36 protein-coding genes and 1 rRNA gene (2 of these 37 only partly in view) are annotated in these 41,777 nt (G+C 64.2%); 15 read left to right on the top strand and 22 right to left on the bottom strand.

All coding sequences use genetic code 11. The features are described 5' to 3' along the window. The 6 genes from ACA097_RS16615 to ACA097_RS16640 form a co-directional block, all read right to left on the bottom strand. Window positions 1-2,332: the 5' portion of a DUF748 domain-containing protein gene (locus ACA097_RS16615; protein WP_371364597.1), read on the bottom strand. It extends 857 nt beyond the left edge of the window; only the first 2,332 of its 3,189 coding nucleotides appear in the window; the start codon lies at window positions 2,330-2,332; its stop codon lies off the left edge, out of view. 102 nt (window positions 2,333-2,434) lie between these two features. Then, a complete protein-coding gene (locus ACA097_RS16620) occupies window positions 2,435-3,043 on the bottom strand; it encodes a response regulator (RefSeq protein WP_371364599.1) in 609 nt (202 codons plus the stop codon). Window positions 3,044-3,120: 77 nt separating this feature from the next. Further along, window positions 3,121-4,299, bottom strand: a complete 1,179-nt coding sequence (locus ACA097_RS16625; RefSeq protein WP_043255284.1) for an acetyl-CoA C-acetyltransferase — start codon at window positions 4,297-4,299, stop codon at window positions 3,121-3,123. A 114-nt stretch (window positions 4,300-4,413) separates the two neighbouring features. Then, the gene (locus ACA097_RS16630) at window positions 4,414-5,292 is read right to left on the bottom strand and encodes an oxygenase MpaB family protein (protein WP_043255282.1); all 879 of its coding nucleotides are present in this window, start codon (window positions 5,290-5,292) and stop codon (window positions 4,414-4,416) included. 93 nt (window positions 5,293-5,385) lie between these two features. After that, window positions 5,386-7,323 (bottom strand): acetate--CoA ligase, encoded by a 1,938-nt coding sequence (gene acs, locus ACA097_RS16635; protein ID WP_371364603.1) that lies wholly within the window; start codon window positions 7,321-7,323, stop codon window positions 5,386-5,388. A gap of 63 nt (window positions 7,324-7,386) precedes the next feature. Next, window positions 7,387-8,481: a DJ-1/PfpI family protein gene (locus tag ACA097_RS16640; protein WP_371364605.1), complete on the bottom strand. Its 1,095-nt coding sequence runs from the start codon at window positions 8,479-8,481 to the stop codon at window positions 7,387-7,389. A 103-nt stretch (window positions 8,482-8,584) separates the two neighbouring features. Here ACA097_RS16640 and ACA097_RS16645 point away from each other — a divergent pair, with 103 nt between their 5' ends. Further along, complete coding sequence (locus tag ACA097_RS16645) at window positions 8,585-9,550, top strand: GlxA family transcriptional regulator (protein WP_371364607.1); 966 nt, start codon at window positions 8,585-8,587, stop codon at window positions 9,548-9,550. A gap of 61 nt (window positions 9,551-9,611) precedes the next feature. Here ACA097_RS16645 and pgi read toward each other — a convergent pair whose 3' ends face one another. The 11 genes from pgi to dksA all read right to left on the bottom strand — a co-directional run bounded on the left by pgi (window position 9,612) and on the right by dksA (window position 22,347). Then, on the bottom strand, window positions 9,612-11,276 hold the full coding sequence (gene pgi, locus ACA097_RS16650; protein ID WP_043255274.1) for a glucose-6-phosphate isomerase: 1,665 nt from the start codon (window positions 11,274-11,276) through the stop codon (window positions 9,612-9,614). A gap of 68 nt (window positions 11,277-11,344) precedes the next feature. Further along, window positions 11,345-11,725, bottom strand: a complete 381-nt coding sequence (gene panD / locus ACA097_RS16655) for an aspartate 1-decarboxylase (protein ID WP_043255272.1) — start codon at window positions 11,723-11,725, stop codon at window positions 11,345-11,347. A 117-nt stretch (window positions 11,726-11,842) separates the two neighbouring features. Further along, window positions 11,843-12,694 carry a pantoate--beta-alanine ligase gene (gene panC, locus ACA097_RS16660; protein ID WP_043255270.1) on the bottom strand — a complete coding sequence of 284 codons (852 nt, stop codon included), beginning with the start codon at window positions 12,692-12,694 and terminating at the stop codon, window positions 11,843-11,845. After that, window positions 12,691-13,491, bottom strand: a complete 801-nt coding sequence (gene panB / locus ACA097_RS16665; RefSeq protein WP_043255267.1) for a 3-methyl-2-oxobutanoate hydroxymethyltransferase — start codon at window positions 13,489-13,491, stop codon at window positions 12,691-12,693. Before panB ends, panC begins: the two co-directional genes overlap by 4 nt. Window positions 13,492-13,614: 123 nt before the next feature. Continuing rightward, window positions 13,615-14,100 carry a 2-amino-4-hydroxy-6-hydroxymethyldihydropteridine diphosphokinase gene (folK, locus tag ACA097_RS16670; protein WP_043255265.1) on the bottom strand — a complete coding sequence of 162 codons (486 nt, stop codon included), beginning with the start codon at window positions 14,098-14,100 and terminating at the stop codon, window positions 13,615-13,617. Next, entirely contained in the window at window positions 14,097-15,494 is a 1,398-nt protein-coding gene (locus tag ACA097_RS16675) for a polynucleotide adenylyltransferase PcnB (protein ID WP_043255263.1), read from the bottom strand. The genes folK and ACA097_RS16675 overlap by 4 nt, the downstream gene beginning before the upstream one ends. A gap of 764 nt (window positions 15,495-16,258) precedes the next feature. Beyond that, window positions 16,259-17,698: a sigma-54-dependent transcriptional regulator gene (locus ACA097_RS16680; RefSeq protein ID WP_371364611.1), complete on the bottom strand. Its 1,440-nt coding sequence runs from the start codon at window positions 17,696-17,698 to the stop codon at window positions 16,259-16,261. A gap of 26 nt (window positions 17,699-17,724) precedes the next feature. Further along, window positions 17,725-20,676: an ATP-binding protein gene (locus ACA097_RS16685; protein ID WP_371364613.1), complete on the bottom strand. Its 2,952-nt coding sequence runs from the start codon at window positions 20,674-20,676 to the stop codon at window positions 17,725-17,727. Further along, window positions 20,660-20,836, bottom strand: a complete 177-nt coding sequence (locus ACA097_RS16690) for a hypothetical protein (protein WP_015478907.1) — start codon at window positions 20,834-20,836, stop codon at window positions 20,660-20,662. The genes ACA097_RS16685 and ACA097_RS16690 overlap by 17 nt, the downstream gene beginning before the upstream one ends. A gap of 84 nt (window positions 20,837-20,920) precedes the next feature. Next, a complete protein-coding gene (gluQRS, locus tag ACA097_RS16695) occupies window positions 20,921-21,808 on the bottom strand; it encodes a tRNA glutamyl-Q(34) synthetase GluQRS (protein WP_371364615.1) in 888 nt (295 codons plus the stop codon). 95 nt (window positions 21,809-21,903) lie between these two features. Beyond that, window positions 21,904-22,347, bottom strand: coding sequence for an RNA polymerase-binding protein DksA (gene dksA, locus ACA097_RS16700; RefSeq protein ID WP_043255255.1), 444 nt, complete (start codon window positions 22,345-22,347; stop codon window positions 21,904-21,906). A gap of 191 nt (window positions 22,348-22,538) precedes the next feature. Here dksA and ACA097_RS16705 point away from each other — a divergent pair, with 191 nt between their 5' ends. Beyond that, window positions 22,539-23,711 carry a pyridoxal phosphate-dependent aminotransferase gene (locus tag ACA097_RS16705; RefSeq protein ID WP_160288411.1) on the top strand — a complete coding sequence of 391 codons (1,173 nt, stop codon included), beginning with the start codon at window positions 22,539-22,541 and terminating at the stop codon, window positions 23,709-23,711. Continuing rightward, entirely contained in the window at window positions 23,711-24,418 is a 708-nt protein-coding gene (gene sfsA / locus ACA097_RS16710) for a DNA/RNA nuclease SfsA (RefSeq protein WP_371364617.1), read from the top strand. Before ACA097_RS16705 ends, sfsA begins: the two co-directional genes overlap by 1 nt. Here the strand turns inward: sfsA and ACA097_RS16715 are convergent. Continuing rightward, window positions 24,415-24,741 (bottom strand): Rieske (2Fe-2S) protein, encoded by a 327-nt coding sequence (locus ACA097_RS16715; RefSeq protein WP_371364619.1) that lies wholly within the window; start codon window positions 24,739-24,741, stop codon window positions 24,415-24,417. The two genes, sfsA and ACA097_RS16715, sit on opposite strands and share 4 nt — an antisense overlap. 334 nt (window positions 24,742-25,075) lie before the next feature. On the opposite strand from ACA097_RS16715, the gene ACA097_RS16720 reads away from it, so the two are divergent. Beyond that, window positions 25,076-26,059, top strand: coding sequence for a FecCD family ABC transporter permease (locus ACA097_RS16720; RefSeq protein ID WP_371370536.1), 984 nt, complete (start codon window positions 25,076-25,078; stop codon window positions 26,057-26,059). Then, complete coding sequence (locus ACA097_RS16725) at window positions 26,059-26,826, top strand: heme ABC transporter ATP-binding protein (protein WP_371364621.1); 768 nt, start codon at window positions 26,059-26,061, stop codon at window positions 26,824-26,826. Before ACA097_RS16720 ends, ACA097_RS16725 begins: the two co-directional genes overlap by 1 nt. 259 nt (window positions 26,827-27,085) lie before the next feature. On the opposite strand, the gene ACA097_RS16730 is transcribed toward ACA097_RS16725, so the two are convergent. The 3 genes from ACA097_RS16730 to ACA097_RS16740 form a co-directional block, all read right to left on the bottom strand. Beyond that, window positions 27,086-27,886: a cyclic nucleotide-binding domain-containing protein gene (locus tag ACA097_RS16730; protein ID WP_043255243.1), complete on the bottom strand. Its 801-nt coding sequence runs from the start codon at window positions 27,884-27,886 to the stop codon at window positions 27,086-27,088. A gap of 94 nt (window positions 27,887-27,980) precedes the next feature. Further along, a complete protein-coding gene (locus ACA097_RS16735) occupies window positions 27,981-28,268 on the bottom strand; it encodes a TfoX/Sxy family protein (protein WP_043255241.1) in 288 nt (95 codons plus the stop codon). 197 nt (window positions 28,269-28,465) lie between these two features. Further along, entirely contained in the window at window positions 28,466-30,028 is a 1,563-nt protein-coding gene (locus tag ACA097_RS16740) for an AAA family ATPase (protein WP_371364623.1), read from the bottom strand. A gap of 218 nt (window positions 30,029-30,246) precedes the next feature. Between ACA097_RS16740 and mrcB the strand changes: the two genes are divergently transcribed. The 3 genes from mrcB to ACA097_RS16755 are packed head-to-tail and all read left to right on the top strand — an operon-like array spanning window position 30,247 to window position 33,762. Then, window positions 30,247-32,577, top strand: coding sequence for a penicillin-binding protein 1B (mrcB, locus tag ACA097_RS16745; RefSeq protein WP_371364625.1), 2,331 nt, complete (start codon window positions 30,247-30,249; stop codon window positions 32,575-32,577). A gap of 16 nt (window positions 32,578-32,593) precedes the next feature. Further along, window positions 32,594-33,433: a tetratricopeptide repeat protein gene (locus tag ACA097_RS16750; protein WP_371364627.1), complete on the top strand. Its 840-nt coding sequence runs from the start codon at window positions 32,594-32,596 to the stop codon at window positions 33,431-33,433. Beyond that, the gene (locus ACA097_RS16755) at window positions 33,433-33,762 is read left to right on the top strand and encodes a YqcC family protein (protein WP_043255235.1); all 330 of its coding nucleotides are present in this window, start codon (window positions 33,433-33,435) and stop codon (window positions 33,760-33,762) included. The genes ACA097_RS16750 and ACA097_RS16755 overlap by 1 nt, the downstream gene beginning before the upstream one ends. A gap of 11 nt (window positions 33,763-33,773) precedes the next feature. Here the strand turns inward: ACA097_RS16755 and ACA097_RS16760 are convergent, their stop codons facing one another. Then, window positions 33,774-34,220 carry a DUF4124 domain-containing protein gene (locus ACA097_RS16760; RefSeq protein WP_043255233.1) on the bottom strand — a complete coding sequence of 149 codons (447 nt, stop codon included), beginning with the start codon at window positions 34,218-34,220 and terminating at the stop codon, window positions 33,774-33,776. A gap of 403 nt (window positions 34,221-34,623) precedes the next feature. Here ACA097_RS16760 and ACA097_RS16765 point away from each other — a divergent pair, with 403 nt between their 5' ends. The 7 genes from ACA097_RS16765 to ACA097_RS16795 all read left to right on the top strand — a co-directional run. After that, window positions 34,624-36,354: an acetolactate synthase 3 large subunit gene (locus tag ACA097_RS16765; RefSeq protein WP_371364630.1), complete on the top strand. Its 1,731-nt coding sequence runs from the start codon at window positions 34,624-34,626 to the stop codon at window positions 36,352-36,354. A gap of 2 nt (window positions 36,355-36,356) precedes the next feature. Further along, window positions 36,357-36,848, top strand: a complete 492-nt coding sequence (ilvN, locus tag ACA097_RS16770) for an acetolactate synthase small subunit (protein WP_043255228.1) — start codon at window positions 36,357-36,359, stop codon at window positions 36,846-36,848. A gap of 45 nt (window positions 36,849-36,893) precedes the next feature. After that, on the top strand, window positions 36,894-37,910 hold the full coding sequence (gene ilvC / locus ACA097_RS16775) for a ketol-acid reductoisomerase (RefSeq protein ID WP_043255226.1): 1,017 nt from the start codon (window positions 36,894-36,896) through the stop codon (window positions 37,908-37,910). A 140-nt stretch (window positions 37,911-38,050) separates the two neighbouring features. Beyond that, window positions 38,051-38,875: a CDP-diacylglycerol--serine O-phosphatidyltransferase gene (gene pssA, locus ACA097_RS16780; protein WP_043255223.1), complete on the top strand. Its 825-nt coding sequence runs from the start codon at window positions 38,051-38,053 to the stop codon at window positions 38,873-38,875. A 57-nt stretch (window positions 38,876-38,932) separates the two neighbouring features. Further along, entirely contained in the window at window positions 38,933-39,946 is a 1,014-nt protein-coding gene (gene msrP, locus ACA097_RS16785) for a protein-methionine-sulfoxide reductase catalytic subunit MsrP (protein ID WP_043255221.1), read from the top strand. Beyond that, window positions 39,946-40,554 carry a protein-methionine-sulfoxide reductase heme-binding subunit MsrQ gene (msrQ, locus tag ACA097_RS16790; RefSeq protein ID WP_043255220.1) on the top strand — a complete coding sequence of 203 codons (609 nt, stop codon included), beginning with the start codon at window positions 39,946-39,948 and terminating at the stop codon, window positions 40,552-40,554. The genes msrP and msrQ overlap by 1 nt, the downstream gene beginning before the upstream one ends. A 528-nt stretch (window positions 40,555-41,082) precedes the next feature. Next, window positions 41,083-41,777 (top strand): 16S ribosomal RNA (locus tag ACA097_RS16795) (it continues 842 nt past the right edge of the window).

Consider the following 41,777-nt stretch of genomic DNA (forward strand, 5'->3'; position numbering starts at 1 on the left):
TCTGGTAGTGCAGGTCCAGGTTGAGCCGTCCCTTGCGGATGCGGTAGCCGGCGAACTTGCCCGAGTAGGGCGTCAGTGTGGTCAGCTCGACGCGTTTGAAGCTGGTGGCGATGTCCAGTTTCTCCAGCGGCGAGAAGGGGTTGAGGCTGCCCTTGATGCTGACCGGGGCGTACTTGTCGACCTTGCCGGTGATATTCACCGCGGCGGGCTGCGGATTGCGGTTGTCGATGGTGCCGATCTCGCCGCCCAAGCTCTGGATAGCCGTGGCGAAGTCCGGGCGCAGCGTCAGGTCGGCGAAGTTCGCCGAGCCGTCGTTGATGCGGATGCCGCCGATGCGGATGCCCAGCGGCTTCTCGCCGCTGGCGGCGGGCTTCGCGGAGGCGCTGGCGGGTGCGCTACCCGACTGCGGCTGCGGGATCAGCAGGTCGTTGATGTTGGTGGTGCGGTCCTCGTTGATGATGAAGCGCGCATAGGGCTGCTCGAAGCTGACGCTCTGGATCACCAGGCTGTCGCCATGGTTGTAGGCCACGCCGGCGAGGGTGAGTTTCTGCCATTTGACGAAGTCGCGGCTTTTAAGGGTGTCCAGCGTGTGCAGCTGGGTTACCTGGGCACTGCCGTTGACGCTGAAGGCCAGGGGAGCGATGTTCTTCAGGTCGACGTCGAGGTCGCTGGCGAGGAAGCCGCTGCGCAGCTCCAGGCGGATGAAGGGTTCGAGGTAGGACTGCGCCAGGCGCAGGTCGATGTCGCGCGTGGCGACCTTGAGCTTGGCGCTGATGGGGTTGGGGATAACCTGGCCGCTGGCCTCGATCTGCCCCTTGTTGCCGATACCGGTCTTCAGCTTGAGCTGCAGCGGGCTGGTCAGCGAGCTGTCGAGGTTCTGCAGGTCGAGGTCGAGCGGGCCGATGTCCAGCGCCACCGGTTTGGCCGGTACGCGATCGGCGAGATGCACCTTGTAGCCGCGCAGTTGGGTGTCGCGCAGCACGACGTGCCAGGGCTTCTGCGGCTCGGCCGGCTTGGCTGGTTCCGGCGGCGGGGTTGTCGGCTTGTTCGCGGCGGCCTCGGCCTGGTCGGCCTGTGCCTGGGCTTTGATCTGGGCCTTTGCCTCAGCTTTTGCCTGGGCATGGGCATCCGGCTCGACCGTGGGCTTTGCCGCTGCCGGAGCGGCTTCGCCTTTGTTCGGCGCTGCCGCAGAGTCCTTGACCTGCTCGCTGGCAGGAGCTTGCGCCGTTGCCGGCTTCTGCTCGCCGTCGAGGGTATGCGCGGGAGCCTGTCCATCCGTGCTCGGGGCTTTCTGTTCGGCGGCTGGCGCGGCCTTGCGCACCGGTTTCTGGAAGTTGGCGAAGAGCTTCTGCCAGTCCAGTTGGCCGTCCTTTTCGCGCGCCGCCGAGGTTTCCAGGCCCTGGCTGCGAATCTGCCCGACTACCACTTCGCGCTTCGCCAGGTCGATGCTGGTGTCGCTCACATCGAGGCTGGTCATCTTCACCAGCGGCTTTCCGGCCGGGTCCTTGAGGTCAAGGTCTTTCAGATTCGCGCTGGTCTTCTCCAGCAGCAACTGGGTGTCGTGGCTCAGGTCCAGCTTGTAGTCGGTGGCGACGCTGAGGATGCCCTGCTGCAGTTCCAGCGGGACGTTGTCGCGCACATACGGCCACCAGGCCTTGAGGGGGATGCCCTCGACCGTCAGGTTGCCCTGCGAAGTCAGCGGGATGAGGCTGAAGTCGCCCTTCCAGTCGATCTTGCCGCCGTGCGGCCCGAGGCCGCTGAGGGTCATCTGCGCGCCGCTATCGGGCAGCGTGCTGAGGTGGTGCAGTTCGAAGCTCAGCGGGTCGAGGACGAAGTCGACCTGCTCGCTCAGGCGGTTGTCCTGGAAGTGAACGCTGCCCTGGCTCAGGGAGATGCTTTCGATTTGGATCGGGAAGGGTTTGCTCTCCGGCTGCTGCGCGGCCGGTTGGCTGGGCGGCAGCTTGAACAGGCGGGTAAGGTTCAGCGTGCCGTCCTCGGCGAACACCACCTCGCTGTGCGGCCCCACCAGGCGGAGATCGACCAGATGCAGCTGGCGGGTCCACAGGCTGTCCCATTGCACGTCGGCGTACAGATGCTTGAGTGCCAGTTGTTCCTGCTCGCCCTGGCCGATGTGCAGCCCCCAGACGTTCAGCTCCAGGCTGAACGGGTTCAGCTCGATGCGCTCGATGTGGGCCGGCACCGTGGCGTACTTCGCCAGTTGCTGGTTGGCCTCGCGCAGGGCGATGCCTGGAAGGATCAGGAAGCCGAGCAGGCAATAGAGGAGGAAAAGCAGCACCAGGGTGCCGCATACGCGAATCAATCCTTTGGTCATGGCGGGGGTCGCTTTCCGTCGTGGCGTGCCTAGGAGTATGGCATGGCTGGGAAGTTCAGCCGGATGCGGCACAAGGCGCCAGTTCAAAATTCGAGAAAGTGCCTAGACGTTGTGCTCGCGGGCGAATTCCACCAGGTCGACCAGGCTGCTCAACTGCAGTTTTTCCAGGATGCGGGTCTTGTAGGTGCTGATGGTTTTCTGGCTGAGGAACAGCTCGTCGGCGATCTGCTTGTTGCTCATGCCCGATACCAGGCGCCGCAGGACCACGAGCTCACGTGAGGTCAACACGGCGACTTGGCTGTCGCCCGACGAGGTATTGGCGGCACGATTCGGAAAGCAGTTGTAGCCGGCAACCAGCAGGCGCGCGGCATCGAGGATGGAGGCGGTGTCGCGGGTCTTGCTGACGAAACCGTGGCCGCCGGCAGCCTCCACCCGGTTGGCGTAGAGCCGTTCGTCCTGCGAGCTGAGTACCAGCAGGCGGATGTTGGGGTCGACACCCTGTACCCGGGGGAGCAGGTCCAGGCCGTCCATGCCGGGGATGCCGAGATCGATGATCACCAGGTCCGGGCGCTCCTGGCGCACCAGGTTGAGCCCGCTGTTGCCGTCCGAGGCTTCACCGACGATCTCGAATTGCGGGTCGCGCGACAGCAGTGTGCGGACTGCCAGGCGCACGGCTGGGTGATCTTCCACCAGGACGACTCGTATGTTCATGGGCGCTCCCCAATGTTTGCGAGATCGCCCACCATAGTGCGGCAGAGCGGTCGTGGCGACCGCTCCGAGAAAAAGACTCAGCGCTCGATGGCCAGGGCGACACCCTGGCCGCCGCCGATGCACAGGGTCGCCAGGCCCTTCTTTGCATCGCGACGGAGCATTTCATGGAGCAGCGTTACCAGCACCCGGCAGCCGGAGGCCCCGATCGGGTGGCCGAGGGCGATGGCACCGCCGTTGACGTTGACCTTGGCCGCGTCCCAGCCGAGCTCCTTGCCCACTGCCAGGGCCTGGGCGGCGAAGGCTTCGTTGGCTTCGATCAGGTCGAGGTCGGCCAGCGCCCAGCCGGCCTTCTCCAGGCAGCGACGGGTGGCGCTCACAGGGCCGATGCCCATGATCGCCGGGTCGACACCAGCATTGGCGTAGGCGGCGATTCGCGCCAGCACCGGCAGACCCAGGGCCTTTGCTTTGGCCGCACTCATCAGCAGCACGGCGGCGGCGCCGTCGTTGAGGGTCGAGGCATTGCCGGCGGTGACACTGCCGTCCTTCTTGAAGGCCGGCTTGAGCTTGCCCAGGGCGTCGGCGGTGGTGCCGGCGCGAACCTGCTCGTCAACGACGAAGCGCAGCGGCTCGCCCTTGCGCTGGGGAATCTCGATGGGGGTGATTTCCGCCTCGAAGCGACCGGCAGCGACAGCCTCGGCGGCCTTGCGCTGCGACTCGGCGGCGAAGGCGTCCTGCTCTTCGCGGCTGATCTCGTACTTCGCCACCAGGTTCTCGGCGGTGATGCCCATGTGGTAGTCGTTGAAGGCATCCCACAGGCCGTCCTGGATCATGCTGTCGACCAGCTTGGCGTGGCCCATGCGCAGGCCGGTGCGGGCGCCGGGCATGACATAGGGGGCGAGGCTCATGCTTTCCTGACCGCCGGCGATCATCACTTCGGCGTCGCCGCAGCGAATCGCCTGGGCGGCCAGGTGCAGCGCCTTGAGGCCGGAGCCGCAGACCTTGTTGATGGTCATGGCCGGCACGCTGTTGGGCAGGCCGGCGGCGATGGCGGCCTGGCGCGCGGGGTTCTGCCCGGCGCCGGCGGTGAGGGTCTGGCCGAGGATGACTTCATCGACCTGATCCGCGGCCACGCCGCTCTGTGCGAGCAGTTGGCGGATCACCGCGGCGCCCAGTTCGTGGGCGGGCAGGGACGAAAGGGAGCCCTGGAAGCTGCCGATGGCGGTACGGGTGGCAGCGACGATGACGACATCTTGCATAGCGCGATTCCTCAGCTGATGGCGGCAGAGCGCCGCCGCGAACGAACGGCCATGGTTGCACAGGGGGCTGTGGCGGGCCACTCCCCGAACCGAGTGGTCACGCTTGGCGAGAGCTCAGCGCAGCGGTGGCAGGCCCATGCGCCGGCGTGCGCGATGCAGCGAGCCGTTGCGCACCGCCCAGCGCAGCAGCGGCACGCTGCGCTTGACGCTGGCGCGGATCAGCTGGCGCTGGATCGGACGCAGGGACAGGCCGAGCATGTCGGCCGACCATTCGGGCAGCAGGTCGATACCGGCGCGCATCATCAACACACCGAAGGGCTTGGCGAAGGAGCTCGGCGCCGGCGCATTGAGCAGCACATCGACCACTTCACGGGTGCGCTCGTCGTAGCGCAGGTGCGGGCGCATGCGCTCCAGATACTCCTCCACCGCCTGCCGCGAGCGCGGCACGTTGCGCGCGCCCAGGCGTTCGGCGACCAGGGCGATCTCGTCGTAGTAGCGATCCTGCTCGCTGCCGGGCAGGTCCGGGTTGAGGTAGCGCAGGTGCGACTTGAGGAAGCAGCTGACTTCGGCGACGTGGACCCAGGTCAGCAGTTCCGGATCGCTGGCCGCGTAGGGCGTGCCGTCGGGCAGGGTGCCGGTGACGCTCTCGTGGATGCGGATGACCCGCGCGATGAGCTTCTCGGCGTCGGCTTGCGAGCCGTAGGTGGTGGTGGAGATGAACTGGCCGGTGCGGCGCAGGCGGCCGAGCATGTCGGCGCGGAAGTTGGAGTGATCCCACACTCCACCGAGGGCGCTCGGATGCAGCATCTGCAGGAGCAGGGCGCTGATGCCGCCGATGAGCATGGAGCTGAAATCGCCATGGACCTTCCAGCAGGCGGAATCGGGGCCGAACAGGCCCGGGTCGCCCTTGGGGGATTCGAAGTCGACTCCTCCGAGGGCGAGACCGGTCAGGCTCAGGACCTGGCTTTCGATATGACGGCGAACGCTTTCCATGAACGACTTCAGGCCTCGGGCTGCAACACGGCGGTGATCGCTTTCAGCTTAATCTGCCGCCGCCTTGCTTGCAGCCCGTGACCGGATGTCGCATCAGCGGTTCAGGCGATTGTCGATCAATCCCTGGACCACGCTGGGATCGGCGAGGGTGGAGGTGTCACCGAGGTTATCCAGCTCGTCGCAGGCGATCTTGCGCAGGATGCGCCGCATGATCTTGCCCGAGCGGGTCTTCGGCAGGCCTGGCGCCCACTGCAGCAGTTCGGGCTTGGCGAAGCTGCCGATTTCCTTGCTGACCAGCGCGACCAGTTCCTGCTTCAGTGCGTCGCTGGGCTCAACTCCCTTCATCGGCGTGACGAAGGCATAGATGCCCTGGCCCTTGAGGTCGTGCGGATAGCCGACCACCGCGGCTTCGGCCACGGCGTCGTGCAGCACCAGGGCGCTTTCCACCTCGGCGGTGCCGATGCGGTGGCCGGAGACGTTGATCACGTCGTCGACCCGCCCGGTGATCCAGTAGTAGCCGTCTTCGTCGCGGCGTGCGCCGTCGCCGGTGAAGTAGTAGCCGGGGTAGGGCTTGAAGTAGGTGTCGATCATCCGCTGGTGGTCGCCGTAGACGCTGCGGATCTGGCTCGGCCAACTGGCCTTGATCGCCAGCACGCCGGAGCCTGGCCCCTTGATCTCGTGGCCCTTCTCGTCGAGCAGTACTGGCTGCACGCCGAAGAACGGGCGCGTGGCCGAACCGGGTTTGAGCGCGGTAGCGCCGGGCAGCGGGGTGATGAGGATGCTGCCGGTCTCGGTCTGCCACCAGGTATCGACGATCGGGCAGCGGGTCTCGCCGACCACGTGGTAGTACCACTCCCAGGCTTCCGGGTTGATCGGTTCGCCCACCGAGCCGAGCAGGCGCAGGCTGCTGCGCGAGGTCTTCTTCACCGGGCCTTCGCCTTCACGCATCAGCGCGCGGATGGCGGTGGGGGCGGTGTAGAAGATGTTCACCTGGTGCTTGTCGATCACCTGCCAGAAGCGCGAGGCGTCCGGATAGTTCGGCACGCCCTCGAACACCAGCGTGGTGGCGCCGTTGGCCAGCGGGCCGTAGACGATGTAGCTGTGCCCGGTGACCCAGCCGACGTCCGCGGTGCACCAGTAGATGTCGCCGTCGTGGTAGTCGAACACGTACTTGTGGGTCATGGCCGCGCCCAGCAGGTAGCCGCCGGTGGTGTGCAGCACGCCCTTGGGTTTGCCGGTGGAGCCGGAGGTGTAGAGGATGAACAGCGGGTCCTCGGCATCCATCGGTTCCGGCGGGCAGTCTTCGCTCACGCCGTGCAGGGCCTCGTGGTACCAGAGGTCGCGGCCCTCGACCCAGGGCACTTCACCCTGGGTGCGCTGCACGACGACCACGGTGGAAACGTTCGGGCAGTCGCCCAGGGCCTTTTCAACGTTCTGCTTGAGCGGGACGTACTTGCCGCCGCGCACGCCCTCGTCGGCGGTGATCACGACGTGGCAGTCGGAGTCGAGGATGCGGTCGCGCAGGGAGTCCGGCGAGAAGCCACCGAAGACAACCGAGTGGATGGCGCCGATGCGCGCGCAGGCCAGCATGGCGTAGGTCGCTTCGGGAATCATCGGCATGTAGATGCAGACCCGGTCGCCCTTCTCCACGCCACGGCTCTTGAGCACGTTGGCCAGGCGGCAGACATGGCTGTGCAGCTTGCGGTAGGTGATGTGCGCGGATTCGCTGGGATTGTCGCCTTCCCAGATGATGGCGACCTGGTCGCCGCGCTTCTCCAGATGGCGATCGATGCAGTTGTAGGCGACGTTGAGCTGGCCGCCCTTGAACCAACTGGCCTGGCCACGGGCGAGGTCGCCGTGGTGCACCGAGTGCCAGGGTTTGAACCAGTCGAGGAAGACCTTGGCCTGCTCGCCCCAGAATTCATCGGGTTTCTCTACCGACTGCTGGTACATCCGCAGGTAGGCATCATTGTCGAGAAGGGCGCGCTGGCGCGTCGCTTCCGGCACGGGGTGAAGGCTGATCTCGTACATGGCGAATCCTTGTTGTTGTCGAGCCGAGATGACTCCTAAGGGTGCATCCAGGCCGTGGCGGGTTCAAGGGTAGTCCATGGTCTTTCGACTGTCCGTGGCGGCGCGGCGTTCGGGGCGCGGATATTCGAGCTGGGCGGCGACCAGCTTCGCGGTCTCCTGGTTGTAGCGCGTGGTGAGCAAATCCAGCGCCTCGTCGAGGGTTTCGCCTGCGGGCAGGGCACGGCCGGGCAGCGGGCTCAGGTCGGTTGCGGCGGAGTCCGGAAGCAGTTCCAGGCCGGCGCGGCTGATGACCGGTGCCGCACCCGTTGCCAGGACTTCGGTGCGATAGCTGCGCGCCCAGGCGTCGATGCGAAGGGCCAGGGCAACTTCGTCGATTCCCGCGTGTAACGGCACGCCGAAGGTTTCGTGGCGCCAGAACGCCAGGGTGTTCGTCGCCGCCGCGAGGTAACCGTCGAAGCCAAGGCTGGAGGCTTGGCCGTCGAGGCGTGGCGACCAGTCGTCAATGCCCAGTTCGCTGCCGAGAGCCTCCGCTCGGGCCCTCCCACCGATGGCTTCGACGAGCGCCAGTGACACCGGCAGCGCAGCGCTGACGCCCGAGCTGGTGACCCGCTTGCCGTCCACCACGTAACGGCGTCCGTTCTGCCAGCGCACGGCGGGGAAGTCGTGCTCACGCTGCCTCCGCGAATACCAGTGGGCGGTCGCCTGGCGCCCGTCCAGCAGGCCAGCCTGGGCGAGCACCTTGGCGCCATCGCAGATGCCGACGATGACCGCGCCTTTGGCTGCCTGGGTGGCGACGAATTGGACGAGCCCGGAATCGCCGCTGTCATGCACGGCGGGGACGATCAGGTAGTCCGCGCCTTGTGGATAACGCCGGGCGAATTCGGCGGTGGTCATCTGTGCGCGGACCCGAAGCGCCGGCATCAGGTTCAGCGGTCCTTCGTCGGTCGACAGCGCCATCACTTCGGCGACGCCCGCGCGATTCAGTACGCCGTAGGGCACTAGGAAGTCGACCAGTTCGGTCATGCGGTTCTCGCCGACCACCGCTACCAGCGGTCGCCCGCCTTCGACACGAGGGTGGAAGCTCGGCATTCGTTCGTCTTCGGCGCGGGCGACTATGGCTTGAAAAAGCAGCAGTGCGGTCAGCAGCAGGATGCGCATGGTCGTTCTCCTGGAAGTGGGCCTCCAGTCTGTTTGTTCCAGGGATGTCGCAAATGACACTGATAGGTGAATATCTGCCAATCCTCGTGTGAGTGCTGCCGCCATGACCGCTCCCCATTCGGTGATCCTGCTGATCTTTCCCGACTTCCAGTTGCTCGACGCAAGCGGGCCGGCGGATGTATTCGCCTCGGTCGCCGAGCATGAGCCTGGCGCAGCCTATGCGTTGCGCGCGGTATCTCCGGAAGGCGGGTTGGTGCGTTCCAGTACGGGGCTGGAGTTGATGAGCGAAGCGCTGCCGGAGCCGGCGAGCCTGGTGGGTTGCACGCTGCTGGTGGCCGGCGGCTATGGAGTACAGAAGGTGCTGGCGCAAGGGCGGCTGGCAGCCTGGCTGCGTGATGCTGCGCCGCACGTTCGCCGCTGCGGCGCCATTTGCACCGGCGCCTTCCTGCTGGCGCAGGCCGGTCTGCTGGATGGACGTCCCGTCGTTACGCACTGGCGTTACGCCGCGCTACTGCAGCGCCTGTTTCCGCGTTTGCGGGTGCTGGAAGACGCGCTCTTCGTACGAGACGAACGCTTCTATAGCTCGGCGGGTGTTACCGCTGGCATGGACCTGTGCCTGAGCCTGGTCGAAGAAGATTACGGCCGCGAGCTTTCCCTGCGGGTAGCCAAGGGCCTTGTGATGTACCTGCGCCGCCCGGGCGGACAGCGCCAGTTCAGCGCCGAGTTGCTGGCCCAGCAGGCGCCATCAGGCGGCTTGGCGGAGCGCTTGGTCGCCTGTTTGCGGGAACATCTGCACGAAGCGCTGGACGTGGAGGAAATGGCCGCGTTGATGGCGGTGTCCTCGCGGACGCTGCACCGGCATTGCCAGGCGGCGCTGGGACTGAGTCCGGCGAAGCTGTTGCTGCAGCTGCGTCTGGAGGCGGCGTGTCGCCTGCTGGAGAGTGATTCCACCTCACTCAAACGGACGGCGGAGCGGACCGGCTTCGGCAACGAGTACAACCTGCGCCGGGCCTTCGTCGAAACGCTGGGCGTGACGCCGAGCGAATACCGCCAGCGTTTCTGCCGCTAGAAACGACAGTGCCCACGACCTGTCGCCAGGGCGTGGGCACTCGGGTGTCGCTAGGCGCCGATCAGCCGCGGTGACGGCCGCGGAAGTAGTTGATCAGGCCCTGGGTGGAGCCGTCTTCTGCCGCCGATTCCTCGCTGCCGACCAGACGACCGTAGACCGCCTTGCCGAGCTCCTTGCCCAGCTCCACGCCCCACTGGTCGAAGGCGTTGATGCCCCAGAGGATGCTCTGCACGTACACCTTGTGCTCGTACATGGCGATCAGCGCGCCCAGGCGGCGGGCGCTGATGCGCTCGAGCACCAGGGTGTTGCTCGGGCGGTTGCCCGGAATCACCTTGTGCGGCGCCAGGCGCTGCACTTCGGCTTCGTCCACGCCCTTGGCGCGCAGTTCGGCCTCGGCCTCTTCGCGGCTCTTGCCGACCATCATGGCCTGGCTCTGCGACAGGCAGTTGGCGTACAGCCACTGGTGGTGGTCGGCGACCGGGTTGTAGCTGGACACCGGGACGATGAAGTCCGCCGGGATCAGGTGAGTGCCCTGGTGCAGCAGCTGGTGGTAGGCGTGCTGGCCGTTGCAGCCGACGCCGCCCCAGATCACCGGGCCGGTGCCCGCCGAGACCGGGGTGCCGTCCTGGCGCACGCTCTTGCCGTTGGACTCCATGTCCAGCTGCTGCAGGTGGTCGGTGATGTTCCGCAGGTAGTAGTCGTAGGGCAGGATCGCGTGGCTGCGCGCGCCCCAGAAGTCGCCGTACCAGACACCGAGCAGGCCCAGCAGAACCGGGATGTTGCGGGCGAAGGGCGCGGTCTGGAAGTGCTGGTCCATGCTGTAGGCGCCGGACAGCAGCTCCTTGAAGTTGTTGATGCCGACCGACATGGCGATCGGCAGGCCGATGGCCGACCACAGCGAGTAACGGCCGCCGACCCAGTCCCACATCGGGAAGATGTTCTCGGCGCGGATGCCGAAGGCGGTCGCCGCTTCCTTGTTGCTGGATACGGCGATGAAGTGGCGATACAGCTCCGCCTCGGTGCCGCCCTGGGCCAGGTACCAGGCGCGTGCGGCCTGGGCGTTCTTCAGGGTTTCCAAGGTGCCGAAGGACTTCGACGAGACGATGAACAGGGTCGTCTCGGCGTTGAGCTTGGCGGTCATCTCGCGGAATTCGCTGCCGTCGATGTTCGCCAGGTAGTGGCAGCGCACGCCTTTCTGGGCGAACGGCAGCAGGGCTTCGGAAACCAGCTGCGGGCCGAGGAAGGAGCCGCCGATGCCGATGTTCACCACGTCGGTGATCGGCTTCTCGGTGTAGCCGCGCCACAGGCCGTTGTGCACAGCGGCGACCAGTTCGGTCATCTGGTGCAGCACGCGGTGCACTTCCGGCATCACGTCGACGCCGTCCACCAGCACCTTGTCGCCGATCGGCCGGCGCAGCGCGGTGTGCAGTACCGGACGACGCTCGGAGGCGTTGATCACCTCGCCGCGGAACATCGACTGGATGGCCTCACCCAGCTGCGCCTCTTCCGCCAGTTTGACCAGCAGGTCGAGGGTGTCTTCGCGGATCAGGTTCTTCGAGAAGTCGAGGAACAGGCCGCAGGCGCTCAGCGAGAAGCGTTCGAAGCGCTTCGGATCGCTGGCGAACGCCTGGCGCATGCTGAAATGCTGCAGGTCCTTGCGGTGTTCGACGAGAGCCTGCCAGCTGCCAAGGCGAGTGGCGTCCAGCGGGGTGAGGTGGTGTTCCATGGCGTACCTTCGGCGAATGAGACGTGCGTTTGAGCGTGAAAAAGCCCGGGTGTTCCGGGCTTTCGCGATCAGGCCAGCTGGACCGGAATGGCGTTGCTGGTGTGGCTGAGCTGGTTGCCCGGAGCCATGTAGAGCATACGCGGCTTGTAGTCGACCAGTTCGGCGTCGCTGTACTGGGCGTAGGCGCAGATGATCACCCGGTCGCCGACCTTGGCCTTGTGCGCCGCGGCGCCGTTGACCGAGATCATCCGCGAACCTTCCTCGCCGCGGATAGCGTAGGTGGTGAAGCGCTCGCCGTTGTCGACGTTGTAGATCTGGATCTGTTCGTACTCGCGGATGCCGGCGAGGTCGAGCCATTCGCCGTCGATGGCGCAGGAGCCCTCGTAGTCGAGGACGGCGTGGGTGACTTCGGCACGGTGCAGCTTGGCCTTGAGCATGATGCTGTGCATGGCGGGCGCTCCTGTTGTTGTGGGGGCTTGGCGCGAACGGCGGCAGAGTATGCCCAACCGGCGATCCGCCCTCAAGCCGCGCGTGGCGCGGCCTGGGCGGGTGTTCCGGAGGGGGCTTCAGTCGAGCTGCAGGGGCAGGTTGTCGATCAGGCGGGTGGTGCCGAGGAAGGCGGCGGCGAGGATCACCAGGTGCTTGTCCTCGACGGCAGCCGGACGCAGGCTGAGGGCTTCGCGGATTTCCAGGTAATCCATGCGAAGGCCGGCGCCTTCGATCTGCTGGCGACCTGCTTCGAGCAGCGCGGCGAAATCGCGCGAACCGCCGCGCAGTTGCTCGGCGAGCTGCTTCAGGGTGCGCTGGATCACCGGCGCGATGGCGCGTTGCTCAGCGCTCAGGTAGCCGTTGCGCGAGGACAGCGCCAGGCCGTCTTCGGCACGCACGGTGGGCTCGCCGAAGATCTGCACGGGGATGTTCAGGTCGCGGACCATCTTGCGGATCACCGCGAGTTGCTGGAAATCCTTCTCGCCGAACAGCGCCATGTCCGGTTGCACCATGTTCAGCAGCTTGCAGACCACGGTGGATACGCCGTCGAAGTGCCCCGGGCGGCTGCCGCCGCAAAGGCCTTCGGAGACGCCGGGGACGCTGACTTTGGTCTGGCCGTCCATGCCGTCCGGGTACATCTCCTCGACGCCGGGGGCGAACAGCAGATGGCAGCCCGCCTCGAGCAGCTTGGCCTGGTCGGCGGCGAGGGTACGCGGGTACTTGTCCAGGTCCTCGGTCGGGCCGAACTGCAGCGGGTTGACGAAGATGCTGGCGACCACGAAGTCGGCGCGCTGCCCGGCCTTGGCCACCAGTGCGGCATGGCCGGCGTGCAGGTTGCCCATGGTCGGAACCAGGGCGATGCGCTTGCCTTCGCTGCGCGCACGGGCGATGGCCGCGCGCAGTTCGCGGACGGTCTTGACGGTGTTCATGCGGAAAATCCGTGTTCGGGACCGGGGAAGGAGGTGTCTTTTACGGCTTCGACGTAGGCGGCAAGGGCGGCCGGGATGTCCGGCTGGCCTTCCATGAAGTTGCGCACGAACTTCGGCGAGCGGCCGGTCAGCGACAGGCCGAGCATGTCGTGCAGCACCAGGACCTGGCCGTCGGTGCCGTTGCCGGCGCCGATGCCGATCACCGGGATCTTCACGGCTTCGCTGATTTCCTTGCCAAGGGCGCTGGGTACGCATTCCAGCAGCAGCATGGCGGCGCCGGCCTGCTCCAGAGCGATGGCGTCGGCGCGCAGCTGGCGTGCCTGGGCCTCCTGGCGGCCCTGAACCTTGAAACCGCCGAACAGGTTGACCGATTGCGGGGTCAGGCCCAGGTGCGCGCACACCGGCACGCCCATCTGCGCCAGGCGCACGATCGGCTCGGCGAGCCAGGCGCCGCCTTCCAGCTTGACCATGTGGGCGCCGGCCTGCATGACCTTGACCGCGTCATCCAGCAGGCGCTGCAGCGAGGTTCCGGAGGCGAAGGGCAGGTCGGTGACGATCATCGCGCCACGGTTGCCGCGTTTCACGCAGGCAGTGTGGTAGGCCATTTCCTCGACCGTGACCGGCAGCGTGCTGTCGTGTCCTTGCAGCACCATGCCGAGGGAGTCGCCGACAAGCAGCATCTCCACCCCGGCCGTACAGGCGGCGTGGGCGAAGGTGGCATCGTAGGCTGTCAGCATTGCGATCTTCTCGCCGCTCTGCTTCAGACCTTGCAGGGTGGTCAGGGTGACATCAGGCATGGAAAGGGTCCTCGTTGGGCCGGCTGGGCCGGCGCGGGGCACCTATAGTCCGGATGGGGGGAAGCGAAGTCAATCGCAGGTGTTACCGGACTGTTACGGCGTTACCGCCAACTGGAGTGACGATCAGGATAGCCGTTCGAGGCCCTGGAATGGGCAATCGGCCAGCAGTTCCGACAGGCTGCGGCCATCGGGCAGGCGCAGCTCTGGCGCGAGGTCGGCCAGCGGATAGAGCACGAAGGCGCGGGCGTGCATGTGGTAGTGCGGCACGGTAAGGCGCGGCTCGTCGAGTTGGCGCTCGCCGAACAGCAGGATGTCCAGGTCCAGGGTGCGCGGCCCCCAGCGTTCATCCTTGCGCACGCGGCCCTGTTCCAGCTCGATGGCTTGCAGGGCGTCGAGCAGCGCGAGGGGCGCAAGCTCGGTGTCCAGCGCGGCTACAGCGTTCACATAGCGCGGCTGGTCGGCCGGGCCGAGCGGGTCGCTGATGTAGAACGGCGAAACCGCCGCTACCTGGGTGGCAGGGATCTCTCGAATGGCTTCGATGGCGCTCTGCAGCTGGCGCAGGGGCTCGGACAGGTTGCTGCCCAGTCCGATGTAGACGCGCTCGCTCACTCGTTGCCAGCGCCTTCGCCGGTGCGCGGACGGCGCTTGCGGCTACCGCCACGACGGCGCTTGCGCGGGGCTGCGCCATCTTCCTGGCTGCTGGCCAGGCCGCGAATCATGCCGCGGCGCTCGCCGTCGCTGGCGTCCTGGTAATCGGTCCACCAGTCGCCCAGGCCACCGGTTTCCTCGCCGGCGCTCTCGCGCAGCAGGAGGAAGTCGTAGCCGGCGCGGAAGCGAGGGTTTTCCAGCAGCAGGTCGGCACGCTTGCCCTGACGGCGCGGCAGGCGCTCCTGCATGTCCCAGATTTCGCGGATCGGGATGGTGAAACGCTTGGGCACGGCAGTGCGCTGGCACTGCTCGCTGATCAGCTCGTGGGCGGCTTCCTGCATCGCCGGAATCGGCGGCACACCGCGATCCTGATGATGGGCCACGCGCGCCGGCAGTGCCGGCCAGAGCAGCGCGGCGAAGAGGAACGCCGGCGTTACCGGTTTGCCCTGGCGGATGCGCTCGTCGGTGTTCGCCAGTGCCTGGCGGATCAGCTTGCCGGCGTATTCCGGATCGCGGGCCAGGGCCTTCGCACTGGCCGGGAACAGCGGGGCGAACAGCTCGTACTCGACCAGCAGCTCGAAGGTGCGCTCGCCACGGCCGCTCAGGAACAGCTTGAGCACTTCGTCGAACAGTCGCGCGGAAGGAATCTCGCGCAGCATGGGCGCCAGCTTGCGGATCGGCGCGGCGCTGTGTTTCTCGATCTCGAAGTCCAGCTTGGCGGCGAAACGCGCGGCGCGGAGCATACGCACCGGGTCTTCGAGGTAACGCTGTTCGGGATCGCCGATCAGGCGGACCAAGCGATTGCGGATGTCGTGCACGCCGTGGGCGTAATCGAGGATGCGCTCGTCGCTGACGTCGAAATACAGGGCATTGATGGTGAAGTCGCGGCGCTGGGCATCGTCTTCCAGGGTGCCGTAGACGTTGTCGCGGAGGATGCGACCCGCCTCGTTGCGCGACGCCTGGTTGCTGTCACCGTCGCCTTCTTCCTGCGGATGATTGGCGCGGAAGGTGGCGACCTCGATGATCTCGCGGCCGAAATGTACGTGGACCAGTTTGAAGCGGCGGCCGATCACCCGCGCGTTGCGGAATTCCGCGCGTACCTGCTCGGGGGTGGCGCTGGTGGCGACGTCGAAGTCTTTCGGGGCGATGCCGAGCAGCTGGTCGCGCACCCCGCCGCCGACGATATAGGCCTGGTATCCCGCCCGCTGCAGGCGCTCGACCACGTTGACCGCGTTCCGGCTGAACTGTTCGCGGCGCAGCGAATGCTGGTTGCTGCCGACGATTTCCGGCGTGGTGCGGACGGTGCGCTTGAGGCGCAGGGGTGAGCGGATGGACTGGATCAGCTTTTTCAGCATGTAGGCACTATAGGGAACAGGATGATTGGATCGCGTTTCGCAACGCAGGGCGCCGCGCCGTCAGTCGGATTCGACAGGCAGCATCATGCTTGAAAAGCATGGCTGGCGGAAACAATAGGCAGCAATTCTGATGCCTTGTGCAGCCGAACGGGCACGAATTCTAGCATCGGGGGCGCGGATGGTGAACGAAAGGGGAGAGAAGAGATCGAGGAAGCAGGGGAGAGGGAGAAGCTACTGGGGGAGCCTGAGCTCCCCCCCAAAGTAGGTGCTTTCTTTGTTCTTGTTATGGTATCGGGCTTGTTGTTTTTGTTTGTTGACCCGTCCCTCAAGGTCAATCGCCTTGGGGCGTATCCTATTCAGGACTCATAAGAGCAAACGGATTGCTTTGGTCGCTGAGTGAGCAGTGATCTTGCGATCCAACCAGTTTCGTCGCTGCCTCGGGGCAGTTTTATTGTTCTTCGACCGGTTGCGGGATCTCTCCCGACAGCTACTCTCCTCCAAAAGAATCAGTTAGCTGCGCCTCCGCGATTTTGTTTTTGTTGTGCTGGAGTCGTTACGTGTTGTTTTTGTTCTGTGTTTTCGTGCTTGTTATTGTTGTTGTACCAATAACAAAGCAGATGCCGTGCCAACTTTTGCAAATCCTTATTTTTCAAGGGTTTGCGGGATTCACCCCCTTCCGGTAAGGCACAAAAAAGCCGGGTTCCCGTTACCGATGAACCCGGCTTTTGTTACGCGCCATGTCGGCGGTAACAGCTGTGCGCGCCTCAGGAGTCCGCGGAAGCACCCGATTTGCGGCGGGGAATGCCCAGGCGCTGGCGACGTTCCCACAGGCATTTGCGGCTGATCCCCAGCTTGCGGGCCAGCTCGGTCTCGGTCATGTGGTCCTGGTGCTCGAGCACGAAGTGCTGGAAGTAGTCTTCCAGCGACAGGTCTTCGGTGGGCTCGTGGGTGTTGCTCGCCACGCTGCTGGAGCGGTTGTCCAGCTCGTCGGCCAGATCGTCTTCCAGGTCGTCCAGTTCGATGTCGATGCCCAGCAGGTCAGCCGGGATCTCCTGGCCTTCGCTGAGGATGACCGCGCGCTCGATAGCATTCTCCAGTTCACGCACGTTGCCCGGCCACGGGTAGTGGCGGATCGCCTGTTCGGCCTCGTGGGAGAAGCTCAGCGGCGCGCGCCCCATCTGGGAGCACTGACGCGCCAGGAAGGCGCGGGCGATTTCCATGACGTCCGCCCCGCGCTCGCGCAGCGGCGGCAGGCGCAGCGAGATGACGTGCAGGCGGTAATAGAGGTCTTCGCGGAACTGCCCGGTCTTGGCCAGGGTCTTGAGGTCGCGGTGGGTAGCGGCGATCAGGCGCACGTCGACCTTCTGCGATTGCACCGAGCCGACCCGGCGAATCTCGCCTTCCTGCAGCACACGCAGCAGGCGGGCCTGGGCTTCCAGCGGCAGTTCGCCGATCTCATCGAGGAACAGGGTGCCGCCGTCCGCAGCTTCCACCAGGCCGGCGCGGCCGGCGCTGGCGCCAGTGAATGCGCCTTTCTCGTGGCCGAAGAGTTCGGATTCGATCAGGGTTTCCGGAATCGCTGCGCAGTTCACCGAGATCAGCGGCGCCTTGGTGCGCTTGGATAGATTGTGCAGTGCGCGCGCCACCAGCTCTTTACCGGTACCGGACTCGCCTTGGATGAGCACGTTGGAGTCGGTGGGGGCGACCTTGCGAATCTTGGTGTAGAGCTCCTGCATGGGCGGGCAGGAGCCGATGATGCCGATTTCGCCTTCAGCCGGTGCGGCGTTACCGTTACCGCGCTCGGGTGCGGCCTTGCCGTTACCGCGGGTTTCGCCTGCGGTGCTGCGGCCTTCCTGGCGATCCTTGAGGATGCGTGCCACGGCCTGGAGCATCTCGTCGTGGTCGAAGGGTTTGGCGATGTAGTCAACCGCGCCCATCTTCATCGAGTCGACTGCCGAGCGCAGGCTGGCGTAGCTGGTCATGATCAGCACCGGGATGCCCTGGGCCAGCTTGATCAGCTCGGTGCCGGGCGCGCCGGGCAGGCGCAGGTCGCTGACGATCATGTCGAAGGAAGGAATGCTGTAGCGCTCTTGCGCTTCCTGTACCGAGCCAGCTTCGCTGACCTGGTACTGGTTCCGTTCGAGCAGCCGTCGCAGGGCCGAACGGATGATGGTTTCGTCTTCGACGATGAGGATATGTGCCATGTATTCAGCTCTCTCGACGTGCTCGTCTACTGCTCGGCCGTCGGGCCAGGATGCCGCGGCAAGGTGACGCGAATGCGCGTACCGCATTCACGTTCGGGGTCAGCCGGGCTGTCTATGGTGATCTGCCCATAATGCTCTTCCACGATCGAATAGACCAGTGCGAGCCCCAGGCCGGTCCCTTTGCCGGGGTCCTTGGTGGTGAAGAAGGGCTCGAACAGACGCTCGATGATGGATTTCGGAATGCCGCTGCCTTCGTCCTCGACGATCAGGTCGACGGTGTTCTCCGAGGCCTCAGTGCGGACCCGGATGGCGCCGGCCGGCGGTGAAGCGTCGCGGGCATTGGACAGCAGGTTTATCAGGACTTGAGCGAGGCGTTGGGCATCGCCTTCGACCCAGTGTTCGGGATCGCAGAGGTTGAAGAACTGCACTTCGACGCTGCGGCGGTTCAACGATAGCAAACTGATGGCTTCCTGGGCGACGTCGGCCAGGCAGACAGGTTCGACTTCGACCTGCTTGCCGCCGGCATGGGCGAAGCTCATCAGTGACTGGACGATGCGCGAGACACGCTTGGTCTGTTCGAGGATCTGCCCGCTGATCTCGGTCAGCTCGCCGTCGCCTTCGCGTTCCTCGCGCAGGTTCTGGGCGAGGCAAGCGATGCCGGTGATCGGGTTGCCGATCTCGTGCGCCACGCCGGCTGCCAGGCGGCCGATGGAGGCCAGGCGCTCGGAGTGGATCAGCTTGTCTTCCAGCAGCTGGGTCTCGGTGAGGTCCTCGACCAGCAGCACTAGGCCGCTGTTACCGGGAGCAAGTGGCTCTTCGATGGCCGCCTTGTGCAGGTTCAACCAGCGGGTCTGGCCGTCGATAGCCAGGCGCTGTTTGTGCAAGTGCTGGTCTGGCGCTTCGATGAAACCTTCCAGCAAGCCTTTCCAGGGCTCGGGCAAGGCCGACAGGCGCGAGCCCACCACGCGCTGCGCATCGACGCCGGTGAAGTCCTCGATGGCGCGGTTCCACATGAGGATTTCCTGGTCCTTGGCCAGCGAGCAGACGCCCATCGGCAAGTCCTGCAGGGTCTGCCGGTGATAGCGGCGCAGGGCGTCGAGTTCGGCGGCCAGGCCTGTGAGCCGCGAGTGGTAGTCCTCCAGGCGGCTCTCGATGAAGTGGATGTCCTCGGTGACGTAGCTTTCTCCGCCTGCCTTGTACGGCAGGAAGGTTTCCACCATGTCCTGGGCGACGCTGGGGCCCATCAGGCCGGACAGGTTGGCCTCGATGCGGTCGCGCAGGCGGCGCAGGGCATAGGGGCGGCGCTCGTCGAAGGGGAGGTGCAGGTCGCGCAGGGCCTGCTCCACTTCCTTCTGCGCGGCCTTGGCGCCCAGCGGCTTGGCGAGTTGCCCGGCGAACTCCTGCGGCGAGCTGGCGATCAGCTCGCGACGTTGCGGACGGCGCACGTTGTCGACGGCGCAGGCTTCGGCCGCGCCTTTTTCTTCATCGCTGGCTTCGCTGAACAGCGAGACCAGGGTGAACACCAGCACGTTGGCGGCCAGCGAGGCCAGGGCCGCGAGGTGCCAGCTGGCTTCGTCGAGCACGTACAGCGAGTCGAAGATCGGCAGGTAGATGCTCTGCAGGTTGCCGATCAGTGGCACCAGCATGGTCACGCCCCAGACCAGCATGCCGGCGACGAGACCTGCGATGAAGCCACGGCGATTGGCCGCCGGCCAATAAAGCACGGAGAGCGCGCCGGGAAGGAACTGCAGGGTGGCGACGAAGGAGACGATGCCGAGGTTCGACAGCTCCTGCTCCGAGCCGAGCAGCAGGTAGAAGAAGTAGCCGAGCAGGATGATGGTGGCGATCAGGCCGCGGCGGGTCCATTTCAGCCAGCGGTAGATGTTGCCCTCGGCGGGTGGCTGGTACAGCGGCAGCACCAGGTGGTTGAGCACCATGCCGGAGAGCGCCAGGGTCATCACGATGATCAGCCCGCTGGCCGCGGAAATACCGCCGATGAAGGCGGCTAGGGCGAGCGCCGGACTGTTCACCACCATGCCCAGGCCGAGGGTGAAGTATTCCGGGTTGGTCGCCGCGCCCAGGTGCAGGCCGGCCCAGAGGATCGGCGGCACCGCCAGGCTCATCGGCAGCAGGAACAGCGGCAGGCCCCAACTCGCGGTGAGCAGTGCGCGCGGGTTGAGGTTCTCGGTGAAGGTCATGTGATACATGTGCGGCATCACGATGGCGGCAGCGAAGAACACCAGCAGCAGCGTGCGCCAGGGGCCTTCCGCCAGCGGCGTATGCAATGTGCTCAGTGCCTCCTGGTTCTGCAGCAGCCAGACCTCCAGGCCGTCGGGGCCGCCGAACACGCCGTAGAGGGCGAACAATCCAACCGCCCCCATGGTGATCAGCTTGACCAGCGACTCGAAGGCGATGGCCATCACCAGCCCTTCGTGGCGCTCGCGTGTGGCGATATGGCGAGCGCCGAAGAGGATTGCGAAGAGGGTGATCAGCGCGCAGAAGGCCAGGGCGGTGCTGTTGGTGTCGTTGGTGCGGGTCAGCAGGCGCACCGAGTTGGTCACCGCTTCGATCTGCAGTGCCAGCATCGGCAGCACGCCTATCACCATGAACAGCGTGGTCAGCGCACCGGCCCAGGTGCTGCGGAAGCGGAAGGCGAAGAGGTCTGCCAGCGAAGACAGCTGGTAGGCGCGGGTGATTCGCAGGATCGGATAGAGCAATACCGGCGCTAACAGGAATGCACCGGACACGCCCAGGTAGATCGCCAGGAAGCCGTAGCCATATTGATAGGCCAGCCCGACGGTGCCGTAGAAGGCCCAGGCGCTGGCATAGACGCCCAGCGACAGGGTGTAGACCAGCGGGTGACGCACCAGCCGTCGCGGGATGTAACCGCGTTCGGTGATCCAGGCCACGCCGAAGAGAATCAGAAGGTAGACGAAGCTGATCAGGATCAGCTGGGCAAGGCTAAAGCTCATCGGCATCGCGCTGGCTCTGCAGGATAAAGGTCACGACGATGAGGATCAGCCACAGCAGGTAAGGGCGGTACCAGGCGCCGTGGGGGTCGATCCACCAATCCATGATGGCGGGCGAAAACAGGTAGATGCCCACGACCAGAAGCAGCACCAGTCGGTAGATGTACATGACAGGCCTCTCAATGTGCGGTCGGCAGGCTACAGGCTGCCGGTAGGCGCCTGCAAGCCAGGGCACGGTGCCCCAGCTTCCATCTTAGAGCCGAGCGTCTTCCAGCGTCAGGCTGCGGGGAATTCGCCCTGCATCCCAGTGCGCGATGCCCCAGTCGAGGACCTCGTGCGGCGTGCCGTGGACCAGCGCTTGCGGCGCCGCCTGGCCCAACGCGCGCAAGGCGCGAACCAGAAGGGGCGCGGCCTGTTCGGCGGGGAGCGGCGGCGAGCGGTATGACTTGCCCAGCTTGTGGCCATCCGGCTGGATGATCAGCGGGACGTGCAGGTAACGCGGATGGGCGATGCCGAGCAGCTCTTGCAGGTACAGCTGGCGCGGGGTGTTGTCGAGGAGGTCGGCGCCGCGAACGATGTCGGTCACGCCCTGCCAGGCATCGTCCAACACCACGGCCAATTGGTAGGCGAAGAGGCCGTCGCGGCGACGGATGATGAAGTCGCCGACTTCACGGCCCAGGTGCTGGCGGAACTCGCCCTGCACGCGGTCGATGAAGGCGTATTCAAGCTCTGGTACGCGGATGCGGATGGCGACGTCGCCATGCCAGTCATGCTGTGCGTTTCGGCAGGTGCCGGGATAGATGCCGCCGGTACCTTCGAGCTGTTTGCGCGAGCAGGTGCACGCATAGGCCAGGCCGCTAAGCAGCCATTGCTGGATCACCGCCTCGTAGGCTTCGCCGCGGGAGCTCTGGCGCTCCACCGGGCCGTCCCACTCGAAGCCGTAGCGCTCCAGGGTCTGCAGGATGGCGTCCTGTGCGCCGGGCATTTCCCGCGGCGGGTCGAGGTCTTCCATGCGCACCAGCCAGCGGCCGCCGACCGCGCGGGCATCCAGGTAGGAGGCGACGGCGGCGACCAGCGAGCCGAAGTGCAGGTAGCCACTGGGCGTGGGGGCGAAGCGGCCTATGTAGCGGGATTCAGGCATGGCGCGGCGCGTGTGTGGGGTGTGTTACAGCGGCCGGGTGGGCCGCACAAATGCAAAGGGGCGCCTAGGCGCCCCATTCGCGAAAAGCCGTCGACTCAGGAGCCGAGTTGCTTTTCCTTGATTTCCGCGAGGGTCTTGCAGTCGATGCACAGGGTCGCGGTCGGGCGGGCTTCCAGGCGGCGGATACCGATTTCCACGCCGCAGGAGTCGCACCAGCCGTAATCGTTGTCTTCGATCAGCTGCAGGGTTTCGTCGATCTTCTTGATCAGCTTGCGCTCGCGATCGCGGGCACGCAGTTCGAGGCTGAATTCCTCTTCCTGGCTGGCGCGGTCGGCCGGATCGGGGAAGTTGGCCGCTTCGTCCTGCATGTGGTGCACGGTGCGGTCGACTTCTTCCATCAGCTCAACTTTCCATTTGTTGAGGATGGAGGTGAAGTGGGCGCGCATGCGCTCGCTCATGTACTCCTCGCCCTTGGTTTCCTGGTAGGGCTCGAAGCCACGAATCAGTTGGCTGCTCTGCTGTTTTGCTTTGGTGGGCATGGATGACCGCCTCTCACTCTCGCTAGTCCTGTCGCGGATGGTCCCTCGCCGATCGTCGCCGGCCCCGCGCTCGCAAGCGGGCGAACTTACCAGATCGATAACCGCGATGCTACTCCCGGTTGTCTTGCCTGCTGCCACCCGCGATGGGCTTGGTTAGAATCGCCTCTTCGTCGCAAAGTTCGGTATTTCGTATGGCCTTTTCTTTCAGTGCGCGCAGCCGCGCCATCGAGCCTTTCCACGTCATGGCGCTGCTGGCGCGAGCCAACGAGCTCCAGGCCGCCGGCCACGACGTCATCCACCTGGAAATCGGCGAGCCGGACTTCAGCACCGCCGCGCCCATAGTCGCCGCCGGTCAGGCTGCGCTGGGTGCCGGCCACACGCGCTACACCGCTGCGCGTGGGCTGCCGCAGCTGCGTGAAGCCATCGCCGGCTTCTACGCCTCGCGTTACCGCCTGAACGTCGACCCCGAACGCATCCTGATCACGCCCGGCGGTTCCGGCGCCCTGCTGCTGGCCAGCAGCCTGCTGGTCGACCCGGGCAAGCACTGGCTGCTGGCCGACCCCGGTTATCCGTGCAACCGCCATTTCCTGCGCCTGGTCGAGGGCGCCGCGCAGCTGGTTCCGGTCGGTCCGCAGAGCCGCTATCAGCTGACTCCCGAACACATCCAGCAGCACTGGAATCAAGACAGTGTAGGCGCTTTGCTGGCTTCGCCCGCGAATCCTACCGGCACCTTGCTACACAAGGATGAACTGGCGGCGCTATCGGCCGTGCTGAAGGCGCGCGGCGGGCACCTCGTGGTGGACGAGATCTACCATGGCCTGACCTACGGAGTGGACGCCAGCAGCGTGCTGGAAGTGGACGACGAGGCCTTCGTCCTCAACAGTTTCTCGAAGTACTTCGGCATGACCGGTTGGCGCCTCGGCTGGCTGGTGGCGCCGCCAGAAGCGGTGGGAGAGCTGGAGAAGCTCGCGCAGAACCTCTACATCAGTGCACCGAGCGTGGCCCAGTACGCCGCGCTGGCGTGCTTCGAGGCGGACACCCTGGCGATCCTCGAGGAACGTCGTGCCGAGTTCGCCCGCCGTCGTGATTTCCTGCTGCCGGCTCTGCGCGACCTTGGCTTCGGGATTGCCGTGGAGCCCGAGGGAGCCTTCTATCTGTATGCCGACATCAGCGCCTTCGGCGGTGATGCCTATCGCTTCTGCCAGCACTTCATCGAGACCGAGCACGTGGCCTTCACTCCCGGCGTGGACTTCGGTCGCTACCAAGCCGACCACCATGTGCGTTTCGCCTACACGCAGAACCTGGAGCGCCTGCAGCAAGCGGTCGACCGTATCGCTCGCGGACTGAAGAGCTGGCGTCCCTGATGCGCTTCGTCCCGGCGTTGGAGGAGGCGCGCCTGCTGCGCCGCTACAAGCGCTTCCTTGCCGACATCGAAACCGCCAGTGGTGAGCAACTGACCATCCACTGCCCGAACACCGGCTCGATGCTCAATTGCATGAGCGAAGGTTGCCGAGTGTGGTTCAGCCGCTCCAGCGACCCCAAGCGCAAGCTGCCGGGCACCTGGGAGCTTGCCGAGACGCCACAGGGGCGGCTGGCCTGCGTGAACACCGGGCGTGCCAATCGTCTGGTGGAGGAAGCCCTGCTGGCGGGTGACATCGCAGAACTGGCCGGATTCGCCGAACTACGCCGCGAAGTCGCTTATGGCGTGGAGAACAGCCGCGCCGACTTCCGTCTGGACTTCGCCGAGGGGCCAGTTTTTGTCGAAGTGAAGAGCGTTACCCTGGGCTTCGACGACACCGCCGTGGCTGCTTTCCCGGACGCAGTTACTACGCGCGGCGCCAAACATCTGCGTGAGCTCGCCGCTCTGGCCCGGGAAGGGACGCGTGCGGTGTTGCTGTATTGCGTGAACCTGTCCGGCATCGAGGCGGTTCGGCCGGCGGTCGAGATCGATCCGGCCTACGCCGCTGCCCTGGCGGAAGCCCGCGAAGCGGGTGTCGAGGTGCTGGCTTATGGTGCTGATCTCGATCCGCAAGAGTTACTCCTGGTCCGGCGGTTGGACGTGCGCGTCTAGAGCGCTTCCAGCTCCACCCACAGGCCCTGCGGGTCTTCACGGCAGGGCAGGGCGTCGAGCGTGTGGCCCAGGCACGGGCCCTGGATGCATTCGCCTGACTCGATCAGGAACAGCGCCCCATGGTGGGCGCATTGCAGCAGGCTGCCACTGGAGTCGAGGAAGCGGTCGGCTTCCCACTCCAGCCGCGTGCCGCGGTGCGGGCAACGGTTGCGGTAGACATGCGCTCGGCCATTGCGACGCACGGCGACGAGGTGCTGCCCGGCGAGCGAGAAGCCTCGGCTGCAGCCTTCGCTCAGTTCGTCGGTGGGGCAAAGCAGTTGCATGGGAGTCCCGCTATTTAGGGAGCACATCCGTGTGCTGAAGAAGTAGAGCGCGCAGACTCGCCGTTCCGCCCATACAAGACAAGTGACAGGCGATCGGCGGAAAAGTGACGCTCGAAAAGTGGCGCGACCTTATAAGGTTTGTTTTGTAAATGCAAATCATTATCCGTGTTGCGAGTCGTTGCGGGCATTTGCCGCGATCCCGCTCTGCCGCGTCGGGCTGGCGGGCCTATCGGCGGGCTCTTATCCTTCCGCGCAACTTCTTCGTGCGGATGACCGCCCTTTGACCCGACCGGTTCCAACTCGTCCCCTGTTCCTCGGCCTTTGCGCCGCGCTGCTGCTGGTGTTCTGGCTGGCGCTGGCGCTGGGTTCGGTCAGCCTGCCGCTGGGCGATACGCTGCGTGCGTTGCTGCATCTGTCTGGCGTGCCGGTGAAGGTTGAAGGGTTGGAGCAGGCCCAGTTGATCGTGGGGCAGCTGCGTCTGCCCCGTGCATTGATGGGATTGCTGGTAGGCGCTTTGCTGGCGTTGTGCGGCGTGGCCATGCAGGGACTGTTTCGCAATCCCCTGGCCGACCCGGGGTTGATCGGCGTATCCAGCGGCGCCGCACTGGGGGCAGCCCTGGCTATCGTCTTTGGCGCGGCGATTGGTGGATTGCCGGCGCTCCTGAGTCCTTATCTGCTTTCCCTCTGCGCTTTTCTCGGCGGCCTGGCGGTGACATGGCTGGTCTATCGCCTGGGACGCCGCGACGGCCAGACCAGCGTCGCCACCATGCTTCTCGCCGGTATTGCCCTGACCGCACTGGCCAGTGCGCTGATCGGCCTGTTCAGCTATCTCGCTGACGACGCCACCCTGCGCAGCCTGACGTTCTGGAATCTCGGCAGCCTGAACGGAGCCAGCTATCCGCGCCTCTGGCCGCTGCTGGTTGTGGGCGTGCTGGTGGCGGCCTGGTTGCCGCGTCGGGTGGACGCGCTCAACGCGCTACTGCTGGGTGAGTCGGAGGCGCGCCACCTGGGCTTCGATGTCGAGCGGCTCAAGACCGAACTGATTTTCTGCATGGCGTTGGGCGTTGGCGCGGCGGTCGCGGCGGCAGGGATGATCGGCTTCATCGGCCTCGTGGTGCCGCATCTGCTGCGCCTGCTCGTCGGTCCGGACCATCGCCGCCTGTTGCCGGCGTCGATGCTTGGGGGCGCAATCCTGCTGCTGCTCGCCGATCTGCTGGCGCGGTTGGCCTTGGCGCCTGCCGAGTTGCCCATCGGGATCGTCATGGCGCTGATTGGTGCGCCATTCTTCCTTTATTTGCTGCTGCGGAGTCGCCTCTGATGTTGCGCGCGGAAAACCTGACGGTAGTGCGCGGCGGCAAGCCGGTGCTGCACGGCCTGTCGCTGGTCCTGCAGGCAGGTGAAGTGCTAGGAGTGTTGGGTCCCAATGGCGCCGGAAAGAGCACGCTGCTTGGCGCGCTGAGCGGCGAGCTGAAGCCGAGCATTGGCCAGGTGAGCCTGGACGGGCGCGACCTGCAGTCCTGGGCGGGCACAGCTCGTGCGCGCCGACTGGCAGTGTTGCCGCAGACGTCCTCGCTCAACTTCGCCTTCGATGTGGAAACCGTGGTCGGCTTCGGCCGTTTGCCCCATTCCAGTGGCCGCCAGGTCGACGCGCAGATAGTTGCCGAAGCCTTGCGCGTGGCGGATGCCGGGCATCTCACCGGGCGCAGTTATCTCGCCCTATCTGGAGGTGAACGTCAGCGCGTGCACCTGGCGCGGGTGCTGGCGCAGCTGTGGCCGGGCAATGCCGAGCAGGTCCTGTTGCTGGACGAGCCGACTTCCGCGCTCGATCCACTACATCAGCACAGCCTGCTGCAGGCTGTGCGAGAAATCGCCGAGCGCGGAGTGGCAGTGCTGGTGGTGCTGCATGACCTGAACCTCGCGGCGCGCTATTGCGATCGGTTGCTGCTGCTGCGCGACGGCCTGGAGCGAGCGGCCGGAACACCCGAAGCGGTGCTGCAAGCCGAGCCCCTGCGCGACGTGTTTGGCCTGGATGTGCTGGTCCAGCGCCATCCGGAGCGTGGTCATCCGCTCGTAGTGGTGCGCTGAGCGGGCTTTTTCGCGGGCAAAAAAAGACCCGGCGATGTGCCGGGTCGAAACCGTGATTAGCCTGATGAGGAGATAATCTGAAGAGTCCGACTGCGGGGGCTCTTGAGCTTATCGCCTGGCCTCGCGACCAGGTGAGGCAATAATAATCATTATCATTTAAGAGTCAACCTCTTCTCTCGCTATTTTCATCATCGCTCGAAGTCGCTCCCAAAAAAGCAGAAGCCCGGCGCGGGGCCGGGCTTCTGTGGCGGTGGAGAGCTCAGCTTGCGCTCTGTTGCTGGCGCAACTGGGTGACTTCGCGGTTCAGCAGGTCGATGCGGCGGGCCATGCTCTCGATCAGGCTGTGGGCAATTCGCGGATTGCTTTGCATCAGGCTGAGGAACTGGTCCTTGGGAATCACCATCACCGTGCAGGGTTCGCTGGCGACGACGCTGGCGCTGCGTTTCTCGCCGGTGAACACGGCCATCGCGCCGAAGATCTCGTCCTTCTGTACGTCGCCAACCTTCTGCCCATCGACGAAGGCCTCGGCGTGGCCCTCGATGATGATGAACACGTGTTCGGCTTCGTCGCCCTGCTGGATCAGCTGGTCGCCGGCGGCGAAATGGCGGAAGCCGGTGGACGGGCGGATATCCGGCTGCTTGAGATGTGCGAGAGCGTCGGAGAGCAGCGCCGTATGGCCGATCAGGTATTGGAGGAAGAGCTCCTGGCGCTCCGGGCTCTCATGAATATGTGCGAACACTTCGTTGCGCGAGTAGGGGATCAGGCACAGAGGCTCTTCGCTGCTGTAGCGGCAGGGTGGCAGGTCGATGCCCTGGCGCAGGCCCACGATGTCGCCTTCCTGCAGGTAGAACAGGGGGCGCTCGTCGACTACCGCGTGCAGCAGGCCATTTTCGATCAGGAACAGCTGGTTACCCGGTACTGCGGCGATCAGATCGTCGGTGCGCTCCAGGCGAATGGGTTCGCCACAGGGTTGCAGGCCTGAAAGAAGCTGGGCAGGAATGCTCTGCAGGCGGGTGATCAATTGATCGGCATAGGCCGGTTGTTCGCCGAGTAAATACATGAGCCGTGGTTCCTTGGGCTGGCGGTGGCAATCGAGGGCACACGAAAGTCCCTGAAACGATAGGGGCAGTCACCGTGTTCCGTAAATCCTTTCGTCAGCGGCTTGTGAGCTGGCTCCGGTTCTGTATCGGAAAAGTTTCCAGCTCGCCCAGCAAAGCTGCCTTGTGGGCGGGGGGCAGATCGTTCCAGTGCACATCCAGCAGGGCGCCTTCGATGGCATACAACAGCACCTTTGAGGCGCGGAATCCCCGCGCCCGCACCGCTCGATAGGCACCCACCGCGCCCAGCCGGCGCAGATCCGAGACATTGTGGATACCCACTGCATGCAGCCACTGGGTGGAGGTTTTGCCGAGATTCTTCAGGTGCAGCAGTTCATCGTTCATCGTCGGTCCTTGCGATGCGGCACGCGGTGGTGAGTCATGCATGGCGGCGAGGGCCTGAACTGCAGGGACGGCCCGCTTGATGTTCAGAAAAAGTGTAGCGGGCTGTAAGAAAATTGTGGCTTTGTGATATCGCTCGCCGCCGAGCTGCTGGATGCGCGACGAACGGCCGGGGTCGACGCATCGACCCCGGCTGCGGGTCAGATCCCCGGCAGGCGCTGGCGGATGTTGGCGACCAGCGCGTCAAGGCTGGCGCTGTCCTGGGTGTCGACGCGCTTGCTGTGGGCCAGCTCGTCGTTGTCCAGGGCTTCGCGTCCGGCTTGCTGGGCCTGCACGACCTCCAGGGTGGCATCGGACGGGTCGACACCTTGCGCTTGGCGCTGAGCCAGCCAGCCGGCGATGACGCTATCGGGCGCCTGACAGTCGAGGATCAGGTAGGGCACGCCGGTGGCGTCGGCGACTTCGCGAGCGGCCTGGCGCTGGACGTGCTTGAGGAAGGTGGCATCGAGCACTACCGGATAGCCGGTGCGGAGGATGTCGGCAGCGAGCTGGTTCAGGCGCTGGTAGGTGGCCTGGCTGGCGTCGTCGCTATAGATGCCGCCTTTCAGGGTGCCTTCCTGGCCGGACTGCTGCTCACCGAACAGGCGCTTGCGCTCGACGTCCGAACGCAGGCGTACGGCGCCCAGCGCTTCGACCAGGCGCATGGCTACGGAGCTCTTACCCACCGCGGACACGCCTACCGTTACTGCCAGGAAGCGCGACGGGATGGCGCTGTAGCTTTCCGCCAGGTTGGCGTAGTTGCGGTATTGGCGCAGGGTCGCGGCCTTCTGCACGGCATCGTTCTGGAACGCCAGGCTGAACAGCGCGATCTTGGCGCGGACCAGTGCGCGATAGGCCTTGTAGAAGTTGAGGATTTCCAGGGACTGGTAGTCGCCGGTGCGCTCCAGGTACTGGTTGACGAAGCGCCGCGCGTGGCATTTCAGGCCGCGGTCCTCGAGGTCCATGGCGAGGAAGGCGTAATCGGCGCAGACGTCGGTGAAGCGGAACGGCTCGTTGAATTCGATGCAGTCGAAGAGCACCACGTTGCCGTCGATCAGGGCCGCGTTGCCGAGGTGGATGTCACCGTGGCATTCGCGGATCGAGCCGTTCACCTTGCGTGACTGGAGCACGGGCAGCAGGCGTTCGAAGGAGCTTTCCGCCCAGCTTTCGAGCGCGTCGAGCTGCTGCAGGTCGGCCTTGTCGCTGAGCAGCGGGCGGATCTGCTCGAAATTCTGCCGCACCGGAGCCATAACCGCTTCCGCGGTGCCCAGCGGGTTTTCCTGAGGAACGTGCGGCGTGCGCTGGTGGAACTCGGCGATCTGCCGGGCGAGGGCGTCGATATGGTCGGTCGTCAGTTCGCCGCGCGCCTGGACTTCGCTGAGCAGTCCGCTCTGGGGGAACTCGCGGCACTTGAGGGCGTATTCGATGGCCGGGCCGCCGCCACCCAGGCGCGGTTCGCTCTCGCTGCCGGTGATCGGCAGAACATCCAGGTAAAGGCCGTCGGTCAGGCGCTGGTTCAGGCGCAGTTCTTCCTCGCAGAAATGCTTGCGCGCCGCGAGGTCAGTGAAGTCCAGGAAGCCGAAGTTGACCGGCTTCTTGATCTTGTAGACATAGGTGCCGGTGAGCAGGACCCAGGAAATGTGGGTTTCGATAACCCGGACCTGCTCTACCGGATGCGGGTAGAGGGCTGGGTTCTGCAGGGCAGCGATCAGAGTCTGGCTCACGGTATTTTCCTTGGCTGTCCGGTTCGTAAGGCCAGGCATTATGGCGGCATGAGCCGTGGGTGCAAACTTGTGATGGCCGGCCGGCAACCAATCGCCTTTGTGCTGGTCGAAGGCAGCGTCGCTGCGGCCGCCTTATCGGCGGCCCTCGACCCAAGAGCCCGGATGCCGCCTGCGGTGGCGTCTGTCCCCTGTGGATAAATTACGTATAATGCGCCGCCATGACGCGTCCTAGATCTTCCCGCTCCCGCACTCCCAAACGTAACGACTCGCCGCGCCTGCGCAAATGGCTTGGCTGGGCCCTGAAACTCGGCCTGGTCGGTCTTGTCGTGCTCGCCGGCTTCGCCGTCTATCTGGACGCGGTCGTCCAGGAGAAGTTCTCCGGCAAGCGCTGGACCATCCCGGCCAAGGTGTATGCCCGACCGCTCGAACTCTTCGTCGGCCTCAAGCTGAACGAAACCGACTTCCTGCAGGAGCTCGGTGCGCTCGGCTATCGCCGCGAGGGCAGTGTCAGTGGGCCTGGCGCCGTGGCTGTATCCGGCAATACCGTCGACCTGAACACCCGCGGCTTCCAGTTCTATGAAGGCGCCGAGCCGGCCCAGCGCATCCGTGTGCGCTTCTCCGGCGACTCCGTCGCGGGCCTGAGCCGCGCCGATGGTTCCGACCTGGCCGTGGCGCGCATGGAGCCGCTGCTGATCGGCGGCATGTACCCGGCGCACAACGAAGACCGCATCCTGATCAAGCTGGATGAAGTGCCGCCCTATCTGATCGATACCCTGGTGGCCGTCGAGGACCGCGACTTCTGGACCCACCACGGTGTGTCGGTGAAGTCGATCGCCCGTGCCGTCTGGGTCAACGCCAGTGCCGGGCAACTGCGCCAGGGCGGCAGCACGCTGACCCAGCAGTTGGTGAAGAACTTCTTCCTGACCAATGAGCGCAGCCTGAGCCGCAAGCTGAACGAAGCCATGATGGCCGTGCTGCTCGAGTTGCACTACGACAAGAAGGACATCCTCCAGGCCTACCTCAACGAGGTGTTCCTCGGCCAGGATGGCCAGCGCTCGGTGAATGGCTTCGGGCTGGCCAGCCAGTACTTCTTCAGCCAGCCGCTGTCGGAGTTGAAGCTGCCGCAGGTGGCCCTGCTGGTGGGCATGGTCAAGGGCCCGTCCTACTACAACCCGCGGCGCAATCCGGAGCGTGCGCTGGAGCGACGGAACGTCGTCCTCGACGTGCTCGCCGAGCAAGGCGTGATCACCCAGGACCAGGCCGCCATCGCCAAGAAGGCCCCGCTGGGCGTGACCAGCCAGGGCAGCATGGCGAACAGTTCCTACCCGGCCTTCCTCGACCTGGTGAAGCGCCAGTTGCGTCAGGACTACCGCGAGGAAGACCTGACCGAGGAAGGGCTGCGCATCTTCACCAGTTTCGATCCGATCCTGCAGTTCAAGGCGGAAAGCGCGGTCACCGAGACCTTCAAGCGCTTCACCGGCCGCAAGGGCATCGACGAAACCGAGACCGCGATGGTCGTGACCAACCCGGAAACCGGCGAGGTGCAGGCGCTGGTCGGCAGCCGCGACGCGCGCTTCGCTGGCTTCAACCGGGCCATCGATGCCGTGCGGCCAATCGGCTCTCTGGTCAAACCGGCGGTCTATTTGACTGCGCTCGAGCGTCCCAGCCAGTACACCCTGACCACCTGGATCCAGGATCAGCCGTTCTCCATCAAGGGCAAGGACGGGCAGGTGTGGACGCCGAAGAACTACGAAGGCGACTCCAACGGCACCATCTTCCTTTACCAGGGGCTGGCGCGTTCGCTGAACCTGTCGACCGCCAAGCTGGGCCTCGATCTAGGCGTGCCGAACGTGCTCAAGACCCTCGAGCGCCTGGGCGTTCAGGTCGACTGGCCAGCCTATCCGTCGATGTTGCTGGGCGCCGGGGCATTGAGCCCGATGCAGGTGGCGACCATGTACCAGACCATCGCCAGTGGCGGCTTCAATACGCCGCTGCGCAGTATCCGCAGTGTGCTTGCCGCTGACGGCCAGCCGCTCAAGCGTTACCCGTTCCAGGTACAACAGCGCTTCGATCCGGGCGCCATTTACCTGCTGCAGAACGCAATGCAGCGGGTGTTGCGCGAAGGTACGGCGCGTTCGGTCTACAGCCAGCTGCCGTCAAGCCTGACCCTGGCCGGCAAGACCGGCACCACCAACGACTCCCGCGACAGCTGGTTCTCCGGATTCGGCCAGGACCTCCTGGCGGTGGTCTGGCTGGGTCGCGACGATAACGGCAAGACACCTTTCACCGGTGCCACCGGTGCGCTGCAGATCTGGACTTCGTTCATGCGCAAGGCCGAGCCCCTGCCATTGGATACGCCGAAGCCGGATAATGTGGTCATGGCCTGGGTTGATCCGCGTACCGGCCAGGGGAGCGACGCCAGTTGCCCGGGCGCCGTGCAGATGCCCTATATTCGCGGTAGTGAGCCGGCAGCGGGCGCCGGTTGTGGCACCAATCCGGAGAACCCGGCCGGTCAGGTGATGGACTGGGTTCGCGGCTGGTTGAACTGAGGCGAGAGGATTCGAAGTGAGAAATGCGTGGTTTGCCGTGGCTGCCGCCGCGGCGGTGCTGTCCGGTTGTGCGACTCCGCAGCAGGGGGCCATTCCTGTCGCGGACCAGGGCACCTCGGTGTCCAACCAGGAGCGCGTCGGCTATTCCGGTACCAGCCAGCCTGCCTACAACAATGCGCCGCGCGCGGCGCAGCCGTCGGGGGGCTCTGGCGTGACCGTGATGGTGCCGCAGGATGCTGGCGCTGCACCGATCCAGACTTTCCCCGCGCAAAGCGGCGCGGCACCGCTGACTACTTCGCCGATTACTCCTGGTCCGCAGTACGGCGCGCCGGCCACTCCGACGACGTCGAGCACGCCGAGCAGTATCAGCAGCACCGGTGGCTTCAGCCAGCAGGTCTACCAACAGCCCGTCTATCAGCAGCAGTCTGCCCAGCCGCCGGCGTATCAACCGCCGGCTTACCAGTCGGCGCCTGCGCAGCAGATGCCGAGCGGCATTCCATCGAGCAACACCCCGCTGGCGGCTGACGAACAACTCGACGGCCCCGTCCTGGCGCTATTGACCACTGCCCAGCAGCAGCAGGGCAGCGGCGATCTCAATGGTGCATCCGCCAGCCTGGAGCGTGCCCAGCGCATTGCCCCGCGCGAGCCGCAGGTGCTCTACAAACTCGCGCAAGTGCGCCTGGCTCAGGGTGACAGTGCCCAGGCCGAGCAGGTTGCACGGCGCGGGTTGGCGCTGGCCGGTGGACGGCCGACGCTGCAGGCCAGCCTCTGGGATGTGATCGCTAAGGCCCGCGAGGCGCAAGGCGATGCTTCTGGCGCAGCCGCTGCGCGACAAAGCGCGAAGGCGACCTTGTAATGGACCGGCGACTACCGGCATTGGCCGATCAGCTGCTGCTCATCGAGCGCGAGCTGCGTGCGCTCGATCTGTGGGCCGCGCAGCCGCCGTCGGTGGAGGCGCTGGCCAGCGTTGAGCCGTTCTGCGTGGATACGCTGGCGCTCGAAGAATGGCTGCAGTGGATCTTCCTGCCGCGCATGAAGCAGATTATCGAGGCGGGTGCGGATCTGCCGCATGCTTCGGGCATCCGCGAGATGGCAGAAGTCACCTATGCCGGCGAGGGGGCGCGGTTCCTGCCGCTGCTGCTCGCCCTCGGAGAGTTCGATCGGCTGATCGCTCGCGAGGGCTGATGCCAGCCTAGTTAGTCGCAGTTCTGCTGCAGGTCGTGCTCGGTTTCTGTGATGCGCGCCTGCCGCTCCTCCTCCGGAATCCGGCGCATGTCGCCGTTATCGTCGGAAACTCGCACGCGCGGGTTGTTCTTCAGCTGAGCCAGATTGGTCCGCAGTCCGTCGCAATACTTGGCGCGCTCGGCCTCTTGTTGGGCAACTTCCTGCCTCACCTTTTCGTCGGCGGCCTTCTGCTTGTCATCTGCCGAGGGCGGCAACGTAGGTGCAGCCTTGGCCGGTAGCGGAAAACCGGGCGTGGGCTGGGCGATCTTGGTGTCGACCGCTGCTGCCTTGGCGTCGGTCGGCGGCTGGGCGCCGAAATGCGTGACGCCCTGGGCGTCGACCCACTTGTATACCTGGGCGGCCATCACCGGAGCACTCAGGGCCAGCATCAGGCTGCCCAGCAGAATCGTGCGTCGCATGCTGTTTCGGTCCTTGGGGTTCGGAGTCTGGCGGTAACTATAACCAAAAGTGCCGATGGTTCCGCAGAGGAAGATCACAACGCGCGTTAGTAACAGATCCATATATAGCTTGACTTGCTGCGAACGAATCAGAAGAATCCAAGGTTCGCTGCAGTGGGCCGGCCGCAAGCTGGTTTTACTCGGCAGACAAGAGGTGCTACCCGCGCCGCAAAGTTTCACCCTGTTTCGCGTTACCTCGCGCTGGGTGGAGGTTCTCCGTAACACAAACAGGAGCGTCTCCAGGTTCTGCTCAATCGGCAGTCGACGTAGCCGGCGATTACATTCGCCCATGTCTGCCGGGCAGCCATCCAAGTCGGTCCCCCACGTCGGGGGTTTCCGTATATAGCGTTCTAGAGGTGACAACGTGGAGCTTTTATCCGGCGCTGAAATGGTCGTCCGCTCGCTGCGTGACGAAGGCGTTAAGTACATCTACGGGTACCCGGGCGGTGCCCTCCTGCATATCTACGACGCTCTCTTCAAAGAGAACGACGTGACCCACATCCTGGTTCGCCACGAGCAGGCCGCCACTCACATGGCCGACGGCTATGCGCGCGCCACCGGCAAACCTGGCGTGGTCCTGGTGACTTCCGGTCCGGGCGCGACCAATGCCATCACCGGCATCGCTACCGCGTACATGGACTCGATCCCCATGGTGGTGATCTCTGGCCAGGTGTCCAGCAACATGGTCGGCACCGACGCGTTCCAGGAAACCGACATGGTCGGTATCTCGCGTCCGATCGTGAAGCACAGCTTCATCATCAAGCACCCGGCGGAAATCCCCGAGGTGATCAAGAAGGCCTTCTACATTGCCCAGTCCGGCCGTCCCGGTCCGGTCGTGATCGATATTCCGAAGGACATGGGCGACCCGACTCAAAAGTTCGAGTACGCCTATCCGAAGAAGGTCAAGCTGCGTTCCTACAGCCCTGCCGTCCGTGGCCACTCCGGTCAGATCCGCAAGGCCGCCGAGATGCTGCTGGCCGCCAAGCGTCCGATCATCTACTCCGGTGGCGGCGTGATCATGGGTAATGCCGCCGAGCCTCTGACCGAGGTCGCGCGCATCCTCAACGTTCCGGTGACCAACACCCTGATGGGCCTGGGTGGCTACCCGGGCAGCGATCGCCAGTTCGTCGGCATGCTCGGCATGCACGGCAGCTACACCGCCAACCTGGCGATGCACCACGCGGACGTGATCTTCGCCGTCGGCGCGCGCTTCGATGACCGGGTGATCAACGGTGAAACCGCAGCCAAGTTCTGCCCGAACGCCAAGATCATCCACGTCGACATCGACCCGGCCTCGATCTCCAAGACCGTCAAGGCCGACATCCCGATCGTTGGCCCGGTAGACAGCGTCCTGACCGAAATGGTCGCCATCCTCAAGGAAATCGGCGAGACCCCGAACAAGGAAGCGCTGGCCGCCTGGTGGAAGCAGATCGACGAATGGCGCGGCAGCCGCGGCCTGTTCCCCTACAACATGGGTGACGGCAGCATCATCAAGCCGCAGACCGTGATCGAGACCCTCTGGGAAGTCACCGGCGGTGACGCCTTCGTCGCCTCCGACGTAGGCCAGCACCAGATGTTCGCGGCGCAGTACTACCGCTTCAACAAGCCCAATCGCTGGATCAACTCCGGTGGCCTGGGCACCATGGGCTTCGGCTTCCCGGCCGCCATGGGTGTGAAGCTGAACTTCCCGGATGCCGACGTCGCCTGCGTAACCGGCGAGGGCAGCATCCAGATGAATATTCAGGAGCTGTCGACCTGCCTGCAGTACGACCTGCCGGTGAAGATCGTCAACCTGAACAACGGTGCTCTGGGCATGGTCCGCCAATGGCAGGACATGCAGTACAACAGCCGCTACTCGCACTCCTACATGGAATCCCTGCCGGACTTCGTCAAGCTGGCTGAGGCCTATGGTCATGTGGGCATGCGCATCACCGAGCTGAAGGACCTGAAGCCGATGATGGAAGAAGCCTTCGCCCTGAAGAATCGCCTGGTGTTCATGGACATCCAGGTCGACACCAGCGAGCACGTCTACCCGATGCAGATCCGTGGCGGTGCGATGCGCGACATGTGGCTGAGCAAGACGGAGCGTACCTGATCATGCGACACATCATTTCCCTGCTGCTGGAAAACGAACCCGGCGCGCTGTCCCGCGTTGTCGGCCTGTTCTCCCAGCGCAACTACAACATCGAAACCCTCACCGTCGCCCCGACCGAGGATCCGACGCTGTCGCGTCTGACCCTGACCACTGCCGGCCAGGACGAGGTCATCGAGCAGATCACCAAGAACCTCAACAAGTTGATCGAGGTGGTGAAGCTGGTGAACCTGTCGGAAAGCGCGCACATCGAACGCGAGCTGATGCTCGTCAAGATCAAGGCTACCGGCGCCCAGCGCGCCGAGGTCAAGCGCACTACCGACATCTTCCGCGGACAGATCGTCGACGTGACCAGCAGCGTGTACACCGTGCAACTGGCAGGCACCAGTGACAAACTGGACAGCTTCATCCAGGCCATCGGGACCGCCTCGATCATCGAAACGGTGCGTACCGGTGTGACCGGCATCGCCCGTGGCGACAAGACTCTCAGCATCTGAATTTGAAAGACGGCCCACGAGGCCAATAGACAGGGGATTACCCAAATGCGCGTTTTCTACGATAAAGACTGTGACCTCTCCATCATCCAGGGCAAGAAAGTTGCCATCATCGGTTACGGTTCCCAGGGCCACGCCCATGCCTGCAACCTGAAGGATTCCGGCGTCGACGTTACCGTCGGCCTGCGTGCGAACTCTTCCTCCGTTGCCAAGGCTCAGAACCACGGCCTGAAAGTCGCCGAAGTCGCTGAAGCCGTTGCTGCTGCCGACCTGGTCATGATCCTGACCCCGGACGAGTTCCAGGGCCGCCTGTACAAGGACGAGATCGAGCCGAACCTGAAGAAAGGCGCCACCCTGGCCTTCGCTCACGGCTTCTCCATCCACTACAACCAAGTCGTACCGCGCGCTGACCTCGACGTGATCATGATCGCGCCGAAGGCTCCGGGCCACACCGTACGTTCCGAGTTCGTAAAAGGCGGCGGCATCCCTGACCTGATCGCCATCTACCAGGACGCTTCCGGCAATGCCAAGAACGTCGCCCTGTCGTATGCCTGCGGCGTCGGCGGCGGCCGTACCGGCATCATCGAAACCACCTTCAAGGACGAGACCGAAACCGACCTGTTCGGCGAGCAGGCCGTTCTGTGCGGCGGTTGCGTCGAGCTGGTGAAAGCCGGTTTCGAAACCCTGGTCGAAGCTGGCTACGCGCCGGAAATGGCCTACTTCGAGTGCCTGCACGAACTGAAGCTGATCGTTGACCTCATGTTCGAAGGCGGCATCGCCAACATGAACTACTCGATCTCGAACAACGCCGAATACGGCGAGTACGTGACCGGTCCGGAAGTGATCAACGCCGAGTCCCGTGCTGCCATGCGCAACGCTCTGAAGCGCATCCAGGACGGCGAATACGCCAAGATGTTCATCACCGAAGGCGCTGCCAACTACCCATCGATGACCGCCTACCGCCGCAACAACGCTGCCCATGGCATCGAAGTCGTTGGCGAGAAGCTGCGCGCCATGATGCCGTGGATCGCTGCCAACAAGATCGTCGACAAGTCCAAGAACTAAGGGCTTTCGCGACACTCGAAGAAACGCGGCCTCGGCCGCGTTTTTTCGTTCTTGCCCACGCTTCTGGTATAAAGCCTGGGCGCGCGGGTCCCTGTCCGGTCCGTGCATTCATCTCCCGTAGAGTTCCCAAGGAAGTTTTCATGACTGAAGGTCCCGAGGAGCCGAACAAGGTCTCCGAAGAAACCGAAAGCCTGCTCCCCATCGATGAGCACATCGAAGAAGGGCACGACGATCAGGGGCGCAAGGTGCGTCATCGTGGCATCTACCTGCTGCCCAACCTGTTCACCACGGCGGCCCTGTTCACTGGCCTGTACGCCATCATCAATGCCATGAGCGGCGACTTCTCCAATGCGGCCATCGCCATTTTCGTCGCCATGGTCCTGGATGGCCTGGACGGTCGCGTTGCACGCCTGACCAATACCCAAAGTGCCTTCGGTGCCGAGTACGACTCGCTGTCCGACATGGTCGCCTTTGGCGTAGCGCCGGCGCTGGTTGCCTTTGAGTGGGCGCTGAGCAGCCTGGGCAAGGTCGGCTGGATGGTTGCCTTCATCTATGTTGCGGGTGCTGCGCTGCGCCTGGCGCGCTTCAACACGCAGGTGGGCAAAGCCGATAAGCGCTACTTCATCGGCCTGGCCAGCCCGGCTGCCGCGGCTCTGGTCGCTGGTACCGTTTGGGCGTTTGCTGACTTCCAGGTGCAGGGCGCCAAGGTCTCGCTGCTGGTTGCGCTGATGGTCGCGGCTGCCGGCATGCTGATGGTCAGCAACATCAAGTACTACAGCTTCAAGGATCTCGACCTGCGCGGTCGCGTGCCGTTTATGGCAATCCTCGTGGTGGTGCTGGCATTTGCCGTAGTCTTCACCGACCCGCCGCGCATCCTGCTGCTGTTGTTCCTCGCTTATGCTGCGTCCGGCCCGGTGCAATACTTGTTGCAATTGCGCCGTCGCAAGCAGCCCCCTGCGGTGTAATTCCGCACGGGCTCCGCAGTCTATTGGCGCATTCAGCCAGTAGTTGCGGAGCCCGCCATGTTGATCAAGATTGCCCGCCCGTCCGACTGCCACGAGTCGGAAGTCACTCCCGAAGCTCTCTACCTGTCACGTCGCCGCTTTCTCGGCGGAAGCCTCTCTGGTATCGCGCTGGCGTCCTTGCCGGGATTCGCGAGTGCCGATCCTTCTCGCTACGACGGTGTCGATCCGGTTGCGCAAACTCCTGCCTGGTTCGATGAAAAGCTAGGCGCGCTCAAATGGGATGCCGTAACCGTCAAAGGGGAAAGCATCACCCCCTTTGCCGACGCGACCCACTACAACAACTTCTACGAGTTCGGACCCGAGAAGACAGATCCGGCAGCAAACGCCGGTGCTCTGCAGACCGAGCCGTGGTCGGTGGTAATCGACGGAGAAGTGGCCAAGCCCGGCAAGTACGCCCTGGAAGACTTCATCAAGCCCTATCAGCTGGAGGAGCGCATCTACCGGCTGCGCTGCGTGGAAGCCTGGTCGATGGTGATTCCCTGGATAGGCTTCCCGATCGCGGAGCTGATCAAGCGCGTCGAGCCGACCGGCAATGCCAAATACCTGCGCTTCGAAACGCTGGTCGATAGGGCGCACATGCCCGGTGTGCAATCCAATTTCGCGTTGATCGAATGGCCATATGTGGAAGGTCTGCGCATGGACGAGGCCATGAATCCGCTGGCAATACTGGCTGTCGGAATGTACGGCCGGGTGCTGGCTAACCAGAACGGTGCGCCACTGCGCCTGATCGCTCCCTGGAAATATGGATTCAAAGGTGCCAAGTCGATCATCCGTATCAGCTTTGTCGCCGAACAGCCGAAGACTACTTGGCAAAGCTTGGCGCCGGACGAGTACGGCTTCTATGCCAACGTCAATCCGACTGTGGACCACCCGCGCTGGACTCAGGCTCATGAAAGACGCCTACCTAGTGGATTATTCAGCCCGAATATTCGTCCCACCCTCATGTTCAACGGCTATGCCGAAGAGGTCGCTTCGCTGTATGCGGGCATGGATTTGAGGGTGAACTACTGATGCGTAATCCCATCTGGCGAATCACCGTTTTCATTCTGGCTTTGTTACCGCCGCTGTACTGGCTGTATCAGGCCTGGATATTTGCGCTGGGACCTGATCCAGGTAAGGCGCTGGTTGATCGGTTGGGGCAGGGCGGCCTGATTCTCCTGCTGCTCACACTGGCGATGACTCCGCTGCAGAAGCTGACGCGCTGGGGAGGCTGGATTCAGGTTCGCCGGCAGCTGGGGTTGTGGTGCTTTGCCTATATATGCCTGCATCTGTGCGCCTATGGTGTGTTCATCCTTGGGCTGGATTGGGCGCAGCTGGGCGTCGAGTTGCGCAAGCGCCCCTACATCATCGTTGGCGCCTTGGGTTTCCTCTGTTTGCTTCCGCTGGCGTTGACCTCGAACAAATACAGCATGCGTAGGCTGGGGGCGAACTGGAAGAAATTGCACCGGCTGATCTATGTCATCCTCGGTTTCGGGCTTCTACATATGCTGTGGGTCGTTCGCTCCGACTTCGAGCGCTGGGCGCTGTACGCGTCTCTGGGGCTGTTGCTACTGATAGTGCGGGTACCTCCGATAGCGAAGCAGCTGCCGGTCCTTCGGACTCGACTCGCCTCGCGCTGAAAATTCTTTCAGAAAGTCGTTGACGGGCATTTTTAAGTCCCTATAATGCGCACCACTCCCAGCGACGAAGCGCTGAAAGAGCTTGAAAATCAAGCACTTACAGGTTCTCGAGGCTGAGAGTGGTGGTCCGGCAGGCGACTCGCTTGCCGCTTTCTCTTGTTCGCCTCTGCGGGCTCGATGAAAGAAGATCGCCGAGGTGCTTGACAGCGAAATTCAACGCTGTAATATGCGCCTCCCGCTGACGAGAAGCGTTGCTGCTCGAAAGCGCAAGCGGTTGAGTAGAAAAGAGATTTTCGAAAAACAGCTTGACAGCAAGAAGGGCTGCTGTAGAATGCGCGGCCTCGGTTGAGACGAAAGGCTTAATCGAAACGCTCTTTAACAAGTTGAATCAAGCAATTCGTGTGGGTGCTTGTGAGTTAAGACTGGTGATCGCAAGATTATCAGCATCACAAGTAACACTCGTGAATTCGAGAGTTTTTTGCGATTGCTGAGCCAAGTTTAGGGTTTTCTCAAAACCCAATCAGTATTGAACTGAAGAGTTTGATCATGGCTCAGATTGAACGCTGGCGGCAGGCCTAACACATGCAAGTCGAGCGGATGAAGGGAGCTTGCTCTCTGATTCAGCGGCGGACGGGTGAGTAATGCCTAGGAATCTGCCTGGTAGTGGGGGACAACGTTTCGAAAGGAACGCTAATACCGCATACGTCCTACGGGAGAAAGTGGGGGATCTTCGGACCTCACGCTATCAGATGAGCCTAGGTCGGATTAGCTAGTAGGTGAGGTAACGGCTCACCTAGGCGACGATCCGTAACTGGTCTGAGAGGATGATCAGTCACACTGGAACTGAGACACGGTCCAGACTCCTACGGGAGGCAGCAGTGGGGAATATTGGACAATGGGCGAAAGCCTGATCCAGCCATGCCGCGTGTGTGAAGAAGGTCTTCGGATTGTAAAGCACTTTAAGTTGGGAGGAAGGGCAGTAAGTTAATACCTTGCTGTTTTGACGTTACCAACAGAATAAGCACCGGCTAACTTCGTGCCAGCAGCCGCGGTAATACGAAGGGTGCAAGCGTTAATCGGAATTACTGGGCGTAAAGCGCGCGTAGGTGGTTTGGTAAGATGGATGTGAAATCCCCGGGCTCAACCTGGGAACTGCATCCATAACTGCCTGACTAGAGTACGGTAGAGGGTGGTGGAATTTCCTGTGTAGCGGTGAAATGCGT

Origin of the sequence: Pseudomonas sp. QL9, from assembly GCF_041409665.1 — a bacterium.
Classification (GTDB): Bacteria; Pseudomonadota; Gammaproteobacteria; order Pseudomonadales; family Pseudomonadaceae; genus Pseudomonas; species Pseudomonas knackmussii.

Excerpts from the sequence above, each read along its gene's own strand:
- ilvN (WP_043255228.1), top strand. The coding sequence starts at position 36,357 with ATGCGACACATCATTTCCCTGCTGCTGGAAAACGAACCCGGCGCGCTG.
- ACA097_RS16705 (WP_160288411.1), top strand. The coding sequence starts at position 22,539 with ATGGCCTTTTCTTTCAGTGCGCGCAGCCGCGCCATCGAGCCTTTCCAC.
- msrQ (WP_043255220.1), top strand. The coding sequence starts at position 39,946 with ATGCGTAATCCCATCTGGCGAATCACCGTTTTCATTCTGGCTTTGTTA.
- ACA097_RS16715 (WP_371364619.1), bottom strand. The coding sequence starts at position 24,741 with ATGCAACTGCTTTGCCCCACCGACGAACTGAGCGAAGGCTGCAGCCGA.
- pssA (WP_043255223.1), top strand. The coding sequence starts at position 38,051 with ATGACTGAAGGTCCCGAGGAGCCGAACAAGGTCTCCGAAGAAACCGAA.
- gluQRS (WP_371364615.1), bottom strand. The coding sequence starts at position 21,808 with ATGCCTGAATCCCGCTACATAGGCCGCTTCGCCCCCACGCCCAGTGGC.
- sfsA (WP_371364617.1), top strand. The coding sequence starts at position 23,711 with ATGCGCTTCGTCCCGGCGTTGGAGGAGGCGCGCCTGCTGCGCCGCTAC.
- ACA097_RS16760 (WP_043255233.1), bottom strand. The coding sequence starts at position 34,220 with ATGCGACGCACGATTCTGCTGGGCAGCCTGATGCTGGCCCTGAGTGCT.
- ACA097_RS16645 (WP_371364607.1), top strand. The coding sequence starts at position 8,585 with ATGACCGCTCCCCATTCGGTGATCCTGCTGATCTTTCCCGACTTCCAG.
- acs (WP_371364603.1), bottom strand. The coding sequence starts at position 7,323 with ATGTACGAGATCAGCCTTCACCCCGTGCCGGAAGCGACGCGCCAGCGC.
- ACA097_RS16735 (WP_043255241.1), bottom strand. The coding sequence starts at position 28,268 with ATGAACGATGAACTGCTGCACCTGAAGAATCTCGGCAAAACCTCCACC.
- ACA097_RS16690 (WP_015478907.1), bottom strand. The coding sequence starts at position 20,836 with ATGTACATCTACCGACTGGTGCTGCTTCTGGTCGTGGGCATCTACCTG.
- ilvC (WP_043255226.1), top strand. The coding sequence starts at position 36,894 with ATGCGCGTTTTCTACGATAAAGACTGTGACCTCTCCATCATCCAGGGC.
- mrcB (WP_371364625.1), top strand. The coding sequence starts at position 30,247 with ATGACGCGTCCTAGATCTTCCCGCTCCCGCACTCCCAAACGTAACGAC.
- ACA097_RS16680 (WP_371364611.1), bottom strand. The coding sequence starts at position 17,698 with ATGGCACATATCCTCATCGTCGAAGACGAAACCATCATCCGTTCGGCC.
- ACA097_RS16755 (WP_043255235.1), top strand. The coding sequence starts at position 33,433 with ATGGACCGGCGACTACCGGCATTGGCCGATCAGCTGCTGCTCATCGAG.
- panD (WP_043255272.1), bottom strand. The coding sequence starts at position 11,725 with ATGCACAGCATCATGCTCAAGGCCAAGCTGCACCGTGCCGAAGTCACC.
- panC (WP_043255270.1), bottom strand. The coding sequence starts at position 12,694 with ATGAACACCGTCAAGACCGTCCGCGAACTGCGCGCGGCCATCGCCCGT.
- msrP (WP_043255221.1), top strand. The coding sequence starts at position 38,933 with ATGTTGATCAAGATTGCCCGCCCGTCCGACTGCCACGAGTCGGAAGTC.
- dksA (WP_043255255.1), bottom strand. The coding sequence starts at position 22,347 with ATGCCCACCAAAGCAAAACAGCAGAGCAGCCAACTGATTCGTGGCTTC.
- ACA097_RS16620 (WP_371364599.1), bottom strand. The coding sequence starts at position 3,043 with ATGAACATACGAGTCGTCCTGGTGGAAGATCACCCAGCCGTGCGCCTG.
- ACA097_RS16640 (WP_371364605.1), bottom strand. The coding sequence starts at position 8,481 with ATGCGCATCCTGCTGCTGACCGCACTGCTGCTTTTTCAAGCCATAGTC.
- panB (WP_043255267.1), bottom strand. The coding sequence starts at position 13,491 with ATGCCTGATGTCACCCTGACCACCCTGCAAGGTCTGAAGCAGAGCGGC.
- ACA097_RS16630 (WP_043255282.1), bottom strand. The coding sequence starts at position 5,292 with ATGGAAAGCGTTCGCCGTCATATCGAAAGCCAGGTCCTGAGCCTGACC.
- ACA097_RS16685 (WP_371364613.1), bottom strand. The coding sequence starts at position 20,676 with ATGCCGATGAGCTTTAGCCTTGCCCAGCTGATCCTGATCAGCTTCGTC.
- ACA097_RS16725 (WP_371364621.1), top strand. The coding sequence starts at position 26,059 with ATGTTGCGCGCGGAAAACCTGACGGTAGTGCGCGGCGGCAAGCCGGTG.
- ACA097_RS16675 (WP_043255263.1), bottom strand. The coding sequence starts at position 15,494 with ATGCTGAAAAAGCTGATCCAGTCCATCCGCTCACCCCTGCGCCTCAAG.
- ACA097_RS16730 (WP_043255243.1), bottom strand. The coding sequence starts at position 27,886 with ATGTATTTACTCGGCGAACAACCGGCCTATGCCGATCAATTGATCACC.
- ACA097_RS16625 (WP_043255284.1), bottom strand. The coding sequence starts at position 4,299 with ATGCAAGATGTCGTCATCGTCGCTGCCACCCGTACCGCCATCGGCAGC.
- pgi (WP_043255274.1), bottom strand. The coding sequence starts at position 11,276 with ATGGAACACCACCTCACCCCGCTGGACGCCACTCGCCTTGGCAGCTGG.